This window comes from Sediminibacterium roseum (assembly GCF_009939005.1).
GTDB classification, from domain to species: Bacteria; Bacteroidota; Bacteroidia; order Chitinophagales; family Chitinophagaceae; genus Sediminibacterium; species Sediminibacterium roseum.
This window is the reverse complement of record NZ_JAACJS010000006.1, coordinates 1-57,671: the sequence shown is the minus strand read 5'-3', so window position 1 is coordinate 57,671 and position 57,671 is coordinate 1. Positions and strand designations below refer to the sequence as shown.

Here is a 57,671-nt window from a genome sequence, read left to right as displayed (position 1 = left end):
CGGCTGGAGAGCTGTAAGCACAGGGCTTGAGGGCGGTGTATTCGACTTTTACAACAATGGCGCGGCGCAGTACGATGATGGGTACAACCTCATGACCGGCAACTGGAGCATCCGCCGTGTATCATCCGGTTATTATGATGAATACGGAACCTACTACAACGAGTTGCACGACTCATTTGAGATACACGTTTACGACAGCTACACCCGCGGTTCTGCCGACCTGTATTTTGACGATGTCCGGTTTACCGGAAATAAGATCATTGCAACGAATTACAGTGGCGGGATCATTTCAAAATATATTTTCAGAAGGTATTAAGGTGTTGGAGAGAACACAAGTATCAACAAACGCGGATCATTTTTGATCCGCGTTTGTTTTTTCAATAGCAGTAACGTTTTTAGCGGCGCTAACCGATCAGGTGCGGAACAAAGCGGCTCTTGTTATCGGTAACCAGGTTGTCTGCTTCGCGGATGCCCATGCCTGCCGGCTCCTGGCCGATTAACCATGAACCGATCACGGGATAGTGGCCCGAGAAATTGGGAAGTGTGAAGAGGTCCTGGTAAATAAACCCTTCAGCACCGTATTCTCCTTCTGTTTTCTGCAGGGATATGTTTTTCATCACCAGGTCGATGTTCGCCCCTTCGCGCGAAAGAATGGGTTTTTTGACGTAGTTGGTCAGTTTGTTTTCTTCAAAATACGCGGGTAATAAATAAGGACAATCAGGGTACAGTTCCCACATAACGGGAAGTATGGCCTTGTTCGACAGTATCATTTTCCATGCAGGTTCGATCCACAGGGCGCGGTTGCTGTCTTGCAAAATGTTTTTCCCGAAATCGTCTTTCAACAACCATTCCCACGGGTAAAGTTTGAAAATATTTTTGATCGGCTGGTTTTCGAGGTCAACAAATTCTTTCGTGTTATCGTTCCACCCGATATCGTCGATGAAAACAAGTTTGGTTTCGAGCCCGGCCTGTATGGCGCAATCGCGTATGTATTCAACATTGGTAAGGTCTTCGAGTGTTTCTTTCAAACAGGTAAAATACAGCGCGCCGGGGTTGAGATAGGTTTTAAGGTATTTCCAGTAAGCGATCATTTTTTCGTGAATGCTGTTGAACTGGTCCTTCTGCTTGTCAAAATCCTGTAACCAGAACCATTGCACAATACCTGCTTCGTATAAGCTGGTAGGTGTGTCTGCATTGAATTCAAGCATTTTGAGCTCCCCGTTCTTGTAACAGAGATCGAACCTCCCGTAAATAGCAGGATGATCCTCGGACCAGCTTTTTTCGATCTGCGGGATGATCCACTCCGGGATGCCAAATTTGCTGTACAGGTTGTTGTCCATCACATGTTGCACGGCACCAAGGGATAGGTCCCACAATTCTGCCGTTGCTTTTTCGATGAACAATATTTCACTCATCTCCATTTCGTAATACACCGTTTCATCCCAGTAAGGAACATTGGTTGTATGAAATCCAAAGCCAAGTTTTTCTACTTCTGCCTGCCATTGGTTGCGCGGTGTTGTTGTAAGTCTTTTCATTGTTGTCTGTTCTTTGCCCGGGTCCGGGTTTTCGTTTTTGTTGTTCGATATTATCCCCCTACGCTGAATCCGCCTTTTCCAAATCCTCCCCTTGTTACGGCTCCTTTGAAAGCGTTGCTCCCGATGTTGGATGCAGCGCCGATAGCGCCGGAGTAGTAGCCGGCATGGTTGTACCTTCCGTTGTAATAGTTTCCATACGGCCGGAAGGCGTAGTACCAGAGCAGGGCCGTGCCAATGCCGTTTCCATGATACTGACGGTGCACTCTTGTGTAGGGAGCGGTGGAATCGCTGCGTACGTGGAGATTCGTGTTCTCTTCCCAATCTGATTTTGGTTTCGACTGGTTACACGATGCCAGTGCAGCGGTGATCAATACCAGTTCAATGTATTTTGATTTCTTCATTGTTTTGTTCTTTTACCTGATGGTGAGAAAGATCTCGTACTCTTTCTGTACCTGTACTATTTTCTTTTCGCCTTCTTCATTCTCGGCGTCTTTGGTGGTGAGGCCCAGCGCGGGCAACGTATCCCTGTAGACAACGGTTTTGAATTCGTTGTTTTTTATCCAGATGGTGTGGGTGGTTACCAGGATGTCGTTGATGCTGTCGAGGTGTTTTACCTGCACCGAACTTTCGATGGATCCGTCTTTGTTAATGTTCGTGGTTATATCGTTGTTCTTTTTCTCACTGCATGATAAAAGAAAAAAGATGGCGGCTGCTCCTAAAATCGCTAATACGATTGGTTTCATTGTTGTTGGCATAAGTTGTCTGGTTAAATTTGGTTAATACGGTTCCTGAGCCTCCTGCACCTGCGGGAAGCAGCCATTGGAAAGATAGCGGTAAAAGCTGTTTGTTTACGGATACGACGCATCGATCCGGCTTAAATATTTACCGTGCTGTCTTTGGCCTGAAATGGTTGAGGAACGGGTAGGAATTAGTTTCCTGGCGGTTTGATGTGCTGGCGAAATCTAAAAAGCAGAGATCCGGGCAAATGGTTCATATGTCATGGGAGCGAGGCTCCATTTACTTTGATCCGGTAAAGATATATGCGGGGCGGGCACAGTACATAGCACAATCGTGTCAAGCGGGACTTGCGCCATTACCAATGGTAAAGTATGTGTGATGAGTGGTATTTATCGGGTTTAAACAGGCGATATCTGGTTTGAGCGGTAAGAGTGCAACATTGTTACAAAACCATCCGGCGCCAGACGTAGACTGAAATATTGTTGCAAAACTTGATGTTTCTACATTGTTTCCATCTCGTCCGGGTGGCGTGGTTTCCACCAGAGGTAATAGAAGGCAAGACAGAGTAATCCGAGGGTGAACGGTATGATGGCGAGGTGTTTGAAAGTGTAGGCGCCAAACAGCGGCCGGGTATCGAATTCCATGAACTCGCTGATCATCCAGTACGAGTTGGCCGTGATCCAGATGGTGATGGCGAGGTTGTGGCAGAGTTCAGACACGATCCTTCTTGTGCGCCAGGCGATGATGATGGAGATGATGAGCGTAGGAAAGACCATCACAATCCCCAAGGGCCGCCATACCATGCACCAGGCAACATCTTTGAAGAGCCAGAACACGATGTGGAGGTTCTCCATTCTCCGGAACGATACGGGTATGCGGTAGGTGTTTTGGGGTGAGGACATGCTTGGCCGTTTTATTGCCACGGATTTCACGGAAGCACACAGATGGGCTAAGACAAATCCATGCCCGCTACTTTATCTGTGTTCTTCCGTGAAATCCGTGGCAATAAAAATAATGAAACCTATACCGCACGCCCCAAAATTTTTGTGAACCGCCGTACATCCACCTGCGGCGAAAGGGGCGCCTGGTGAAGGAGGTGGTTGGTGAATTCATTTGAAAAATAGGGGGTAAGCGAGCAGCCTTTTGTTCCCATGCCGTTGAATACCCCAACAGAGGGCATCACAGGATGTAAGCCCGCAAAAGGCCTGCGTTCCATATTGGCCGGGCGCTCGGAGGCCATGTGGTCAACAATCTCGAAAGGGATCCTGAGCCAGTGCCTGAGTTGCTCCTCAACTTTTTTCCTGAAGTCGGCCGAAGGATTCGTGTCTGAAAAATCCCACTCATACGTTGAGCCGATCCAGAAAAGATCCTCTTTCCAGGGAACAATGTTGATGCCCTGTTTGTAAATATTTGTACGCGGCAACCCGGGGATGCTGGCAATGATGGCCTGTCCCTTATTTCTTGCATAAGGTAAAAGACGAAACCATGGATTTTCAAAGCCTGCCACACCTTCGCAGCAGATGATCTTTCCTGCGGTGATGTTGTTCCAGGTGATGTGGTCGGGTTCCACTTTGCAATCTTCCCATTTGAACGTGGTTTCCAGGAGGTTGTTTTCGCTTAGTAACTGCGCGCGCCATGTTTCCAGTAACGTGTTGATGTCGATCAGCCAGCAGGGATCAATTTCCCCGATACTGAAATGGTAGTTGAAATAATTTCTCCACCGATCTGTATCTGCCGGTGTTTTCAGGTACTCTTTTTCGATGGGCTGCCGCTCCGCAAAGGCCATCACCATCTGCGGTGTGGGATGAAAATCCAGGATGTTGCATTGGCGTACCAGCGAGCCGTTGGTATTCTCCCATTCTTTGTACGCTTTTACTGCATAAGGCATCAGTTTTTCGATCTCCCAGGTTCTCACCAGCCGCCTTCCGGTGATGGGGTTGATTACCCCGCTTGCCACCTTTGAAGCTGTAAAGGGTTTGCCCTCATCAATCACACACACGGTTTTGCCCGCACGCAGCAGGTCGCGGCTCAGGAAAGTTCCGGTAATGCCTTGGCCGATGATGAGGTAGTCAACATTCATTCCGCAAAGAAAAGGTTTTCCGGTAAGCTAATTTTCTTCGTTCCTTTTTTGCCAATCCTATTTCGACACGCGGATCCTGATTCCCCCCGAATGGGACGTAAACTCCGGCGCATACATACATTGTATGCTCGCGGTGCCCACCGAGAAGATACCCGTGTGTGTGATGAACAATGGATAATCAAAAACATAAGTCCCCTTTCTCAAATGATCGATGAAAAAATTGGTGCTTGCGTCTTTGGTGTTTTCGTAATAGCCCAATCCATCCTGCCATTTGTACCCGCTCAATACATTCACAGGCTCCATGCTGGCGGCGCGCATGTCTTTCAGGTGTAAGTAATCAATGTCACGATCGCTGCGGAGCTCGAGGCGTACAATTATTTTATCGCCGGTTTTCAGTTCTTCGTTGTCTTTAACAGGATCGAGCACCACACCCTTATCGGTATTGCGTTGTATGAACAATTTTTTGGTGACCGATAACGGCGTTGCCGCGGGTGTGATCTTGTCAAGGTCCTCAAAATACTGCCAGTAAATATTGCCCCAACTCGGGGATGTGTTTGTGGCGGAAGGCCGCGACTGGTTTTTGGAATTGACCGTGACAGTGATATCGCCCATTGCCGGCGTTACATTTTTTCCATCGATCCTTTTTTTGAAATAGCCTGTGCCCGCTTCTGTTTTTTCATTTGTGTTGCTCAATGTTGTTTTGCCGAGTTCGATGGTAACGGTTTTTTCTGCATCGAGCCAATCGGTTCCATTTAACAGCAGCGCGTAGCATGCATCGGCTGTTGCGATGGTGGTGCGCCAGTTGTTGGTTTGCTTATTGAGAAGCAACCATGTTTTCATCGCATTGATGTTTTTTACAAGCGCCGGGTCGGGTTTGTTCAGGTTCAGTTCAGCTGCGAAAGCGATCATCATGCTTTGGTGTTCGATGGGTGACTGGTACCAGAAACCGGTATAGGTTGTTTTCCAGTACATACCCTGTTTCGAATCCATTACCGTGTTCTCCAGCAATGCCGGGAAGATGGTTGCTGACGCGAGTTTTTCTTCGTTGCTGCGCAGGAAGACCAACCCAAGCTTCGCCTTGTAATAATTGTTTTGTTTGATCCAGAATTGTTTTGCCTGCCCAAAATAGTAATCGTATTCTTTTTGGGATTGAATGGCAATATCCCTGAAGAAACTGCGCATGAACAGGTAATCGATCTGGCTGGGGGATACCTGCTGTTTGGCCAGGTCCGCTTTGTTTTTGATCAGCCAATTGTAGTCGGCGGCAATTTTTGCGTCTTCGTATTTCAACGCGCTAACCAGGATATTGCGCATGCGCTGGCTAAGCTCGGGCGATAGTGCGCCGAGGCGTTTCAATTTTCCAATACCCGTAAGTATGTAATTCGTGATGTACCTGTCTTCGTTTCCCCCCTTGAACCATGGGAACGATCCGTTCGGCAATTGCATGTCCCTGAGTTTTTCAACCAGTGTTTCTGTTTGCGAACCGATCCTGGCGAGATCAAACAGCAGGCTTATGTTTTTGCGTTGCTGCGCTTCGCTTTCTGCCTGCATCACCCATGGTGTTTCCTGGAGAAGGATCTGTTTGAGTTCTTCGTTTTTCTGCAGGTTGCTTTTTAAGGTGCTGCTGTCTTTTTTCCATTGTTCAAAAACCTGTTTCAGTTTCGGGTGTTTGTTTACAATGTACGATGCAAGCGCGTTCGCATACAAACGGTTGAAAGTCTGTTCAGCACATTCGTATGGATATTCCATCAGGTAAGGCAATGCCTGTACGGCGTACCATACCGGGTTGGTGCTGTATTCGATGGTGATGGCCTCGTTTGTTAAGCTTTCGCTTTTGTTGTTTTTTAATTTGCTTAATACAAAATGTTGTGTTGTATCGTTTGGTAAAAACAGGGGTAATGTTTCCGTAACAAGCATGCGGTTTGTTAATACAGGTAATGTATTCTCTTCCCCGTCACCCATATCGCCCGATACTGCTTTGATGCGCCAGGTTAACGGGCGGTTGTAGCTGAAGGGGATCTGTATCGGGAACTTTACCGCGAAGCTTTGCCCTGCTTCCACCGTAAAATATTGCAATGGAAAAACATTCTGAAACCATCCGTCAACCGAAGTGTTGCTTACGGGATCGATGAGTTCGAGTGTTACCTGTCCTGTGATTTCTTTCTCCGTCATGTTTACGATCTTCCCGCTGAATTCCATATTGTCGCCTTCGCGCATGAACCTTGGGGCATTGGCCTGTACCATTACTTTTTTCTGGGTGAGGATGGTGGTGCTGCCTGCGCCAAAAGCAAGATCCCTGGTGTGTGCAAGCGTCATCCATTTCCATTTGGTCAGCGATTCCGGCATCGTAAAACTGAAACTGAATTTGCCGGTGCTGTCTGCATAAAGTTGCGGGAAGAAGAATGCTGTTTCATTAAAGTTTTTCCTTACAACGATCTCCACCGGTGTTGCGGCTGCATTTTTTGTTGTGATCACGATCACTCCGTTGGCTGCTCTCGCACCCCAGATGGCGGCGCCCTGCTCCTGCGTTAATACTTCGGTTGACACGATATCACCGGGCGCAATGGCGGCTATGTCTGAAACAATTTTCCCATCAACAACATACAAAGGCGCGGTGGCCCCGTTCGCAGACGCCTGGCCGCGGATCTGTACCGTGCCGGGTGCCATTGATTTGATTGTTCTGACATCTGTAACCACTTTCTCATACAATACCTGATCGCCATAACCCACCCTTGCTCCTGCAACGCTGCCGGCAAACGATTCATACAGTTTTGGCGGAGCCGGCATGTGTTTCAGCGACCAATAGGTTGTTGCATCGTAAATAAACTGGTCGAAAGTATTTTCAGTTACAGCTGCCGTTGGCATCGGCAGGTAATTTTCTTCACTGGTAACCGCGATGCGGAAATTCTGCTGGAACTGGAAATTCGTTCTCACGTTGCTGGCCCAGAGCTCCGGTTTTGCCCAGCTGTGCGGTTTGAACTGGTCGAGCGATGCATCGTACATGCCTGTTAATAATTCCGCAGCAACTTTATTGCCGTCTTTTCCTTTTACGGTTACGGTCCATTTTTCTTTGCTGCCGGGTTCCGTTTTGTCGCGGTAGCTTTCATAACCAATGCTGAGCATCTTGTTTGTCCATGGAACCTTTACAACGTAACTGTTTGCATATACCCTGTTGTTGTACACAAACACTTCGTTGATCGTAACATTGCCGCGGTCTTTTTCGTCCGGCGTATAATTGATCGTATGAACGCCCTTGTTCGCATAACTGAAATTGTATTCGGTCCGCGTTTTTGCGGCAACAGGATGTTCTGTTTGTTTGATGATGAATACGCGTTCAGGGCGTATGCCTGTGAGGAAGGTTGCTTCTTCTCCCGGCTCCACTTCATCCCTTACGATGTGCGTATAAGCCGGGCCGTTGTTGAGAAGAAACGCTGCCATGTCGTTTTTATCGAACAGCAACAGGTAGCCCGTCTGTTTTACTTCCTTGCCCAACTTGTCTGTTGTAATGGCAACGATGCGGTACCGGCCGGCAGACAACTTCCCTGCGGGAACGGTTACGCCTGCCTGGTCTTTTGTATAAATGGTTTCTTCAAAAGCGATCCCGGTTGACGGCCAGTTTTGCAATTCTGGTTCGTCGCCGTACTGGTCATCCGGGAAATATTTGCTGAATTCTTCTTTTGATAAAATGAACTGATCCGGTTGTGACAAAAGCCGCTGGCGCTTGATGGGCTGTTCGATCAGTTTATACACCATCACCTTAACCTGTGCGGGTTCTTTTTCCTGGCTGAAGTTCGTGGTATTGATGAGGATGGTTTGTGCGCTGTCTTTGTTCCCGGTTTGGTTTGCCGTTATTTCGAGCAGCAGCGATTTAAAGCCTACGTTCACTTTGGCGGAGGCGCTGCGCGTTTCACCGCTCACATCTGTTACGTCTGTTGAAATGTTGAATTCAAACACAGGGTCGCCGGTGCTGTCCGTTATATCATCGGCAAATGCAGGGAACTGGATGGTGAATTTTCCCTGCGCATTTGTTTTTACCACGCCGTGGGCGATCTGCGCGCCATTGTCACGCCCCGGTGCGATGCGCCTGAACCACGGATCGAGAAATCTTTTGTTCCTTGTGATGTTATAGTTTACGGATGCGCCATCGATCATATTGCCTGAAAAAGCTTTCGCCGTTCCGGTGATGGTGATCACATCATTGAGGCGGTAACTTCCTTTTGGTTTATCGATCGTAACATCAAAGGTCGGGCGCTTGTATTCTTCTACCTGGAAGTATTGAGAGGAATAAAAATCACGCGCCTCCAGGTAGAAAGTTCCCGTTAATACATTTTGCGGAATATTGAATTTACCTGCGAAGGAGCCGTAACTGTTCGGTGCGCCGGTCAAAGAGTCAATCGTTTTTCCATTGGCATCCCTCAGGTAAACCTTTACCGAATCCTTCGTAATGAGTTTGCTGAGCTTTGTCTCGAAATCTTTTGTTGTGGCAATTCCCTTGAAGAAAATTTGTTGCCCGGGCCGGTAAATAGACCGGTCCATGAAGAAAAACACTTTGCGGTTTTGTTTTTCGTAGGTATCGGGTGCGTTCTGTCTTTCCGTATTGCGGTAAATGTATTCGCTGGCATAGGTGTTCAGCGTATCGCCCGGTGTAACAAAAATATACCCCATGTTCATACCTGCGGTGCTGTTTTCGGTTGCGGATGTGGACACCATTCCATTCTGGTCGGTGTTCGTTACAGCAACCGTATCGATCCTGTTTGTTCTTGTTCCCGGTACATAGGTCTGTTTTGTTGTGATCACCTTTACGTTCTTCATCGGTTCGCCCGTTTGCCTGTTGAGTACAAAGAGGCGACCGGTTGTTTTTACGTAGCTGATCGATGATACGTGAAAATATTGCACGGAGATCTTATCGGCCGAGTCAACAAAGCCACTGTTGTTGCTTGTCATAAGCACATAATAACCGGCAGGCAACTGGTCGATCTTAAAAGCGGCCGTATGCTGCTGGTGGTCCTCACTTGCCGGGAGCTGTTGCGCAAACATGCGGTAGGGAACCCGGGCGGCGGCATGTGTAAAATTAATGGCGGTGCGGTCGAACACCGTATCATTGGGCATCACGCGTATGATCCTTCCATACAAAGCAGGGGTATTGCGGTAGATCACCGATGCGAGAATGGGTTTGCCGGGAACGTTCACAAGTTCTGTTTCTGTTCTCAGTTCTACCCGTTTGATCTGCGCCGCCAGGTTTTTCATTTCTGCAACGCCGGTGTTGTTCCCTTTAAAATGCGACAGCCCTTTTTCGATCAACTGTAGAGCGGTTACATAGCCGTAGCGGTTTGCAGTGTCCTGTAATGCGGAGTAGGCCCCGGCTTTGTCTGATTCCAAAGCTGCAAGCAAATACCATACATGTGCCGTAGCCGTTACGTCCGGATACTGGTTGATGAGTTTTTCCAGCGTTTCTTTATACAACGCATCCTTGCCTGCAAAAACCGCGGCTTCGTGTACCCATTCAATTCTTTCCAGGTCAACGGTTACCAGGGCATTTTTGTCTGCGTCGTTGCGGTGAAACTGGATAAGCTGTTTATACAGGTCAAGCGTGAGCCATTTGTAGGAGCTGCTGTCGTTTGTTTTTACCTGCGACGACAGGAATACTTCAGCGGGTTTCAGGGTGTTGGGATCGCTGAGCAGGAACTCGCCTTTTGCCGTTGGCGGAAAGATGCTATACCTGAAATGATCAATGGCCGCGTGTGCAACCAGGTCGAAAAGCGTGGGCCTCAGGTTAAGCGAGTCTCCCTTAATGATGATGGCGCCGTACAAGGCATTTTTTTTCTGTTTCAGGATGTCTTTATACTGCAGGGCACTGGCAAAGGCGGCGCGTATCGAATCGGCAAAATCCCCATCGCTCCATGTTGTTATGCTACCCTTGGGTGTGTTAACGGTCTGTGCACGGTCGCGGATCGTCCACCTCACCCTGTTGTAATAAAAAATGTATTGCTGTGCAAGGTTGTTGTATAATATCGCCCTCTGTACCGGGTCGGTTGTGGCCCTGATCTCTTCTTTGAGCGTATGGATCGCTGCCACGCGGTTGTCTTCCACCACTCTTTGCTCGAGGGCAAACCGGTAGAGCAGGGCCTTCACCACCTGGTCGTTCAATTGCCGCTGTTTTGCGCGTTTGTAAAGCTGGTTAACCTTGGCCAGGGCGGTCTTGGTAAGGTCGTCTTTTTCGATGTTGTTGTCGATCTCTTTCCATTCTTTCTGAAAAACAGTATCCTGCTGTGCCCATGCGCCCAAAGAAAAAGTAAGTGCTAAAACAAAAGTAAAAATGCGTGCTGTCATGTACCGGTTTTTCAGATTAAAATAGGTTGTTCAGGAAAATGATGCCATAATCCCGGTTAATACATAGCTATTGACATGCATTAACATTCTTTTGATGCTTACCACGAACCCGCCAAACAAAAATCCCGGCAAAAACTTTACCGGGATCGATGTTGTATAAAGATATTGCGAATTATTTTTTCAGGGCGGCGGCCATGGTTTTGCCGATGTCTGCCGGGCTGGCCACTACTTCAATGCCACATTCTGCCATGATCTTCATTTTGGCGGCGGCTGTATCGTCTGCACCACCGATGATTGCACCGGCGTGCCCCATACGGCGGCCCGGAGGCGCTGTCTGGCCGGCGATGAAACCTACCACTGGTTTTTTCTTATTGTCTTTGATCCAGCGTGCCGCGTCTGCTTCCATGCTTCCGCCGATCTCGCCGATCATTATGATGCCGTCTGTTTCCGGGTCGTTCATCAACAATTCCACTGCTTCCTTGGTAGGCGTGCCAATGATCGGGTCTCCGCCAATGCCTATGGCCGTGCTGATGCCAAGCCCCGCTTTCACCACCTGGTCCGCTGCCTCATAGGTAAGCGTACCGCTTTTTGATACGATGCCGATGCGGCCTTGTTTAAAGATAAAGCCCGGCATAATACCCACTTTTGCTTCGCCGGCGGTAATTACACCCGGGCAGTTCGGGCCGATCAGCCTTGTATTTTTTCCGAGCAGGTAGTTTTTTACTTTCACCATATCCTGCACAGGTATTCCTTCGGTGATACAAACCACGAGGCTGATACCTGCATCCGTTGCTTCCATGATCGCATCTGCCGCAAATGCCGGCGGAACGAAAATGATGCTCACATCCGCACCTGTTTTTTTAACAGCATCGGCCACCGTGTTGAAAACGGGCCTGTCGAGATGCGTTGTTCCGCCCTTGTTTGGCGTAACACCACCCACCACGTTGGTTCCATACTCAATCATCTGCGTAGCATGAAATGTACCTTCTGTACCCGTAAAACCCTGAACAATGATCTTAGAGTCTTTATTGACTAATACTGCCATGGTAATTGTTTCTGTTAGTTTGGAAATTGCGGCAAAAATAAGGGAAAAGGGGTAAGAGACAAGGCGCAAGCTGCAAGAAAAGGGCGATTCAGGGTTATTTTCTGGCCGGTCGTCACGGCTGAAATGAAAACAGAAGCAGGGATCCGGGGTTATGATAACCATCCGGGATCCCTGCTTCCTGTTTTGCTGTGTTCTTTTTTTATACCTGTGCTTACAATTTATAGAATGCCTTGGCGTCCCTCGCACTCCTTGTGCTCACTTTCAGGAAGTACGGGCCGTGGTAAAGATTGCCCAGGTTGATCTCGTATACATTGTTTCCCTGCGCCAGTAATTTTTTGATGGTCAGTTTGGGTGCGCCATAGATATCGTATACCGTGATCTCCGCTTCCGCATTGGTGTTCCTGCTGTAGATCGTGGCCACCATTTTGGTGATTACGGGGTTCGGATTGATGCTGATGATCTTGATATAATCTACAGAAGATTGTGGTGTGGAAACAGTGTCCTGAACCGTTACCTGCTTGCAGGCCTGTGCAACACAACCGTTCACCGTTTTTATTTCAAGACACGCATTGTAAATACCCGGTGCAGGAAATTCTTTCAGGGGTTTGATCTCATTGCCGTTCAAAGCGGTGCCGTCTCCAAATTTCCAGCTGCGCTGGATGATGCTGTCGCTCGCATTTGTTTTGCTCATGCTGCTGTTGAACTGCACTCTTTTCAGGCTCACACGCTCTGCGGTAAATTGTACATCTGCCGCACAGTTAACAGGAGGGGCAACGGTTACAGAAACATGTTCGGTGAATTTGCTTTCACACCCGCTTTTTGTTTTGATGTAAAGCGTTACAGCGTACTTCCCGCTTTTTGGATACACATGTAACGGGTCCTTGCTGTTTTGAACGGGCGCGGTGCTGTCTCCGAAGATCCATGTGTACCCTGTCACACTATCGAGTGCCGTAGCGCCGGTTGAGGTGCTTTTGAATTTAACCGAACCTTTTTCAACCGTAAACACAAACGATGCCTTGCATGATGCAGCCTGTGGCGCTGGTATCACCACTACAACAGACGTTCTGCTTTCGCACCCTGCCTTGGTTTTGATCACCAGTGTTACCTTGTAAGAACCCGGTTTGCTGTATACATAAAACGGCGCAACCACATTTCCACCAAGCGATACATTGTTTGCGCTGTCGGTGTAAGACCAGGTTCTGCTGATGATGCTGTCGCCCGGTGCATTGCTTGCACTTGATGCCGCACTGTTGAAATATATGGTTGAGTCCTTGATCGTGTAAGTGAACGCGGCTTTACATGGAACCGGCGGGTGTGGGGGATTGATCACAACAAGTACGGTTGTCTTGCTCTCGCACCCTTTTTTTGTTTTGATCACGAGGGTGACCTTGTATGCCCCCGGTTTGCTGTAGTCAAAAGATGGGTCAACAACATTTCCCCCGAGTGTCAGGTTGTGTGTACTGTCTGTGTACGACCAGGTTCTGCTGATGATGCTGTCGCCCGCAACAGAACTTGCAACGGATGCGGCGCTGTTGAATTTGATGGTCGAATCCTTGATCGTATAGGTAAATGATGCTTTGCAATTGGTGGGCACAGTAGGTGTTGTCGTTGTATCGCGTACGGTTACGGTGGCGCATGTTTTGTTGTCGCAACCTTTCACACTCACCACTTTCAGGCAAACATTGAAAACACCTGTGTCTTTGAATTCTTTTTCTATGACGATCTTGTTTCCATCGGTAGAGGTGCCGTCGCCAAACTGCCAGATGCGGCTGAAGATGCTGTCGCCCGCAAGTACATTGCTTTGCGTGCTGTTGAAACGGTATTTCTTAGGAGCTATTTTTTCAATGGTAAAAGAGGCCGTGGCCTTACAGCTTACCTGTGGCTGAAAAACAACAGCCTTGCAGTAGGTGCTTTCACATCCTTTTTTTGTTTTGATGGTTACGCACGCGTTGTAGGTGCCTGCATGGTTATAAACATGCAACGGGTCTTTCGTTCCTGCAGCGGGCGCAGTGCTGTCGCCGAAATTCCAGGTATAGCTGGTGATGCTGTCGCCCGCAGGTGCCGTAGAAGCGCCTGCTGTAAATTTCACGCCGGTGGCAACGGATGAGTATGTGAATACCGCATTGCAGTTTACCGGTGGCGCCTGCGTAGTGCTGCAGATCCTGAAATTACTTTCTGCATAACCGCCTGCACCTACCGTGGCATTTTGAACGATGCGAGCGCCCTTGCAGTCTTCAACAACAACGGTTACTTTGTTGATGGTATTGCTGCAGGAGAGCGTATCTATATAATATCCATTCGCATTGGTGGTTACAGTGTGAACGATGTTGCAGCTGCTGTCTGCGTAGATCTTAACAGTCCTGTTTGCAACCGGGTTGTTGAGCGAGTCTTTTACTGTGCCCTTTACGGCCACTGTGTTGGCAAACAATTGTGCCGCGAAGAGAAGGCAGATGAATGTAAGAAGGCTGGGTAGCGTTTTTTTCATAACAAGTGTGTTGGCTGGAATGATAGATACCGGCCGGAATCTGCGCGCAGCCCGGGTTGTATAAATTTTTACCAATTGAAGAAGACACGTACCGCTTTTTTTGTCTTTTGCCTGTTTTTCTGCACGTTACGCAATTGCGGCAGGCGGCCCGCAATCCAACCAGAAAGCTGAAACCGGAAAAATCCCTACTTTTGCGCCTACCTTAAAACAAGTATAATGGCAACAACATCCGACATCAGCCGTGGCCTGATCCTGAAATTAGACGGGAGCCTCTATTCCGTAGTAGAATTTGGTGAGAACAAAACAGCGCGCGCCGCTGCGAAAGTGTGGGCCAAATTAAAGGGCGTTGACAACAAACGTTCAATTGAAAAAACATGGAACAGTGGAGAGAACATCTTCCCGGTTCGTGTTGAGAAAAAAGCTTTCCAGTTTCTTTATAAAGATGATACGGGTTACAATCTCATGAACAACGAGACCTTCGAACAGATCGCCCTCGGGGAAGAGATGATCGATTCGCCGCAGTTTTTGATGGATGGATCCGAGGTGCTGGTATACATCAATACAGAAACCGATCAACCGATCGGTGCCGAGCTCCCCGAGAAAATCGTTTTGCGGATCACCTATTGCGAACCGGGTCTCCGTGGCGATACGGCTACCCGCGCGCTCAAAGCCGCAACCGTAGAAACCGGTGCAACCGTAATGGTTCCCCTGTTTGTAGAAGCCGATGAACTCATCAGGATCAATACAAAAGATGGTTCTTACGTAGAGCGCGTAAAGGAAGAAAAACACTAATCGAGAGACAAGGACCGCGGAAACGTCACAGCACGCTGTTTTCAGCGGATCCCCGGAAAAATCTGGAGAGACCCTTAACCGGGTCTTTTCTTTTTTATATATGATCAGGGCGGGTTCACGAATCCCCCGGGTTGCCACGCCGGTTTATTCCCACGCGTTTGGCCCGGTTTTTTCAGCACATAACTGTTCAAAGAAAATCCCCGTTTTTATCAAAAAAAGGCTATTTTGCCCCCCTATTTGAGCAAAAAATACCGTTTTTACCCCTAAAACTTGCCAATTATGGACTTAAAGCAAATTCACGAACTGATCAAGATCATCAACAAAAGCAATATTGGTGAGATAAGTATTGAAGACAAGGATGGTAAGGTAACCATCAAGCAAAAAGAAGAAGCGGTAGTAACAGTAGCGGCGCCACAGCCACAGGTTTACACTACCGCGGCGGCACCTGCGCCACAGCCCGCAGCCGCACCGGCCGCCCCTGCGGCACCCGCAGCCCCTGCCGCTCCCAAAGCAGATAACCTCATTACCGTAAAAAGCCCGATGATCGGAACCTTCTACCGTCGCGCGGCACCGGATAAACCACTGCTCGCAGAGGTTGGAACAGAGATCACCCCGGGCAAAGTAGTCTGCATCATCGAAGCGATGAAACTGTTCAACGAAATTGAAAGCGAAGTAAAAGGTACCATCGTAAAAGTGCTTGTGGAAGACGCGAGCCCGGTTGAGTACGACCAGCCTTTGTTCCTTGTTGAACCGTAACCTCCGGGCCGAATGATCTTCTGTGACGTTTTATGATCTCTTTTGATGGAGCCATAAAACCACAGGCGGGCCATGCAACCGGGATACCATTCTATAATAGTCATATAATCTGGGATATATGTTTAAAAAAATATTGATCGCCAACAGGGGAGAGATCGCGCTTCGTGTGATCAGAACCTGTAGAGAGATGGGCATTAAAACGGTGGCGGTTTATTCCACTGCCGACAAAGACAGCCTGCACGTAAAATTTGCAGACGAGGCTGTTTGTATCGGGAAACCTGCAAGCGCAGATTCTTACCTCAACGTTCCGCACATCATGGCCGCTGCGGAGATCACCAATGCAGACGCCATCCACCCGGGCTATGGGTTCCTGGCAGAGAATGCAAAGTTTTCGCAGATCTGTGCCGACCACGGCATCAAGTTCATCGGGCCAACGCCTGAGATGATCAACAAGATGGGCGATAAGATCACCGCAAAAGATACGATGATCAAAGCCGGCGTACCCGTTGTTCCGGGTGGCGAAGGTTTGCTCGACAGCGTAGATCAGGCAAAATCACTCGCCAAAGAAGTAGGCTACCCGGTGATACTGAAAGCAACCGCCGGTGGCGGTGGCAAAGGCATGCGCGTGGTATGGAACGAAGGCGAAATTGAAAAAGCTTACAGCACCGCCAAGCAGGAAGCGGCCGCATCGTTCAAGAACGATGGCATTTACATGGAGAAATTCGTGGAAGAGCCAAGACACATCGAGATCCAGGTAGCGGGCGATCAATACGGCACCGTTTGCCATATGAGCGAAAGGGATTGCTCCATCCAGCGCCGCCACCAGAAACTCGTGGAAGAATCCCCATCACCCTTTATGACGCCGGAACTCCGTAAGAAAATGGGAGAGGCAGCCATCAAAGCAGCAGCGGCAATCAATTATGAGAGTGTGGGAACGATCGAGTTCCTGGTAGACAAACACCGCAATTTTTATTTCATGGAAATGAATACGCGGATACAGGTGGAGCACTGCGTTACGGAAGAGGTAATCAATTTCGACCTGATCAAGGAACAGATCAAGATCGCCGCAGGCGAAAAAATATCAGGAAAAAATTATGAGCCGCAGATGCACGCCATCGAATGCCGCATCAATGCAGAAGATCCTTACAACGATTTCCGCCCTTCGCCAGGAAAGATCACGGTATTGCATACGCCGGGCGGGCATGGCGTTCGTGTAGACAGCCATGTTTACGCGGGCTATGTAATTCCACCGTATTACGATTCCATGATCGGCAAACTCATCACCATCGCCCAAACCCGCGAAGAAGCGATCGATACCATGTACCGCGCCTTGAGTGAGTACGTGATCGAGGGCGTAAAAACCACGATCCCTTTCCATCTCCAGCTTATGCAGAACGAAGACTTCCGCAAAGGAAACTTTACAACAAAGTTTTTGGAGACGTTTAAAATGAAATAAGGATCATAGATCCAACCGGCTCCCAAATTTAAAATGCCGTAGCTGTAAGCTGCGGCATTTTAATGTGCTTATACTATTGTATGAAGGATCCGGTAATTTGAATGTCGATTGACTACTGATCGATGCGTGTGCACTAGCCGGCCGGTGGGTACAACTGGTTTTGCCTGAAAAATTCGATCATTGTATTGATCTGGTTCTCGTCAAGCCCCGCCCCGCGGTATTTGTTTTCTCTTTCTTTGTACATGGATACCGTTCTTCTTATCCTGTTGAAATCGCTGACCGGTATCCTGGAAATTTCGAGCGATGTTTTTTGTTTCCACACCTCTGTTTCCATCACCATATCTGCCATTTTACCATTGCCCGTTTCGCCCAATTTTTCAATGATGGTCTTCCTGTATTTCTGTTTCAGCAATTGCAAGGCGCGTTGCGGCGTTAAGGTGTCATAGGCCGGATTTGCATACAATGCAATGGCGGCACAGGGTTCAGGATTGGTGAGCTGGTTTTTTTTGTATTCTGCAAATGTTTTTACCTGGTCGTCTGTAAGGCCTATTTTTTTCAGGCGCTTGTTTACCTCCTGCTGCAGTTCTCCCGCGGTGGCATAGGTTTCGTTGGTATTGTCTGCGATGGTTTTCTGCTGCTGCGTTTGCCAGAGGTTAAGGTCGCCGATCTTATCCGCTGTTTCAGCGGAGATCTTCAATTTGTTTACGAGAAAGGGCTTGTCGCAGAAATTAAACAGTTCCCTTTGTTCTTCCGGCGTGCGCGTTACTCCGGCTTCCTGCGCATGCGATGATGTTCCGATAAAAGCGCAAAGCAAAGCGGCGAAAAATATTCTTTTCATTAATGATTGGTTGTTTTTCATTTCAACTAAAATTACGACAAGAATACAAGATTGTTCACCTGTTGGTATGCTGCAAGCTACCCGGAAGGTTTATTTAACAAATTCACAATTAGATCGAGGTTCCTATAAAAAACAATGGCTCCCACCGGGAGCCATTGAATAAGTTAGGGAAGGAAAAATTATTTTCCGCCGCCTGGACGTCCACCACCACCTGGGCGCATGCTCAAAAGTTCAACCACTTTTTTCGCCTGGTCGGCAGACAAACCTGCTTTCTCAAGTCTTTTTTGTCTCGCTTCGTTCATTGCCGGCGCTTTAGCCATCCTGTCTTCACGTGAGATACTTTGAAAATCAGAAGTACCATACACCTGGGCCATGATCGCTCTGTCGTTCCAGATCGCAATCACTGAGTCCTGCTGAACAGCTGTAAGGTTTGCAGGAGCCAGTCTTTCTTTCATTTGTGCAGCGCGTTGTTCAGGAGTCATTTGACCGCCTGGGCCGCCTTGTGCCATTGCGGTTGTTACTGAGAAGCAAACAACCACGGCTACGAATGCAATTACTTTTTTCATACAAGTATATTTTTGTTTAGGAATAGGAAAAGTAGTGATTTTGTTTTGAGCCTTTTCATTTTTTTCGGTGGAAAGCTTACGGTAGTCGGCATTCCACTCTTAACTTTTTATTAAGGTTGGGCACAAAAAAGCCCTGTTCTATCTACAGAACAGGGCTTTTTTTGTTGGGTCCCGGCCTTTGTATTAGCGTAAAAATAACATTTCACGGTATTTGGGCAGGGTCCAGATATCATCGTCTACAAGGTGTTCAAGTTTGTCTACATTGTAACGGATCTCATCGAAGAACGCAGATTTAACCTGGCTCTCGTAAGCGATGGCCTTGGTACGTGTGTTTTCGATGTTGTTGGCGATCTTCCTGGCTTCCACCATCTGGTGCACTTTGGTGTGGATCACCTGGATGTGTTCGCTCACCGCTTTCAATATATCCAGCTGGCTGCTATAGGCCGATTCAGGAAGGCCGGCTTCTTTCAGTCCGTTCACATTTTTCAGCAACTCATTCTGGTATTTGATGGCAGAAGGAATGATGTGGTTCAAAGCGATATCGCCCATGATGCGCGCTTCGATCTGAACTTTTTTGATGTATTTCTCGAGCTCGATCTCATGTCTTGCTTCCAGTTCTGTATGAGAATACACGCCGTTTGATTCAAATAGTTTTTTTGCTTTTTCCGAAACCATTGCATCCAGTGCAACCGGTGTTGTTTTCAGGTTAGGCAGACCGCGGCGTTCTGCTTCGTGGTGCCATTCGTCGCTGTAGCCGTCGCCTTCGAACAATACTTTTTTGCTTTCCACAATGTATTTCTGTATCACCTGCATGATGGCGATCTCTTTCTTGTCTCCTTTTTCGATCAGTGCATCTACATCCACTTTGAATTTCTTCAGGGTGTCTGCCATGATGGTGTTCAATACCGTCATAGAGATCGCACAGTTTGCCGAAGAACCCACCGCGCGGAACTCGAATTTGTTGCCGGTGAAGGCGAACGGCGATGTTCTGTTGCGGTCCGTGTTGTCGAGCATCAGTTCAGGAATGCTCCTGTGAAGATCGAGTTTGAGGATGGCCTCGTCCTGCTCATCAAACTTGGTGCTTACGCGGGCCTCTACATCAGACAAAACCTTTGAAAGATATTGGCCAACAAACACGGAGATGATCGCAGGCGGCGCTTCGTTCGCTCCCAAACGGTGGTCGTTTGGCGCAGAAGCAATGGCAGCGCGCATGATGTCTGCATGGTCGTGAACCGCTTTGATGATGTTCACAAAGAATGTGAGGAACATCAGGTTTGTTTTTGGTGTTTTGCCTGGTGCGAGCAGGTTCACGCCGGTATCGGTGGCCATGCTCCAGTTGTTGTGTTTACCGCTTCCGTTGATGCCGGCGAACGGTTTTTCATGGAACAATACAACGAGTTTGTGTCTTTTGGCAACGCGGCTCATCACATCCATCAGGAGAATGTTATGGTCGACCGCGATGTTCACTTCTTCGAAAATAGGTGCACACTCATACTGGCCGGGCGCTACTTCATTGTGGCGCGTGCGCAGCGGGATACCGAGTTTGTAAGATTCGGATTCAAAATCGCGCATGAACGCATATACTCTTTCGGGAATGGATCCGAAATAATGGTCTTCGAGCTGCTGGCCTTTGGCAGGCGATGCGCCAAAAACGGTGCGGCCGCATTGAACCAGGTCCGGACGTGCATTTACCAACGCTTCATCCACAACAAAATACTCCTGCTCCCATCCGAGGGTAGCGGTTACCTTGGTAACGTTTTTATCGAAGTAGTTGCAAACGTCTACCGCAGATTTATTCAGCGCCTCGAGCGCTTTGAGCAATGGCGCCTTGTAATCGAGCGATTCGCCTGTATAAGAAACGAAGATGGTAGGGATGCAAAGCGTTTTGCCTTTTCCGATCTCGATGATGAAAGCGGGAGAAGAAGGGTCCCAGGCCGTATAACCGCGCGCTTCAAAAGTGGCGCGCAGACCGCCGCTCGGGAACGAAGACGCATCCGGCTCCTGCTGGATCAATGCTGCGCCGTCAAATTCTTCAATGGCCGTACCATCGCCTTTGAGGGTAAAAAAGGAATCGTGTTTTTCAGCGGTGGTGCCCGTAAGCGGCTGGAACCAGTGCGTGTAGTGGGTAACGCCCTTTCCTTCTGCCCAGGCACGCAGACCGTTGGCGATCTGGTTGGCAACGGAACGGTCAATCTTTTTGCCGCCGCGTATGCTGGTGATCAGGCTCTTGTAGGCCTCGTCGCTCAAAAATTCACGGGCAGTTTTGAGCGTGAACACGTTCTCATTAAAAATACCGGTGATTTTTGTAGACGATGGAGTAGGTACCCCGGAAGCTTCATTGGTAATACTACCAATCGCTGAAAATCGTAAAGACATAGTTTGAATATTTTTTTACGATCCAAAATACGCCCAAAAACTTCGAAAAATCAATTTTAAATTATTTTTTGGTTGGAAAATGGGTCAAAATGTGGAAAAATAAAAACATAGAATTTATTTTAATTTGTATAGGAGGTTGCGGGTCAGCCATTGAGCGATGTGCGCCACCATTCTTTCCGGGATGTGTAACATATATCTCCACTCACCGTTACACCTTAAAAACCAACTTATATGAAACAATTGTTCGTTGCCCTGGCCTTATTGGCAAGCATATCGGGTTTTTCACAATGGTCGTGGAAAAAGGTAGAGGGAAGTGGGAACCTCAAAAAAGAAACCCGCACGGTAGGGAATTATACCGCGATAAGCTCATCAGGGGCATGGGACGTGATGGTGGCTTACGGTGAAAGCAATAACATAGAAATAGAGGGCGACGACAATCTGTTGCCATTGATAGAAACGGTGGTGGAGAATGGAAAGCTTTCGATCAAATCGAAAAACGTGAACATCCATTCAAGGAACAAGATCACCGTTTATGTTTCATTGACCAAAGTAACGGGCCTCTCGCTTTCGGGCAGCGGCGACATCATCGGTGACGGCAAATTCGGAAACGATGGTACCACCGAATTCAAAACTTCGGGTTCGGGAAGGATCAGGTTTACTTTTGGAAAGATCAGTAATGTATATGTAAGGGTGTCTGGAAGCGGGCATATTAAATTAACAGGCTCGGCAAATTCCGTAGAAACCAGTATCAGCGGCAGCGGCGGTGCAGACTGCAGGAACCTGATCGCCGACGACGCCAATATCCGGATCAGCGGCAGCGGCAATGCACAGGTATATGCCAATAAAAAAGTTTCCGCCAGCATCAGTGGCAGCGGCAGCGCCTCTTACCGCGGTGCGGCATCCGATGTAAGCAAACACATTTCAGGCAGCGGGCGCCTTTCGAAGGCGGGCGATTAGCGGGTATCCCGGGATGTGGAATAAACAGGGTCAAAGCAGATAAAAGGACGCAACATCACTTCCTTTTATCTGGTTTGACCTTTTTACTTTTTTAACCAAATTACCCCCACTGTTCCGGTTGGCGCGCTTCAAACTGCCAACTCATACCGCCAAACTCCAAACAGTTTATTACCTTCGCGCCATCATGGAAATTACAGCGAAAACAGCCGAACAGTTACGCTTGACAGCGGACGAATTTGAACTCATCAAACAGAAACTGGGCCGTACGCCCAACTTTACCGAGTTATGCGCCTTCAGTGGCATGTGGAGTGAGCACTGTAGTTATAAGAATTCCATCAAATGGTTAAAAACATTGCCGAGAGACGGCGGCCGTATGCTCGTGGCTGCGGGCGAAGAAAATGCCGGGCTCATGGACATGGGCAATGGCTTCGGCGTAGTATTTAAAATAGAAAGCCACAACCACCCCAGCGCCATCGAACCTTTCCAGGGCGCCGCTACCGGGGTAGGAGGTATCCAGCGCGATATTTTTACCATGGGCGCCCGTCCCATCGCTTCCCTCAACAGCCTCCGTTTCGGAAACCTGAAGGATAAAAAAACACAACGTTTGCTCAGTGGCGTTGTACACGGCATTGGTCATTACGGCAACTGCTTCGGTGTTCCTACCGTGGGTGGCGAGGTTTATTTCGAGGATTGTTACCATACAAACCCCCTCGTTAATGCAATGAGCGTTGGCATCATGCAGGCAAACAAAATGGTGAGTGCAACCGCATCGGGTACGGGCAACCCTGTATTTTTTGTAGGCAGCGCCACGGGTAAAGATGGTATTGGCGGTGCATCGTTTGCATCGGCCAACATCACATCCGACAGTGTGGAAGAATTGCCTGCGGTACAGGTGGGCGATCCTTTCCAGGAGAAAAAATTACTGGAGGCCTGTCTTGAGGTAATAGAAACCGGCGCCGTTATAGGCATGCAGGATATGGGCGCAGCGGGCATCATCTGCTCAACTGCAGAAATGAGCGCAAAAGGCGGCGTGGGTATGCGGATCGATCTTGAAAAAGTTCCGACAAGGCAAAAGAACATGAAGGCCTGGGAACTGCTGTTGAGCGAGAGCCAGGAAAGAATGCTGGTGGTAGTGGAAAGAGGAAAAGAAGAAGCCGTTCTCAAAGTATTTGAAAAATGGGATCTCAGTTGCAGCGAGATAGGCCAGGTTACAGACGACGGCCTTCTCAAATTTTACATGCATGGCGAACTGGAAGCCGAAATCCCCGCTTACGAACTAGTACTCGGCGGCGGCGCCCCGCAGTACACCAGGGAATACAAAGAACCTGCATACCTCGCAAAAGTACGGTCGTTCAACGCAGATGGTATTGAAGATGTGAAAGACCTGAAAGCAACAGCCGAAGCATTGATACAGTTGCCGAACATCGCATCCAAACGTTGGGTGTACACGCAGTACGACAGCATGGTAGGTGCGGCAAATGCCTCTACCAATGCGCCAAGCGATGCTTCCGTGGTATTGGCAAAAGGAACCGGAAAGGCATTGGCCATTACGGTAGACTGTAACAGCAAATATGTGTTTGCAGATCCATACACAGGCGGTATGATCGCGGTTGCAGAAGCAGCGAGAAATATTGTGTGCAGCGGCGGCGAACCGATCGGTGTTACAAACTGCCTCAATTTCGGAAACCCTTACGACCCGGAAGTGTATTACCAGTTTGTAAAAGCCGTGAGCGGGATGGGCGATGCCTGCCGCAAATTCAAAACACCCGTAACAGGTGGTAATGTGAGCTTCTACAACCAGAACCCGGATGGGCCGGTTTATCCAACCCCAACGATCGGAATGGTAGGCATACTGGATGATTTTGCAAACCGCATGACACTCAACTTCAAACAGGAGGGCGATGTGGTATTGCTTGTTGGCAAACAGCAGAACGACATCAATTCATCGGAATATTTACACAAGCTCCGCAAGACCGAATTTTCTCCCGCACCTTATTTCGACCTGGAAGAAGAGATCGCGGTACAGCATTTCATCGCTTCGATCATTAAAGAAAAAATGATCCAAAGCGCGCACGATATCAGTGAGGGCGGATTGGCGATCGCTTTGCTGGAAAGCGGTTTCACCAGCAACCTCGGGTTTTCGGTGAACGCAAAAACAAATTTCCGCAACGATGCCTATTGGTTTGGTGAAGCGCAGGGCCGCGTGGTTGTTTCCTGCACAAAAGAAAATGCGGAACGCCTGAAACAAAATGCGAAAAACAGCAACATCGAGATCCTCGAACTCGGAACCGTTACCGCGGGCAACGTCAGCGTGAACGGCGAGAACTGGGGCGCCATCACCGAATGGAAAAACAAATACGATACGGCAATCGAGAATTTGCTGAACTAGCGGTACCACAACTTTGGAAAGTATAAGCGCCAAAGCCGGACACCGGAATAAAACTTCTAAAGATGACTGATCAACCAACAAACGATTTGCAGAACGCCGGCTCAAAAGATCAGTCTGCAACCATCATCGTTACCGGCGCCGCCGGTTTCATCGGCTCGTGTATGGTACAGTTCCTGAATGAGAACGGTTATGAAGACCTGGTTCTTGTTGACGATTTCGGTATCGAGGAAAAAAGAAAGAACTGGGAAACAAAAAAATATACTTCTATTGTTGAGCGGTACAACCTGTTCGACTGGCTCGCGGCAACCGATCGCCGGATAGATGTGGTGATACACCTCGGCGCAAGAACGGATACCACTGAGTTCGATTACGCCATTCACGAGGAGCTCAATGTGCAATACTCCAAAGACATGTGGAATTATTGCGCCGCTAAAAATATTCCATTGATCTATGCCTCGTCTGCCGCAACCTATGGTGCAGGCGAATTGGGTTACGACGACAACCACGAGGTAATTCAGAAACTGCAACCGCTCAATCCATACGGTATAAGCAAAAACGAGTTCGACAAATGGGCCGTGGCCGAAGCAGCTGCGGGCCACCAGCCACCGTGTTGGGCGGGGCTTAAGTTTTTCAACGTGTACGGCCCGAACGAATACCACAAGGGAAGGATGGCAAGTGTGATCTGGCATGCGTTCAACCAGATCAAAACCAATGGATCCGTAAAACTGTTCCGCAGCCACAGGCCCGATTTCAAAGACGGCGAACAGCTCCGCGATTTTGTGTATGTAAAAGATGTGGTGCGCGTGATTGAATGGATGATGGAATCGATGCAGAACGGCGGATGGGGCGCAGCCAAAAACGGCTTGTATAATCTGGGAACCGGTACGGCACGCACATTCATCGATCTTGTAAATGCAACTTTCGCGGGACTCGACCTCGCACCCGATATCGTCTTCATAGACATGCCCGAAGACATCCGCGATAAATACCAATACTTCACAGAGGCCAACATGCAAAAACTCCGCAATGCAGGCTACACCCAACCGTTCAACACGCTGGAAGCGGGGGTCGGCGATTATGTGCGTGGGTATTTGAAGGGTTTGAAATACCTTTAGTCTAGTTGTTTAGTAGTTTATTTGGTTTTGGTTGATTGTCCTGGGTTTAACCGCCGCAATCACCAACACGAGCTTATGCCCGTTGCCAAAATCGAATGAACGCGCCAACAGGCAAATGGGTTATTCAACAATAAATCAAAAAGAATGGAAAACAGGATAGCGATCATAGGAGGTGGTAATCTTGGCGCCGCCATGGCGGAAGGGTTGATCGGCAGCGGGTTTGTGCGCGCCGATCAGCTTATCGTTACCAAGCGGAACACGGGCACGCTGCAATCATTGAAGGAAAAAGGCGTTGCGGTGATCAGTGATAACATGGAGGCCGTACGCAAAAGCAACTGGATCATCCTCGCTGTAAAACCTTTCCAGGTAAAAGAGGTGGTTGCCGAAATAAAACCGTACCTGGATGCGAAGCAACACGCCATCATCAGCGTGATCACCGGTGTATGGATCAGTGACCTGCGGGAGATGACGGAAGAAAATTTCACCCTGTTCCGCGCCATGCCGAACACAGCGATCGCGATACGCGAAAGTATGACCTGCATTTGTTCGCAGCAGGCGGCAGCCGCGCAAACAGAATTTGTTCTGGACTTGTTCAACCAGCTTGGCAAATCGGTTGTGATAGAGGAAAAACTAATGGATGCGGCCACGGTTCTTGGTGCCTGCGGAACGGCATTTGCCATGCGTTACATCCGCGCGAACATACAGGGTGGGATAGAGATCGGGTTCTCCGCAACCATCGCTTCGCTCATTGCGGCGCAAACAGTGAAAGGTGCGGCGGAACTGCTGCTTCAGAAAAATACCCATCCCGAACAGGAGATCGATAAAGTGACCACGCCAAAAGGCTGCACCATTGCAGGGCTCAATGAAATGGAACACCAGGGCTTCAGTTCATCGTTGATCAAAGGCGTGGTAACGAGTTACAAAAAGATCGTGAACGATATGTGACCGCCCGTTTCATACCTGTTAATGCAGAAATTACATGATATGTTATCCCCGGTAGGTGGCCCCGTGCCTGTTGTACACCTCAAATCCACAATTTTTCATCAAAATTCGGGAGTAAGTACCCCGTATTTTTTTGGGTAATTTTTTTGCTGTAGCTTTGTACGACCTCTGAAATTTTTCTATTACAACGTTCTTATTCCAAGGTCAATTTTTTATTTGAGTATAAGGTCCCGGAAGCAATAACCTGCTTTTAGTGGCCCTGTTTTTTTTGAAAAAAATGAAGCAATGTATTGCGGTGAACATGTGCCGTTGTGTAAATACCAGTTTTAACCAGGATAATTAATCAATTTGTAATAGTATGGCCAAGTTCATTTTTGTTACCGGTGGTGTAACAAGCAGTTTAGGAAAAGGGATCATTGCGGCTTCGCTTGCGAAGTTGCTGCAGGCAAGGGGCCTGCGTGTAACGATCCAGAAGTTCGATCCCTATATCAATGTAGATCCGGGTACGCTCAATCCTTACGAGCACGGTGAGTGCTTTGTAACGGAAGATGGCGCCGAAACCGATCTCGACCTTGGTCACTATGAGCGTTTTCTAAGCATCTATACTTCCCAGGCAAACAACGTTACCACCGGGCGCATTTACCAGACGGTAATCAACAAAGAGCGCGCGGGTGATTTTTTGGGAAAGACCGTACAGGTGGTTCCGCACATTACCGATGAGATCAAGAGAAGGATGTTGCTGCTGGGCGACGACAATAAATACGATGTGATCCTGACCGAAATAGGCGGCACCGTTGGTGACATCGAGAGCCTCCCGTTCATAGAAGCCGTGCGCCAGTTGCAGTGGGAGCTACCCGAAGAAGATGTGATGGTGGTTCACCTCACATTGATCCCTTACCTCAAAGCCGCAAAAGAATTAAAAACAAAACCAACGCAGCACAGTGTAAAAATGCTGAGCGAAACAGGTGTGCACCCGGATATCATCGTTTGCCGTACGGAAGAACCGCTCAACAACGACATTAAGAGAAAGATCGCGCTGTTCTGTAACGTAAAACCCGAAGCTGTGATCGAGGCAATGGATGCTTCAACCATCTACGAAGTGCCTTTGCTGATGCTCCGCGAGAAGCTTGACCTCATCTGCCTGAAAAAACTGAACCTTAGCGGCTACGGTGAGCCGCAGCTCGATAAATGGATCGGCTTCCTCGATAAATTAAAGTACCCGCGCAGCAAAGTAACCATAGGGTTGATCGGCAAATACATTGAACTGCAGGATGCCTACAAGTCGATACTCGAAAGTTTTGTTCACGCAGGCGCCATCAACGAAGTAAAAGTGCAGGTGGTGAATGTACACAGCGAATTCATTACCCAGGAAAATGTTGCGGAAAAACTGGATGGCCTTGATGGCTTACTCGTGGCTCCGGGCTTTGGCCACAGGGGAATCGAAGGAAAAATCGTTGCCGTACAATACGCCCGCGAAAAAGGATTGCCATTCTTCGGGATCTGCCTGGGTATGCAGATGGCAGTGATCGAGTTCGCAAGAAACATCCTCGGCCTGAAAGATGCGCACTCAACAGAAATGGATACCTCTACGTCGCATGCCGTGATCAACATGATGGAAGAACAGAAGAAGATCCGTTTGATGGGCGGTACGATGCGCCTGGGTGCCTATCCCTGCGAGATCAAAGAAAACAGCCTCGCGCACAGGATTTACAACAGCACCAACATCAGCGAGCGCCACCGCCACCGCTACGAGTTCAACAACGATTACATGGAACAGTTCGAATCGAACGGAATGGTGATGAGCGGAAAAAATCCGGAATCGGGATTGGTGGAGATCATCGAGATCCCATCTCACCCGTTCTTCATCGGCGTACAATATCACCCCGAATTAAAAAGCACCGTAGAACGCCCCGCGCCATTGTTCGTAAGCTTCATCGACGCTGCAAAAAAATACAATGAAAAAAGAAGTTCGTTTAAAACGAGTTCTTTGCAGGATGCGTTGATCTGAGTTGAAAAACGCAAGCTGAAAGTCAGAAACAAAGCCAAAGGCAAGGACGGTAACAAGTCCGGCCTCTGGCTTAGCTTCTGGCTTTTTTTGATACGAAATAAGGTCGCTATGGAATTCCGGTTCCAGGCGTTACCGGTTGAGTGGATTATGAAGGTTGGTTGAACTATATTATCGTTTCTCAAATCTTACCCGCCACTTCTTATATCTTGTCTCTTGTTCCCTATCCCTTGTTCCTTTCCCTCCAAAGAAGTATTTTTCAGGTATCAAACGAACGCCATGAAAAAAAACATCTGCCTTATCCTGGGATGCCTCATCCTCTTCTCCTTCCATACCAACGCACAGGGAATAAAATGGACCCGCGATGGCAACGGGTTCTTTACCATAGAAGGCGGTGAGATCTTCAAAACAGAACTGCCGGCGCTAACCAAAACAACAGTGCTTGCCAAAGCATTGCTCAAGCCGAAAGACAGCGCAAACCCTTTACCCGTGCGCGATTTCATTTTTTCTGCCGACGATAAAAAGGTGCTCATATATACAAATACCAAACGCGTATGGCGCGCCGATACGCGTGGCGATTACTGGTTGCTCGATCTTACCACCAACAACCTGAGAAAACTTGGCAGAACCCGGCCCTCATCGTCTCTCATGTTTGCCAAATTTTCTCCCGACGGAACAAAGGTTGCATATGTAAGCGAGTTCAATATTTATGTGGAAGATGCAGCATCCGGAAAGATCACGCCGCTCACCACCGGCGGTACACGAAAGATCATCAATGGTACGTTCGACTGGGTTTATGAAGAAGAATTCAACTGCAGGGACGGTTTCAGGTGGAGCCCTGATAGTAAAAAAATTGCGTACTGGCAGATCGATGCCACCAATACGAAGAATTACCTGATGCTCAACACAACGGATTCCATTTACCCATTCGCCGTTCCTGTTGAATACCCGAGCGCCGGCGAACCACCGTCTCCCTATAAAATTGGCGTAGTGGATGTGGCCACTGTAAAAACAAAATGGATGAGCCTGCCTACAGACCCGGTGCTGCAATCGTATGTGCCAAGAATGGAATGGGCGGGCAACAGCTCCCAACTCATCCTGCAGCACCTCGACCGCAAACAACAGGAAAGCAATATCATGATCTGCGATGTGGCAAGCGGCGCATCTCATTCCATTCACAAGGAAGTAGAAAAGGCATGGATAGATGCGGCTTCTTCTTTGTCTGATAAGTTCTGGCTGAATGGCGGTAAGGAATTTCTCTGGTCGAGCGAAAAAGACGGATGGGATCACCTCTACCGCATTTCGCGCGATGGCAAAACAGAAACACTCATTACCAGGGGTAACTACGATGTGATCAGCGTAAATGCCGTGGACGATGCCGGCGGCTACGTTTATTTTTACGCAAGCCCCGACAATGCTACCCAACGCTATCTCTACAGAACAAAACTGGATGGATCGGCAGCGCCCGAACGTTTGTCGCCCGCCAACCAGCAAGGCACGCATTCTTACACCGTATCGCCAACCGGGAAATTTGCACAGCATTCTTTCTCCAACTACTACACGCCCTCATCGCGCGAATGGGTAACATTGCCCGATCACAAAGCGTTCAATGGCGATAATGTAAATACGGCAGTTGCAAAAGCAGACAAGAGTAAATCGAACATCGAATTCTTCAAAGTAAAAACAGAAGACGGTGTAGAGATGGATGGCTGGATGGTTAAACCCACCAACTTCGACAGGTCGAAAAAATACCCCGTGGTGTTCTTTGTGTATACCGAACCTGCCGGTGCAAACGCAAAAGACCAGTATGGCGCGGGTTTCAACAATATGTACAAGGGAAATATGGCCAATGATGGTTACATATATATCACCATCGACAACCGCGGCACACCGGTGCCGAAGGGACGGGAATGGAGAAAGTCGATCTACCGCCAGATAGGCCGCCTCAACATCCGCGACCAGGCAATGGGTGCAAAAGAAATTTCGAAATGGCCCTTTGTAGATACATCGCGTATTGCAGTGTGGGGCTGGAGTGGCGGAGGTTCTGCAACGCTCGATCTCCTGTTCCAGTATCCTGAAATTTACAAGACGGGTATTTCAATCGCTGCCGTAGGCAACCAGTTAACGTACGACAACATTTACCAGGAACGTTACATGGGACTGCCGCAGGAGAACATGGAAGATTTTGTAAAAGGATCGCCCATTACCTATGCAAAAAACCTCCGCGGCCACTTGCTGTATGTTCACGGAACAGGCGATGATAATGTGCATTACAACAACGCAGAAAAACTCATCAACGAGTTGGTTGCAAACGGTAAGCAGTTTCAACTCATGAGCTATCCGAACCGTACGCATGGCATTTCCGAAGGCAAGGGAACCACGGCGCACCTGCAGCAGCTGTATACAGATTTCCTGAGAATGTATTGCCCACCGGGCGGAAGATAGGGGCAGGAAGATTTTAACTTACATTAACAATGAATAATGTACTTTGATGGCTAACCTGTTTAACGGCCATGCACAAACTGCGTCTATTCATCACAACGGTAAGTTTTAGTTTTCTTTTTTTGTCGGCCGGTGCGCAGCAGCAAAGCCCTTACGCGGGAGAGTGGAAGGGGTTGATGAAGGATTCGATCACTACTTTTAATTATTCCATCCGCATTACAAAAATAGAGAATGGCGAGGTATGGGGTACGGGAATGTCGGGCAATCAAACCCTGTATTGCGAAACGAGTTTGCGGGGCACCATCAAAAACGGCCGCCTGAGCATCCGCGAAACGGAGGTTGTACGCACCAACTACAGGAACAAAGACGCTGTGTGTTTGCTTGAGTTGGATGTGGTTGAAGTGAAGAACAAAATGCTGCTCGGTGTGTACAAACCCATTACCAATGCTGCAAGCTGTTTGCCTGGCTCTTTCACCTTATCGTTCCAGGAGCCGGTGGATGCATTGCCGAAAGTAGAAGTGGTTGCCCCGGCCCCCAAACCAACACCGCCCCAAAAGCCACGCGAACTCACGCTCATTAAAGAAATTGTGATCGATGCGGATTCTGCATTTGTGCAGCTTTACGACAATGGTATTGTTGATGGCGATATGATCACGCTCACAGACAATGATGCCGTGGTATTTTCAAACGCGGCATTGTCTACACAGGCGTTGAAACATACCATCAGCAACAAAACAACAAATACGCATTCCATTTCTTTTGTGGCCGATAACCTCGGCTCCATTCCGCCCAATACCGGGTTGATGGTGATCACCGCAAACCGGCAGCGTTGGGAGATCAATTTTTCTTCAGATTTTGCAAAGACCTCTTATGTGAAAGTGATTCTGCGGCCAAGAAAATAAATTGCGGTTGTTGAATTCGCGTCACGATTCCTGCTTCGTCAGCATATCGTTCTTCATGTCTTCCCACAAACCATCAAAGCTTTTTGTTTTTTCTTCCTTCCAGGTTTTCAGTGCAGCCATCATTTTTTCTCTTCTTTCTTTTTCCGTTTGGGCAAAGAAATCTTTGATGAATACCGAATCCTGTTCAAACGCGGTTTCGTTGTAAAGTTCCTTTAATGCAAGTGAGCGGCGATGGTTGTTTTGTGTAAGTTCCGTTTCCAGTTTTTCGCGCAGCGCAACTTTCTCATCGTAGCTTCCTTCGGGTAACATGGTTTTGGAGATGACGGGCATCAATTCGATCAGCAACAAAATGGCCACGAGCAGGTAATAACGAAATGCGACCGACCCATTGTTCTGCACAAGATGGTTCAGCGCTTCTATGCGTGTGATGAAACCATCGTTCAGCAAGGTTTCAAACGATGCCTGCTCCTTTTGAATGGAGGCATCGATGGCCGCGATGGAACTGTCGATGCGCTGCAGCTCCGGGCGCGCTCCTGTTTCTTTCAACCGGTAATCGGCATCCAGTTTCTCGTAGGTGCTTTGTTTTGCCTGCGCAATGTCTTTCAACCCGATCTTCCTGCTGCCACCGGTTCCATCGGTTTCTGCGATAAATGCATCGCGCGCGGCTGAAACTTCTGCGTAACGTGTGCCGAGTTCGCTGGTGATCTTGTTTTTTTGTTGCTGAAGAACGGAGCGTTCCGCGTAATAAAGCGAATCCTGTTTCTGGCGTTTCTCTTTTTTGCGCTGCTCATTATCGAGCGAGATCTGAACATGGATCTCTTTATCGAATAAATACAGCAAAGCCGGCTGCGCCATGAACAGGCCGATCACCAATGCCAGCGCACCCCTGAATGCAAAGGGCACCCATCTTTTTTTGTTCGAGCGGCTGATGCCCTTGATCAGCGCCCTGTCGATGGTAAGGATGATCCCGCCCATAAAAACACCAAGCAAAACAGCCACGGCCCAATGGCTTACCACCGTGCTGAAAAAATAGGTCCACGCCAACGTTGCAAACGACCAGGTTGCCAAAACCGTCCAGCCAACAATGGCATAGCGGCTGCGGTCCACCACACAGTCCTGCAACAGTTCATCCTCGGCGGTAGACAGCCACCACAAAAAGCGGGTAAAGCGGGATGGCGCATGCCTTTCCGCCTGGAAAACAGGGTTTGTATTTTCCTGCATAGAAAATGTTTTAAAAGCCTGGAAAAAGGGTAGAAGCCGGGTTGGTTGAAGCGGGAAGCATAAAGAAACGGGTAAAATGCGGTATTTGTCGCAGAAAAGCGCGTTTTATTACTATTTTAACGAGTGGCGAACTTTTGGCGCAATCTTGGTTCCAAACGTTACCTTTGCGGCTCAACAAAATTTCGTATGAAGACGGATAAGAATACGGTCATTGGGTTTGTTCTGCTTGGCCTTTTGTTTTTTGTTTATTTCTGGTACAGCAATAAAACCACGAATGAAGCGCGTGCATTTGAACAGCACAAAAAAGATTCGCTCGAAAAGATAAGACTCGCCAATATAAAACCGCAGGATACCATTGCGGCAAGAATTGATTCTTTAAAAAGAGATTCAATATCCCGCATTTCCTCTGCAGGCGATTTTCAGACCGCGGCGCTCGGTACGGAACAACTGGTTACCATCGAGAACAGCGTGATCAAAGTAACTTTTACCAGTAAAGGCGGCCAGGTTAAGCAGGTAGAACTGAAGAATTACAAATCTGCCCACGACGGCAAACCGATCGTACTTTCTGGCAGCAACCAGCTCGGCTACAGCGTAAACACTTCCGCCAATGTTTCCACGCAAACCAGCGCACTCTATTTCAACGCGGCCCAGCCTATGGTGAATGCCGATAAGAGCCAGACCGTAAACTTCACCCTCACGGCGCCCAATGGCGAGAGCATTACGCACCAGTATGTTTTGAAAGAAGACGCTTACATGCTGGATTGGAACGTATCGCTTACAGGGGCAGACAAATTGCTCAGCCAGGGACAAATGAACGTGAACTGGCATGCAGAAACTTTCCAGGCAGAGAAACAATCCGATTACGAAAGAACACAATCGAACATCACTTTTTCAGAGGGCGGCAGTTTCGATTATATATCCGCGAAAACGGAAAGGAAATTTGAAGAGCCCGTTCAGTGGATCGGTATGGTGCAGCAGTTTTTCAACAGCACACTGATCGCGAAAAACAGCTTTAACAGCGGGCAGGTAACCTGGTCGCGCAAAACAGATTCAAGCAAAGGCCTGGCAACAGCAGATGCGGCCATGCAGATCAAGGTGCCGGTTGCGGGTTCGGTAAGCGTTCCGTTCCAGATGTATTATGGCCCTAACGATTACAGCATCCTGAAGAAACAGGCGCCTGAAATGGACAAGATCGTGAACCTTGGCCGCGACATGTACGCGTTCGTTCGCCCGATCAACAAATACATCATCATGAATGTGTTTGATTTCTTTGCAAAGTTTGTAAAGAACTATGGATGGGTGGTATTGTTGCTCACTTTGTTCATCCGCCTGGTAACGGCCCCGCTTACTTACAAAAGTTACCTCAGCGGCGCAAAAATGAAAGTATTGCGCCCGGAACTGGATGAGATGAAAAAGAAATTCGGCGACGACAAACAGGGCTTTGCCATGGCCCAGATGAAACTGTTCAGGGAAGGCGGTGTAAGTGCATTGGGTGGATGTATTCCTGCCTTGCTGCAGATCCCGATCTTCTTTGCATTGTACAGCTTCTTTAACTCGAACATAGCGCTGCGCGGACAGGAGTTTTTGTGGAGCCATGATCTTTCGTCTTACGATTCGATCGCACACCTGCCCTTCAGCATCCCGGGATATGGGGATCATGTGAGCCTGTTTACCATCACGGCAGTACTCACCAGCTTTTTGATCTCGATCTACAATATGAACATGACGCCAACGCAGGACAACCCGGCTTTGAAATACATGCCGTATATATTCCCGTTCATGTTGCTGTTCATCTTCAACAAGCTTCCATCGGCGTTGACGTGGTATTATACCGTTTCAAACATCGTTACGCTCGGGTTGCAGTTCGTGATACAGAATTACATCATCAACCACGATAAGATATTGGCCGATATCGAGGCCAAACGAAAGGCCCCGAAAACAAAAAGCAAATGGCAGGAGCGGTACGACCAGATGATGGAAAGCCAGAAGAAATTGCAGGAAATGAAGGATAAGCAGGCGAAGAAGAAATAATCGCTGCGCAATAAGATGCATGGAGCAAGGTTACAGAAAGCCAGGAGAAGCTTGGATTTTTTGTAACCTTGTTTTTTTAGCGCACTTCAATGGTTCTTTTAACAAAACCCCGGCCCTGCGCACGGGAAATTTTCGTTACCTTGGCTGTATTATGAAAGCCATTTTTACTTCGCTTCTTTTTTCATTAACGGTATTTGTTGCTACGGCGCAGCGCGTGGTAGCGGATTGTACGGTTACCTTTGCGATCGCAACGGACGACGGCAATGCAGACAAGGATGTGACCGAATCACTGAAGGCAAGTACAAAAACGGTTTACATCAAGGGAAACGACAGCCGTACGGATCTTGTGAGCCCATCTTTCACCCAAACGTTGTTGTACAACAAGAACAGCGGAAGCGCGGTAATACTGCGGGAGTTTGGCAACAATAAATTCATGACCAGGCTCGACAATGCAAAATGGGCCGCGGAAAATAAAAAGTACGAGGGGATGACGGTCTCGCTTTCACAGTCGGAAACAAAGACGATCCTGGGGTACGAGTGTAAAAAAGCAGTGATCCAGATGAAAGACGGCAGCAACTTTAATTTGTATTATGCCACCGCCATTGTTCCATCGGTTAAGGAGTTTGAATACCAGTTCAAAGACATTCCCGGTTTTGTTTTGGAATATGAAGCAGAGGCGGATAACAAGAAGATCAAATACACGGCCACCAAGATCAACATCAGCCCGGTGCCGGCTTCAAAATTCGACCTGCCCACCAGCGGTTACAGGTTGTTGAATTGATTCAGCAGGAACAAGCCTCGGCCTTTTATAGAGAGAAGGTCATCATATCACAACTGCTTCAACTTTTTACCCGGGTAATTTGTTATTAGGAGGCAATGATCGGTTGGCGGATCCAACGAGCATTGGTATAATGTCACGATTCATGACGGCATAAAAAATACACGAATCATCCATAAACCAATAAAAGAAAAATGAATTAGTGTTGCGCCGGAGAAGGTGTTTTGAACTTAGGCACTTTTACTTTCACTTTGTAAGCATAAACGAAAGTAGTGTTGCCATTGTCGAAACGCAGCGTATTCGCCTCGGCGCCTGTAGATCCAGGTAAAGCCTGTGGCCCTTTGTACTGGAGATTTGCCTTGAGCGATGAAAAGGATAAGCCTTTGTGAGAAAGCGAACTGAAGTTTTTCAGGGAATATTTACCCGTTTTCAGCTTCTCATCAGCGATACCGGTGAATGAGAACGAAGCATACGCCATCTGTATAACCATCACGAGAATGGCTACGATCGAGGCTTTTTTTATGATTTGCTTTGTCTTCATTACGATACAAATGTACAACTTTTCATAATAACTACCCAATTCTGATTTTATTAACATTAGTTAACAAAGAAATCCTGTCTAATTACGTGCCAGACAGGTTTTTTAGTCATAAATTGTATAAACCTAATAGCCAATGCGAGAAAATCCGTACCGCGAAGACCGCGAAGAGCTAAAAGAACTCCTCAGACAATACCAGAACCTCAAGAACGGCAGAACCCATACTTTTCTCGAAGAAGATGCTTTTGAACGCATTATCGACCATTTTGATGAAAAAGATGACCTGCCGGAAGCACTTGAGGCGGCCGAGATAGGTTTGTCCCAGTTTCCCTATTCCTCCCAGCTTATGATAAAAAAAGCTGATCTGTTGCTCGCCACGCGCAAATACAGGGAGGCCCTCGATATACTCGAAACGGCAGAGTTATACGATGCCAGCGACCTGAATCTCTATATTCTTAAAACAGATGCCTACCTGGCGCTCGACCAGCAGGCGAATGCCATAGAACTGCTCGAGACTGCACTTTCGCTGTTTGAGGGCGAGGAAAAGATCGACCTTTTGTTTGAATTGGCGGATGTGTACGACGATTACGAAGAATTTGACAAGGTCTTTGATTGCCTGAAGCTTATCCTGGAAACCGATCCGTCGAATGAAGAAGCGTTGTATAAGATCTGTTTCTGGACCGATTTTACCGGCCGCAACGAAGAAAGCATCCGTTTGCACCAGCAGATCATAGAGGAGTTTCCGTTCAGCGAGCTGGCCTGGTTCAACCTGGCCGCGGCTTACCAGGGACTGAAACTCTACGAAAAGTCGATCGACGCCTACCAATACGCCGTGGCGATCGACGAAAAGTTTGATTATGCCTACCGCAACATGGGCGATGCCTACCTGCGCCTGCGCAAATACAAGGAAGCCATCGAAGTGCTGGAAAAAGTGCTGGAGCTTACCCGCCCGGAAGATGTGATATACGAGGCCATTGGCCACTGCTACCACAGGATGGAAAACTATGCACAGGCAAGGTTTCATTACAAAAAAGCGGTACACCTCAACCCGGACGACAGCAAACTGCATTACAAGATCGCCGTAACCTATATGCTGGAGGAGCAGTGGCAACCGGCCATCAAGCAGCTGGACAATGCCATGCGCATCCACCGCACCGTGCCCGAGTACAACCTGGCAATGGGAGAGTGCAAGATGCATCTCAAGCAATACAAAGACGCGATCCAGTATTTCGGGTCCGTTGTTCGCCACAAATCAAAAAACGTGGCCGGTTGGGAAGCGTTGATCCGCTGCCTGATCAAGGCCGAATTTTACGACGAAGCTGTGGAACAATGCATGGCCGCCACGAAGGCCACCGACGGGAAACCCGTATTCCTGTTCTATTACAGCACCATCCTGTTCATCCAGGGCAAAACAAAAGAGGCCCTGCTGAAACTCGAAACAGCGATGGAGAAAGCGCCGAAACACCTTAAGAAATTCATCGAGCTCAATCCTTCCATTCTACAGAATAACCAGGTGGTTGATATCGTGGCGAGGTATAAGAAGGGGAAGAAGTTATAGGTTGGTGAACGCCTATTGTCATTTTTTTGCCACAGATTTCACGGAGGACACAGTTGTTTCCTGGGGGGATGTGGCATCCTGGGCGATTCAACTGTGTCCTCCGTGAAATCTGTGGCATCCACTTTAAAACAATAACCACACTGATTTCCTATCTTTGCCGCGGAAAAAAAGCAACAGCCACATGAATTTTAATCTTACTCAAATCCCGCAGCGCACCACGCAACCCCGTACATCAGGCTTAACGATGGTGATGGATAAGGGGCTCAGCATCAACGAGGTTCACGATTTTGTAAGCGTAACCCGACCGCATATTGATATTGTGAAACTGGGTTTCGGAACTTCTTTTGTAACACCAAACCTGCGTGAGAAAATTGAAGTGTATCATTCTTACAATATTCCTATTTATTTTGGCGGTACTTTGTTTGAAGCGTTCCTGATCAGGAACCAGTTCGACGATTATATCGCCGTCTGCAAAGATTACGGTATCAAATATGTTGAAGTAAGTGATGGCTCGGTGAGCATTCCGCATGCAGAAAAATGTGGTTATATCGAAAAGCTTACCAAACATGCTACTGTATTAAGTGAGGTGGGTAGCAAAGATGCCGCGCACATCATACCACCCTATAAATGGATCGAGCTGATGCGTGCAGAGCTTGAAGCAGGTTCTTCCTACGTGATCGCCGAGGCGCGTGAAGCGGGCAACGTTGGTATTTACCGCGGCAGCGGTGAAGTAAGAGAGGGCCTGGTGCAGGAGATCCTTACACAGATCCCGGAAGAAAAGATCATATGGGAAGCTCCGCAGAAAGCACAACAACTTTATTTCCTCGAACTCATCGGCTGCAACGTAAACCTCGGCAACATCGCCCCTAACGAAGTGATTCCGCTGGAAGCAATGCGGATCGGTTTGAGGGGAGACACATTTGAGTTGTTCCTCAATAAATAACGATGTTGAATGGCCGGCCGCACCAGCGCCGGTCATTCCTTATTCACCATTCACGACGAACACACCCGTTACCCTTACGAAAAAACGCCTTTATGCCCCGTTTTGGCCTTCTCGGATACCCGCTCACGCATTCTTTTTCGCAGCAATATTTTACAGAGAAATTCGGGAAGCTTGGGTTAACAGACTGCGTTTATGATAATTTTTCCCTTCCCGATATCGAAGAATTACGAGCAGTGCTTGAACGGTACAAGGATCTGCGTGGGTTCAACATCACCATTCCCTACAAAAAACAGGTACTTGGTTTCCTGCATGAAAGCACTGATGCTGTAAAGGCAATGGGCGCATGCAATTGTGTTGACATCAAAAACGGCGCTCTCAAAGGGCACAATACAGATGTGGTCGGGTTTGAGCAATCGCTGGCGCCTTTTCTCAGGTCGTACCACACCAAAGCACTCGTTCTTGGTACAGGGGGCGCTTCTGCGGCGGTTGAGTTTGTGTTGCACAAGCTTGGCATCGGTGTTCAGTATGTTTCCCGGAGTGCATCGGCAGGTGCCATCGCGTATGAAGACATAACCGGGGAGATCATGGCAACGCATAAGCTGATCGTTAATACAACACCGGTAGGGATGTATCCTAATGTGCATGATTTTCCGGCAATACCTTATCAATTCATCACAACAGAGCACCACCTGTATGACCTTGTGTATAATCCCGCAGAAACCAGGTTCCTCGAATTGGGCAGGGCGCGCGGAGCGGGCACCCAGAACGGCTACGAGATGCTGATACTGCAGGCCGAAGAAAGCTGGCGCATCTGGAACACCTGACCGGCGTTATTTTTCTTTGATGTAACCCTTTGCCTTTAATTTACTCATCACCTTTTCACCAACCTGCCGGCCCCAGCTCTCACCAATTTCCATCGATTCTTTCAAAATGAATGGCATGGATGAAGTAAATTTTTTTCCCACGGGAGAATTGTAGAAAACAAGCAAGGCGTCGATATCCGGTTCGGTTAGATATTTATCGTAGACGGGCAACATTAAACCCATCAGGTCTTCGGTTTTAGACTCTTTTAAAAATTCCTCCCAGAACGCATTGTCCACGTTCGGGTAACGTATTTTCATCGACTGGACCAAACTACTCATCATCTGTAAACTCAGCTTAGCCGAACCTGTTGTTTCCATGAGGAGCTTGATCTTTTCCTGTTTGGATTCGCTGACCTTTGTTTGTTGAGACGGCTCCGCTTTTTGTGCAGGTGCAAGGAAAGGAATTAAAAAAAGCAGGCAGATGAAAAGCGGGCGTTTCATGTTAAAAATTTTGGCGTTACCTAATGTAAGATTATTAAGCCACGATAAAAAAAATTAATCTTTTTTTCAATTCGCAAAAGCGAAATGACCAGTTAACCGGCTGACAATTTATTGATCACCGATGTTGGTATTGCCATCTTCTTCTTTGTTGCGTAATCAAATCCCATCATCCCTGTTTTTGCTTTCCCGGCGAGGGTCAACGCTTCGTTTTCGATGAGTTCGATCCTGTAAAAAATATCGAAACCGAGTTTGTCGAACCCATCGGCGGCTACGGATATTTTTACCTGGTCGCGGTGACTGAGTTCTTTTTTGTACTCGATGGCTACATCGGCCATGATCAGGCCAAAACCTTCTATATCGAGTTCTTTGTAGCCATGTGACAAAAGAAACTGTTGCCTCGCTTCGTGAATAAGGGAAAGAAAACTATCGTTTCCCACATGGCCGCCGTAATTGATGTCCGTAATACGGATGGAGAGCATCGTTGAAAAATAAAAGTGTTCGGGGAGGTCTATCTTGATGCGGTTCATGATTTGTTTTTATTTATTGGATCGCCTGTTGAATGCATATTTTTTGGTTGACAGTAAAGATCGATAGACCGATCAACAGGCACAACAAAAAAACAACGGCTCAGCTAACGGTCATCGTGCGTTTAAGAAACCGATCAGCTTTGCAACCGCTTTTTTGCGATGACTGTATTTGTTCTTTTCTGCCATTGTCATTTCTGCAAAACTGGCGGCTGAACCCGTGGGAACGAAAACCGGATCGTAACCAAACCCATGAGAGCCTCTCTGATCTTCCAGGATGTGCCCTTCGCAAACCCCTTCGAACAGGTATTCTTTGTTATCGAGGATCAGTGAGATCACGGTCCTGAATCGCGCGGCGCGGTTTGTTTTTCCCTGGAGTTTTTCCAAAACCTTGTCAATGTTTTTTTGAAAATCCCTTCCATCGCCTGCGTAGCGCGCGCTTTTTACGCCGGGTTCGCCGTTCAGCGCGTCTATTTCAAGCCCTGTGTCCTCACTGAAACAATTCTGGCCCGTGAGGTTGTGAATGGTCTGTGATTTTTCAGACGCATTGGCCTCCAATGTGTCGTGGGGTTCCGGGATATCGATGTCGATACCTGCTTCTTTCAACGTGATGATCTCGAACAATGCACCCATAACGGCGCGGATCTCTTCAACCTTGTTCTGGTTATTGGTAGCGAAAATCAGGGTTGTTTTCATTTGGATTTATTTGCCGCTGTAAACTTCTATATGTTGAACATTTTTTTAAGGCTCAGCCAAAGCTTGCTTTTTTCGAGCCTCGCCTCCTGCGATTCGCCCAACATGGTGTTCAATGCGGGCGCGAGCAGGAATTGCCTGTCGTCGTATTTCTGTACCTGGTAGTACGGAACTGTAAATGGCAATTGAACTTCCTCCGCCGTTACGCCAAAAAGCAATAAACTGGTCGGCGCAAGCTTTTCCTTTATAAAATGATAATCAACCGCATCGTTGTAGTGGTTAACGATCGCCACATCGCCAAGATTGAGCTTGCAGGCGCCTAAAATATTGGAAAGGAACTGCAACGAATCGTCTTGCAGGTACACAGCTTCTTTTTCGCTTACCAGCAGCGTAATTTTTCGTAAATTGCTGCCCAGAAACCACTGGCGGTCGACAGCCGGGGCGGTTTTCGCGGGCGGTTTTCTTTCGGTCTTCGGTTCATCACCAGCCATAACGATGCTATGCTTATAAAGGTCAGCGATCAGGAAATCAGGTAGCTGGAAATTCGGGTCACTCATGCCGTTGAAATATTAACAGTCGTTAGTTTTCAGATTTTTTGTTTATTTGCGTCAAATATAAAACTATGGTAGCAGCAGCAGGCATAAACATTACAAAAGTTGAGACCAGTAAATTACAGGACATCAACCTCGAGAATCTTCCGTTTGGCCGTTATTTTACCGACCACATGCTGGAAGCGGATTATGAAAACGGAGAGTGGAAAAATGTAGAGATCAAACCTTACCAACCTTTGCTTCTTGAGCCTTCCCTGGCAGCGTTGCATTATGGGCAGGCGATCTTTGAAGGGATCAAAGCGTATAAAGATACAGACGGCAATGCAGCTATTTTTCGTCCGTATGATAATTTTAAACGTTTCAATATTTCTGCAGAGCGCATGAATATGCCTGTGGTGCCGGAAGAAATATTTATTGAAGGGATGCGTATGCTCATTGACCTCGACAGGAACTGGATCCCGTCTATGGCCGATCACTCGCTTTACATCCGCCCATTCATGTTCTCGTCAGACCCCGTGATCGGTGTAAAACCTTCTGAAACTTACAAGTTCCTGATCATACTCAGCCCTACCGGCCCTTACTACGCCGCGCCAATGCGTATTTACATCGAGGAAAACTATACACGTGCGGCCCCGGGTGGTGTGGGTTACGCAAAAAATGCGGGTAATTATGGTGGAAGCATGCTGGCAACCACCATGGCAAAAAAACAGGGTTACGACCAGGTTTTGTGGACCGATGCTTTTGAACACAAATACCTCCAGGAGGTGGGAACGATGAACGTGTTCTTCGTGATCGGCAATAAAGCAATCACTCCTTCGCTCGAAGACGGTACCATCCTCGCGGGTGTAACACGAGATAGCGCGATGACGGTGCTTGCAGAAATGGGTCTCGAGGTGGTGGAACAAAAGATCAGCATCGACGACCTGATCGCCGCACACAAATCAGGCGAACTGCGCGAAGTATTTGGTACGGGAACGGCAGCCACGATCTCTCTTATCAAAGAACTGAAATACAAAGACTATATAATGCACTTTGATACCGATGCCTGGACAACCGCTCCTGAACTCAAAAAACGCCTGAACGCTATCCGTAATGGCGCTGCCGCAGATACGCATGGCTGGATGTTCAGGATCTGACAACGGAACCTGGAAAACCTCAATAAACATTGATGCGAACCAATAAGAACGGTAGACGGCGTTGTGCGTGTTAAGGAATAACCTGTTCTCTTTATTGCATTAATTTACCTGTGCTTTTATGTGAATCACATCAGTATTCACATAAAAGCATTTTTTTTTTGATAAACCTTGTATTAACCAACGCAGAAACGAAAATATATCGTCCCATCGCTCTGTTAAACGTTGTCAAGCCTGTCTTATCCATGATGCGAAATGGTACAACCAAATTCGGGATTATTTCGCTGTTCGAATTCGATGTTCAGGTATGCGCTCATTGCTCAATGTTGCCACCGCCTAGTGTGCAATAATGATCTTTTGGCTGCTTACATCATTCCCACACTTGATTTCAACTATATAAATTCCACTTTGAAGATTTGCCACGGGAACGATAACCTGCCCCTGTTTTTGCATACCAAGCGGAACGGTTTTAATAAGGTGTCCGGACAGGTCAACGATCCTTATTGTTGTATTGGCCGTTTCGGTAGACGCGTACTTTACAACAATGGTATGTTTTGCAGGAATTGGGTAGGTTTTCATCACGAGGTTTTTGTTTGCTAAAAAACGATCTGTATCCGGCGGCCTGGTAGCTAACTCAAATCTCTTGTCGCCTTTACTCAATGTGTCATCTATGGTATTGAATTGATAAATGCTGTCTTTCTCGAGCGGCATCCATTTGTCCAGGTATTTATCGTGCAGCATCAAAGTACTGGATGCAGGTACTTTTACATTGGCAACGCGGAGGGAGAACCGGTTGTTCCCGTTCGCCTGTAATCCAATGGGGATAATGGTTTCATTGGTTACGGGCCTTGCATCAATGGACAGCTTTTTGTGTTCCCTGCTGAGGAAATATAAATTCACATCGTCATTGATGAATTTTTCGGCGTCGTTCCGGTCCACGCCGGCTCTTGCACTGTCCAGTTGAAGAAGCAGTATGCGGTCCCAGAAAATACTGTCCGATTCTAATCTCAGTTCAATGAAGAAAAGATCATCAGATGCGAAAGGGAGTACAGTGCCTGCAGCAGCAGTAGTTTTGCACTGTTCCGTAAAAAGCAGGCTGTTGTTGTTACTGCCACTGGTTTTGACAACGAACGCGCCAAGCACGGAAAGCGCATTTGCACTGCTGAATGGAAAGCTTGTATAGCCGCCGCGTTTTCCCTGTTGCGGGTTCCACAACCAGTAATGGTTGGCAATGCCAGGGCTCTTTGTGATTCTTGACATTTCGATATTTGCTGCAAACGGGTTCGCTATTACATGGTAGTTTGCATATGCACTGCCCGGTAAGACCACGCCCTGTTCGCCGTTGTTTATTTCTCCTGTAAGTTTCAGCAGAACGGAATTCGGATAATAGGTGCCATTGCTCCCGTCGCCCGGAGGTTTACCATCCGAACCTTGCCCCGGGGCGCCGCTGAAAAGCAAACGGATGCCTGTATACGGCTGCCACGCGTTGTTGCCAATTCCATTTGTGTTGGTGAAAGGCAGCCAGCCTGCATCGATTCCAGTCGAATCGTTTCCCCTTGTAAAATCATAACGAAATGCAGACGGTTCGTTACTGGCGGTTGTTGTAAATCCTTGTAATGATCCGTTTTCCCCTGTGATATCGATACTGTCGCCGATCATCTTCAAACCAATGGAATGATTGAATGGATGGCCGAACAGTTGAAAAGACTTTCTGCCGCCTTTGATAAGATACGTAATGGAAACCTTCCCGATAACTGCCGTGCCGCTTGCAGAAGCCCCGATCATCGCACCTTCTTTCAACAGCAGGTGATCGTTTGTTTGCAGGAAACCTTTTGTAAGAACCAGCGCGCCGCTAAGTTCGGGTTCGTGCGACAATGAAACGCCCGCAGCATTATCGATGATCAGCGTTTGTATGCTGTTCTTTTCAAAATGATCGCCATTAATGTTTTGCTGAAAGTTGCCGCTGCAGGTTATCGTTCCTTTATTTGCCTGTACCGATCCCGGCGATGCTGTAATGTTTCCTGAAAGCGAGAGGCTTCCTGTGATCGACAGTCTTGCACCATCGCCCAGTAAAATATCGTTACACGATGCCGTGTCTTTTACCTGTGGCTGATACGGGGCATCGGCAAACACCATCACATTTGTGGCAGCACCCGGGATAAAACTTCCGCACCAGTTGGCCGGGTTGTTCCAGTCGCTGCTTTTGCCGCCCGTCCAGTACCCGTTCTTTGCCAGGGAGATGCTGACGGGCACAGAGGTATCGGCACATGCACCGGACATTACTCTCCGCCTGAACCATGTATTACCGCGCAACGATGGAGGCTGGTAAAAGGCCTGGTCGCCCCCCACCTGTACAGGATAAAACCGCACAGCATCAACCGAAGAGTCCCATACATATTTGAATGATCCGGCCCCGCCAAATACCGGGCTTCCTGTGAGCAACGCGGGTGGTTTCTCTTCACAGATCAATTGATTTGTAGAGATGATATTGTTTCGCAGCGCAGGCTGTATGGATATGAGGATCGTTTTCTGGCTGGTGTTGATGCCGTCGGTCAATTCGGTAATGAGTGTATCGGTGCCGTTTTTATCCGGGTACGGTCTATATACAATACCTGCCGGGATGATATTTTTCCCGGTAGAAGTCAGGGAAAATGCTGCCAATGAAACCGTTCCCATCACGGGTGTGTTCCTGATTCGCCAGCTCACCAGCTCGCCTGCCTCGTCGTCGTTTATGGCGAAAACATTTGTTATGGTGAGAGATCCGTTTTCGCATACAAAAACATTTTCGGGTGCGGCAGTGCTGAAAACGGGAGCCACCCCATCTATCCTGATATTGGCAAGCGAAGTGGTTTTGAAATTCAGGTTCGCCGGGTTGCCGAGACTGTCCGTTATACTTTTTTTGGTTGTAATAGATGAGGAGAGGCTGATCCCGTTTTTATCAATGTCGCCGTACTCGGTAATGTAAGTGAAAAGGAGATTGTTTGTTTCGGATTGCTTCCTGAACGATAGATCTTTATCCAGCGTGCCGATGGTTAGTTTTACTACAGGTGTATCTTCTTTTGATGTGAGAATAATTCCTTTCGAAAAGCCGAACACAAACTGAAGCGTATCACCGGCCCTGTATGTTTTATTGGCCGGCAACTGAACGGCGTTGATAACGGGCGCAACCGCATCAACCAGGATCCCGTTGGATGGTGCGTTACCGGTAAAACCCAGCAGTGCATTGTTTCCCGCAATGTCTTTTATCGACGCGCCGTTCAATGTGATACTGGAGGTGGTCTTGATCCCGTCGATGTCAAGATCGTCCGGAACGATAATGTAACGCAGGAGCAGGCGATCGGAGTTGTTTCCACCTGCAAACAAAGCGGTCCTGCCCCGGGCACCTATGGTTACCGTGATGGAAGGAACACCGGCATTGGACACGTTCACCTTTTCATTGAACGTAAAAATAAAATCCAGCGTATCGCCGGTCTTGTAAATTCCTTTCGGCGGGTTTTGTACCGACAAGATATAGGGCCTGTTCGCATCAAGCGGGTCATCGGGTTGGATGACCGACGAAACAACCTGGTTCGTGTTGCCAATTGAATCGCTCATCGATAGTAAAAAAGGAATATTTTTTGATGCTTCAACATCATTGCCACCGGATGCAACAACGAATGACGATGTATAGATGCTGTCGTTCTTTTTAACCCAGGGCGAAAGAGAAAAGCCATTTATATTTCCGCCATTCAGTTTCAAAACTTCGGGATCGGGGAGGAGCGAAATGGTAACGGCAACGGTGTCGCCGATCTTCATCGACGCGGGAGGGATGTCTAATTTCCGTAATTGTGGCGCAAGTTTATCAGTAAGGTAATGGCCCGGGGCGCTGAATGGTTTGTTGTTGACCGGCAACGACAAACCGGAATCGTTCACAAGCGTAAGCGACAGGGTTCCGTTACCGTTTCCCGTATTTACCGTGATGGTAAAACCGTTTGCGTTCGAAGCAACGGACGTGACCGATGCACCCGTTACACCAACTGTTTGTAGTTCGAAATTGGAAGGCGATAGACCGGTCAGTGCCTGTGCCGTTTTCATAACAAATTGAACCGTTGCTGCGTTTGTTTTTATTACCGTTGCGGGGAGGATGGAACTCACCACCGTTTGTGTTACAATGCGAATGGTATCTCCATACGCGATGCCTCCCGCATTGATCGCATAGGCCCGGATAAAAACAACGCTTCCCTGCGGCAACCCGGTGACCAGCCTCGAGAAATTTCCGCTTCCTGTACCGGCGATGATTGTATTATTTAAGATGGAAGGATTGTTGGTAATGGCCCACACGATTCCTTTTTCAGAAATGCCTTCACCGCTGGCGCCCGCGGTTACAACCGCCGTGCACGTAGAAACCGAAGTGGCGGACAACGCCGTAACAACAGGCGCTTCAAACAGGGTTGTAAAATTCTTTGCTGCAGTGATTGCCGTTCCCAAACTGTTCTGCGCCCTGATGCGGAAATAATAAAACCTGCCGGGCAGCAATGCGGGCAACTGCGCATTGATGTTTGTATTGCCGGAGCCGGGGGGCAACGTATCCAACGGCGGGCGCAGGATAGACGGGTTTGAGAAAACGGCCGAAGTATCGTATTCAATGCGCACGATGGTGCCCGCATAATTATCGTTTACAACAGCGCTGATCTCCGCCGTATTTGTCGTGATGTTTGCTGACGCAACGGATGTAATTACGGGCGCAGTGCTTACCAGTACCGCCGAGAAATTGAAATTATCGATCGCAACAATGTCGTCGTTGCCGGTTTCATCGGCGTCATCCCATCGAAGCAGCAATTGTTCGCCTGCCTTCCAGTTGAGGCCGGTAATGGTGTAAGAAACCGCCTGTTGGTTCTCGGGCTGGTTGCCCACCAGGGTAGCAACGGAAGTGGTTGCGATCACGGATCCGAAATTAAGGTTGGGCTCGTCGGTGAGGTTCGACTGGTCTATGCTTGTGATCGTCCCCGTTTTGTAACGGCAGGTCCAGGTGTTCCTGTTTCCCGACCCTCCCTTGCGCCATTGTTCCGCTGTAAAACCGACGGTAACCTGATTCAGGGGCCCGCCCGTTTGGTTGGTAAGAACCGCGCCCATCGCATAAATACCGGCGCCGGACGACAACGAGCCCAGGGCGCGCTCGCCCGAGCCGCCTGCTCCCAGGCTGTAAACGGCGTTACCGGTAGAAGAACCTGTGGCTACCCCGAACCCCGCATTGGCGTTGCTGCCCGAAAACAGGAAGATCTGCCACCCGCCCATATTGGTTGCCGAAACCGGGGCCGCAGACAGGTTGAAAGGGCCTTTTCCGGACAGGCTGAAGGTGCCCGAGGAAGGGAGCCCATCAAAATTCTGGGCATAAACCGAACCGGGAACGGAATAAAAAACCGGGCTTACAACCTGCTGCCCGTACACCGGCCGAAGTTGGCCGGTTAGTATAAAAATGATCAAAAGACTCCATCCACGCATAAAACTGTTCCTTTAAATGATTAAAGAATTCAGCTGTAGTGGAGGTTACAGGTGCAAAGAAAAATCAGCCGGGGAACATTTCCATCAGCAGGGATCAAAAAGGGTGAAAAATAGGAGGGTGTTGCGTATTTTTACTGTGGATATATTCGCGGGTAAATTCAGGTATTCCGGGTTTATCAACATTTTTCAGGTGGATTTCCGCTTGAAATACGGCCCGCGGGCTAAAAAAGTATAAAACAATTTTGGTTTTTCCGTTCCAGCCATTACCTTTGCCGTCCGAAATTTTAAACGGTATAGAATGCCTACAATACAGCAATTAGTTAGAAAAGGTCGCGAAATTATCAGGGCTAAAAGTAAATCAAGGGCTCTGGATGCATGTCCACAGCGCCGTGGTGTATGTACCCGTGTATATACAACTACGCCTAAGAAACCAAACTCGGCGCTTCGTAAAGTGGCGAAGGTTCGTTTGACCAATAAGATCGAGGTGATCGCCTATATTCCGGGTGAGGGCCACAACTTACAGGAGCACTCAATCGTACTGATCCGTGGAGGCCGTGTAAAAGACTTGCCGGGTGTACGTTACCACATCGTTCGCGGAAGCCTGGATACTGCAGGTGTGAAAGACCGTAAAAAGAGCCGTTCTAAATACGGTACGAAGAAAGAAAAGGCTAAGAAATAATAAGAAATTCATTAATATCATAATTCGCAAATAACATGCGTAAAGCACAAGCCAAGAAATTACCACTCGCTCCGGACGGACGTTTCAACGATAAACTGGTTACCCGTTTTATCAACAACCTGATGTGGCAAGGTAAAAAAAGCACCGCTATCAATATTTTCTACGATGCGGTTGATAAAGTAACCAAAGCAACAGGTGAAGACGGATATGAGATGTGGAAAAAAGCCGTAGCCAATGTTACCCCGGCCGTAGAAGTACGCAGCCGCCGTATCGGTGGTGCCACTTTCCAGATCCCTGCTGAGGTTCGTGCAGATCGTAAGATCTCCCTGAGCATGAAATGGCTCATCCGCTACAGCCGCGAAAGGAACGGTCGTACAATGGCCGACAAACTCGCCAACGAGATCATGGCAGCAGCAAAAGGTGAAGGCGCCGCTTTCAAAAAGAAAGAAGATACCCACCGTATGGCTGAGGCGAACAAAGCGTTCTCTCACTTCAAAGTTTAAGATTGAATTTTTTCAGATACCGTTTTTACAAAACCCCGGAATTCCGGGGTTTTGTCGTTTATAAGTAAACACGACCGGCCTGGCCACACGTGGGTAGCCCGGTTGTTGAGTAAAACCCAGGCTCCCTGGCCAGGTTTATTCCGGGTGGCAAGGGCACGCCCGGCAGGTTTGGCTTTTATCCCTTTTATCTACTTCTTTCCATCCGACCCATAATCGCGTTTCGATCGGGGTTTAATCACTTCATCTCATCTCCAGGGTTTGTTCAGTCTCACCGTGCCGGTGCAGCGTTCGCCCGTTTCCAAATTGGTCAGGGGTTTTTGCCCCTGTTTGTACTGATTTTTCTGGTGCTTGTAGACTTTTCTATGTAGACATTTCTATCATTTTGTAGTGAATCACTACAAACCAGGCAGCAGTTTTTGCTGTTAACGGGTCTTTTTGTAGTGCATTTCATGCAATCCAGCGCCAAAACGATCCTTCCTGTACTTTTGCAGCTATTTGATTTTCAATCAAATAGAAAAAAATCTAAAAAAAATAAAAAAAACTTCACTCTTTTACTACACATGTCGTCTAACCATACTACATTTGTAGTGTTATCACTACCAAAGGAAAAGTAACAACTAGGTAGCTACACAAATCCAATATCCTTGAAAAAGCGGAAGCCTTTTCAAAAAACAAAATGAAAAAAACAACTCTTTTAACCATTCTGATCTGCGCGGCCATCTTCACCGGATGTTCTAAGTCTGAGGAGGAAGTTGTGGCTGAGAACGTAAAGGTTGCGCGACTGCTCACCGGCATCGGTAACAGGTACTGGCACCTGAAAGAAATCTACGTAGACAATGTGATGCAGACATTGACTGACTATCAAAAATCCTACACAAAAACATACACCATCAACGCGGCCACACAGGTGTCTGGCACTTTCCATAATTCAGACAACCTCAGCGGTACCTGGGAAATGGACAAGACCGGTGCAAGCTGGAAAGAAAGCTTTACAAGCAACGGCGGCGTACCGGTTGAACTGGTTTATTCTGTCAAGAGCATTACCGGATCTTCTATCGACGCATCATACACTGCTAAAAACGGGAAACTCGTAAGAGAAGTTTATTATGCGTATTAATAAAGGAATATATCTCGTACTGGCTCTGCTGTTTGCCTGCACTACAGGTATGACGCAGATGACGGCGGCTTCCTTTAAACGTTCGCCTGTTGCGATGATCACTACATCATCTACAACCATCGGCGGTACAGTTGCTGTTTTCAATGGCGGTAACAAATGTCTTAACGTGGTGAGCGGGCTTTCTGCCATCTCTACCATCGCAACCAACGGTACCGGTAAATTCGGTGCTTCATGTGCTGAGGTTGCACCGGTAGCGGATGTGCTCACCATCACTTCAATCACTGTTTACCCTAACCCGACCCATAGCCTTACAACTTTGAAATGTGACGGAGTGTTCGATGCCAACCTTTTTGGCCAGGTTCGCATCATCAGCATGGACGGAAGGGTGATGATGAGCCAGATGATCCCTATGCAGGATCTGAAGGCCGGTCATATTCTTAATGTTGCTTCCTATGCAGCCGGAACCTATGTTGTTTCAGTTGATTTTATGAACAAACATTACACAACGAAATTGATCAAAATTTAAGCGCACTACAGGGAAGCAATCGGGTATAATTCGGTATCTTTGTAGTATGAACACTACGGATTTTTACGGATACCTCCCTGTAGTTGAAAGAAGTTTTTGTAACATCTTGCTGGTTCATAGAAAAAGTTCGTATATCCTATGAGAAACTATTTTTTAGACCGCATAGCTGCAACAACAACAATAGAAGAAGTCGTATCCTATGAAAAACTATTCAGTATATTACCTGTAACGGGTAATATATTGTCATATACATACGTTTCTATTTAAGCTGAAATGTATATATATTAATAAACTGATTACTATGAAACAATTTCTCCTCAGGGTTCTCGTAATGGCCGTTCTGGTGTTTATCGCCGGGAACACCATCGCGCAGCCACCTCCCGCCTGGAACGAAACAGCGGTGGCGAAAGATTCCTACAACAACGTAGCTAAGAACAGGAAGATCTATGTAAAGATCAATATCAGGCAAGGTAATTTGTCCAACGCCCCCATCTGGGCCGAGGTTTTCGAAACCGTAAGCGATGCAGACGGTGTTTTTAACATTGTGGTGGGACGTGGCGTAAACGATGCGGCCATCACCCCAAATCCGTTGGCCGATCTGAGCAAAGTTGACTGGTCTATGGGTCCTTTCTTCATGAACTTTAAAGTGGCGGTTGCGCCCACCATTCCTGCGGCATGGTGGATCCCGGCCGACAATTATGTTGATATCGGCACAACCGAACTGCTTAGTGTGCCTTACGCGATCTATGCAGGCAATGCAACGGTTACAAACGTAAACACCAGCATCCAGCCGGGTCCGAAAAATACTTTCCTCGTAACCGACAGTGCGGGAAATGTAAACTGGAGAACCCCGCAGGCGGCAAACACTACGGTTACCACGATCACAAACTTTAATGTGAGCTTCAACTCGGGCACAGGCGTGAACGTTGATATTCCCCCAAATACCACTTCTGTGGTGGATGTAAAACTGGAAGGCGTTCAAGTCGGAGATCCGATACTGGTTACACCGCTGAACGATTACCCGATGTGGTCCATTTACAGTTCATGGGTAGAGAAGCCGAATTATGTGCGGGTGAGGTTCGCGAATTATACGCCAGATACTGTGCATGTCCAGGGCAGCCAGTATAAAATTGTGGTGATCAAATAAAAAAGCTGATCGTTATTATGAAAATAATATTGATTAATTGATAAAACGAACTTAACGGAAGATCAACTTGATAGTAAGTAATTTGAGAAGGAAATATGGCAAGCATGTCACGGTAATCTGTGTCATGCTCTTCTCATTTATATATACTACCAAGGCCCAGCAGCTCGGTGATAACCTCGGTAGCCATATTGCGAAGAAGGCGCTCGACATGAACAAATGGGACATTCAGGACGCGAACGGGGTAATGATCGGTACGGCTGCCTTCCTCAATAAATTTATCGCGTTCCAGATAGACGCAACCGAAAAAGCGATGCTGATTCCGCGCATCGCCGATACCTCGTTGATCCCTGGTGCAAATGCGGTGAACGGGATGATGATCTTCCAGACCAGCGACCAGAAATTTTATTTTCATACAGGTGCAGACGTCCATCCGGGGGGCATCACAGGCCATTGGCAGGAGCTCGGAACCGCATCCGGTAGCGGCAGTGCCGGCGTGATCTCGTTGAACGGGCGCGCGGGGCGGATGATCATCGATTCGGGATCAGTGAACAACAACCCGGCCAATTCGGGGATCTCGATTGTAAACAATGGCGATACGATCCGTATCATCGCAAAAAATACTTCACCCATCTGGAACGCAAACCGTTTGATGGGTAATTTAATTTCAGGAACGGCGCCGGCTTCAGGACAAGTATACGCATGGAACGCTGTTGCGAACCAGTGGGAACCTACAACCATTTCGCAAGTACAATTCTCCGGAAATGGTACGCGAGCGGATTCGATCGTAACCACGCTAAACGGAACCTTACGAAAGATACCATCGAGCGATCTTCTGTATGTAACGGATATTGCGATGCTGCAAAGCGGCCTGCTGAAGATCAGCGATACGGCGGCGATGCTGAGCAGTGTGGTGCACATTAAAGACACCGCTGCGATGCTGGATGGTTATGTGCGCAAAGGGAACGTACCGGCATCGGGTATTACAACGGTGTCGATCGTAAATGCAAATGGAATATCAGGAACGGTTGCCAATCCAACAACAACACCTGCGATCACACTCACACTCGGTAACATCACACCGGTATCGGTAGTGGCATCGGGCAACATCAGCGCAGGCGGAACGGTAAGTGCGTCGGCTGTGTCGGCAACAACACTCAATGGTACGATCGTACAAGGATACCAGCCTAACATCACCACGCTTGGCACACTGGGCGCATTGACCGTTGCCGGAAATGTTACCGGGAATACATTCAGTGGAACATCCGCAACCTTTGGGGATCTTTATGTGCCGGGAACCATCGTTGGTGGTGTGTTCAGCGGAACGCTTTCTCCAGGTACAATCGCGGGTATTACAGCATTGAGCACATTTACAAACATCACGGTAACCAATTTTGCAAACATCGGAACGATCAGCGGTACATTGATCTCGGGTAACCAGCCAAACATTACTGCCGTAGGAACTTTATCAGGATTAACAGTTGCAGGAACGGTGAACGCCAACACGGTCAATAGCCAGAATGCGAACCTCATCAATGCAAACATTACCAATCTCACAGGATTACAAGGCCTCTCTGTTACAGGTGGCGTTTCTGCAGGAAGTCTTTCTGTAACAAATGGCATTACTGCGGCAGGTATTTCCGTTACCGATGCGGTAATTGCAAACCGGGTTAATACCGATGTATTATCGGCTACAACAGCGATCATCAGCAACCTGGGTGGACTGAACAATCTTACGGTTACGAATAACATCGATGCGAGAACAATCAGCGCCACTATCACCAATGGTTACCAGCCGAACATTACAACCGTTGGTACTTTATCAAATCTGACGGTATCTGGAAATGTTACTTCAGAGAATTTGAGTGTAGTGAATGGAATTATCGGGAACCTGACGGTGCCGGGTGTGATCACGGGAGGAACATTCAGTGGAACTTTATCGCCGGGCACACTTAACAATATTACTGCATTGGGCAACCTGCAGGCGATCACGGTAGCTGGCAATGTAACTGCGGGATCGATCAGTGTTGTGAATGCGAACATCACGAACCTGGGCGGACTGCAAAACCTGACTGTTGCCAATAACATTGATGCAAGAACGATCAGCGCAACGATAACTACAGCGAACCAGCCATACATCACGGCTTTGGGTACATTGACGGGCCTGAGTGTGAACGGAACGGTTGATGCGAAAGTTTTGAGTGCGATCAATGCGAGCATAACGAACGCAAACATTACGAATCTTTCGGGGGTGCGGTCGTTGAGTGTTACGGGTGCAATTGAAGCGGCCAGTCTTTCTGTGTCTGCGGGTGTACTTGCAAACAACCTGTCTGTGACCGGTGGTGCTGCGGTTGGAAATCTTTCTGTGACCAACGGGATCACAGCGAACGATATCGCCGTAACCAACGGGATCACTGCAAATAATTTAGCCGTTACAAATTCGGTTACTGCAGGAAGCATATCGGTAACGGATGCGATTGTTTCGAATAAGATCAGCACGGATGTTTTCACAGCGACAACGGCCAGCATAACAAATCTTGCCGGCCTGAACAATCTTACGGTTACCAATAACATCGATGCGAGAACAATCAGCGCCACTATCACCAATGGTTACCAGCCGAACATTACAACCGTTGGTACTTTATCAAACCTGACGGTATCTGGAAATGTTACTTCAGAGAATTTGAGTGTAGTGAATGGTATCATCGGGAACCTGACGGTGCCGGGTGTGATCACCGGAGGAACATTCAGTGGAACTTTATCGCCGGGCACGCTTAATAATATTACTGCATTGGGCAACCTGCAGGCGATCACGGTAGCTGGCAATGTAACTGCGGGATCGATCAGTGTTGTGAATGCGAACATCACGAACCTGGGTGGACTGCAAAACCTGACTGTTGCCAATAACATTGATGCAAGAACGATCAGCGCAACAATAACTACAGCGAACCAGCCATACATCACGGCTTTGGGTACATTAACGGGCCTGAGTGTGAACGGAACGGTTGATGCGAAAGTTTTGAGTGCGATCAATGCGAGCATAACAAATGCAAACATTACGAATCTTTCGGGGGTGCGGTCGTTGAGTGTTACGGGTGCAATTGAAGCGGCCAGTCTTTCTGTATCTGCGGGAGTACTTGCAAACAACCTGTCTGTGACCGGTGGTGCTGCGGTAGGAAATCTTTCTGTGACCAACGGGATCACAGCGAACGATATTGCCGTAACCAACGGGATCACTGCAAATAATTTAGCCGTTACAAATTCGGTTACAGCCGGAAGCATATCGGTAACGGATGCGATTGTTTCGAACAAGATCAGCACGGATGTTTTCACAGCGACAACGGCCAGCATAACAAATCTTGCGGGCCTGAATAACTTGACGGTTACGAATAACATCGATGCGAGAACAATCAGCGCCACTATCACCAATGGTTACCAGCCGAACATTACAACCGTTGGTACTTTATCAAACCTGACGGTATCTGGAAATGTTACTTCAGAGAATTTGAGTGTAGTGAATGGTATCATCGGGAACCTGACGGTGCCGGGTGTGATCACCGGAGGAACATTCAGTGGAACTTTATCTCCGGGCACGCTTAATAATATTACTGCATTGGGCAACCTGCAGGCGATCACGGTAGCTGGCAATGTAACTGCGGGATCGATCAGTGTTGTGAATGCGAACATCACGAACCTGGGCGGACTGCAGAACCTGACTGTTGCCAATAATATTGATGCAAGAACGATCAGCGCAACAATAACTACAGCGAACCAGCCATACATAACAACATTGGGTACGTTGAATAATTTATCGGTTGCAGGTGGCGTAGAAGTTGGCGGCAACCTGACAACTACCGGGAACCTCACGGCGCAATCACTCAGTGCAGTAAATGCGATTGTGAACAATGCGAACGTTAACGGAAATCTTACATCAACCGGAACAATAACTTCTCAAGGCTTGAGCACTGTAACCGGCCTGATCGGTAACCTGACTGTTCCTGGAACAATCATTGGTGGAACGTTCAGCGGTACACTCGGAGCGGGTGCATTGTCAAGCATCACCAATCTTACATTGAATGCATTGACCGTGACTGGCAACATCACCGCGCAATCACTTAGTGTTGTTGATGCGACTGTAAATAATGCGAACGTTAACGGTAATCTTACTTCAACAGGAAATATTACTGCACAATCACTCAGTGCAGTAAATGCGACAGTTAACAACGCTAACGTAAACGGCAACCTTACCTCAACCGGAACAATAACTTCTCAAGGCTTAAGCACTGTAACCGGCCTGATCGGTAACCTTACTGTTCCTGGAACGATCATTGGCGGAACATTCAGCGGTACACTCGGAGCGGGTGCATTGTCAAGCATCACCAATCTTACATTGAATGCATTGACCGTGACTGGCAACATCACTGCGCAATCACTTAGTGTTGTTGATGCAACTGTAAATAATGCGAACGTTAATGGTAATCTTACTTCAACAGGAAATATTACTGCACAATCACTCAGTGCAGTAAATGCGACAGTTAACAACGCTAACGTAAACGGCAACCTTACATCAACCGGCACAATAACATCTCAGGGATTAAGCACAGTAACTGGCTTGATTGGAAATCTTACTGTTCCTGGAACGATCATTGGCGGAACATTCAGTGGTACACTTGGAGCGGGTGCGTTGTCCAGCATCACAAACCTCACCTTGAATGCATTGACTGTGACCGGCAACATCACTGCCCAATCATTGAGCGTTGTTGATGCAACTGTAAACAATGCGAACGTAAACGGCAACCTTACATCAACCGGAACAATAACTTCTCAGGGATTAAGCACAGTAACTGGCTTGATCGGTAACCTGACTGTTCCTGGAACGATCATTGGCGGAACATTCAGCGGTACATTAGGAGCAGGCGCATTGTCAAGCATCACAAACCTTACATTGAATGCGTTGACTGTGACTGGTAACATCACTGCGCAATCACTTAGTGTTGTTGATGCAACTGTAAACAATGCCAACGTTAATGGTAACCTTACTTCAACAGGAAACATTACTGCACAATCACTCAGCGCAGTAAATGCAACAGTTAACAACGCTAACGTAAACGGCAACCTTACCTCAACCGGAACAATAACTTCTCAAGGATTGAGCACAGTAACGGGCTTGATCGGAAATCTTACTGTTCCTGGAACAA

41 protein-coding genes (1 of these 41 running past the window's edge) are annotated in these 57,671 nt (G+C 47.9%); 23 read left to right on the top strand and 18 right to left on the bottom strand.

Going from position 1 to position 57,671, the window contains the following annotated elements:
* A protein-coding gene (locus tag GWC95_RS05070; protein WP_161817614.1) for a hypothetical protein crosses the window boundary here: on the top strand, window positions 1-316 show its 3' portion. Its footprint begins 140 nt before the window's first position; only the last 316 of its 456 coding nucleotides appear in the window; the start codon falls outside the window, past its left edge; its stop codon occupies window positions 314-316.
* 88 nt (window positions 317-404) lie between these two features.
* On the opposite strand, the gene GWC95_RS05065 is transcribed toward GWC95_RS05070, so the two are convergent.
* From GWC95_RS05065 to GWC95_RS05030, 8 genes are all read right to left on the bottom strand, one after another.
* Complete coding sequence (locus GWC95_RS05065) at window positions 405-1,535, bottom strand: glutathionylspermidine synthase family protein (RefSeq protein WP_161817613.1); 1,131 nt, start codon at window positions 1,533-1,535, stop codon at window positions 405-407.
* A gap of 50 nt (window positions 1,536-1,585) precedes the next feature.
* Window positions 1,586-1,936, bottom strand: coding sequence for a hypothetical protein (locus GWC95_RS05060; RefSeq protein WP_161817612.1), 351 nt, complete (start codon window positions 1,934-1,936; stop codon window positions 1,586-1,588).
* Between the two features lie 12 nt (window positions 1,937-1,948).
* Window positions 1,949-2,290, bottom strand: a complete 342-nt coding sequence (locus GWC95_RS05055; protein ID WP_161817611.1) for a hypothetical protein — start codon at window positions 2,288-2,290, stop codon at window positions 1,949-1,951.
* Between the two features lie 483 nt (window positions 2,291-2,773).
* Entirely contained in the window at window positions 2,774-3,175 is a 402-nt protein-coding gene (locus GWC95_RS05050) for a hypothetical protein (protein WP_237722081.1), read from the bottom strand.
* A gap of 119 nt (window positions 3,176-3,294) precedes the next feature.
* Window positions 3,295-4,353: an NAD(P)/FAD-dependent oxidoreductase gene (locus GWC95_RS05045; RefSeq protein WP_161817610.1), complete on the bottom strand. Its 1,059-nt coding sequence runs from the start codon at window positions 4,351-4,353 to the stop codon at window positions 3,295-3,297.
* A 57-nt stretch (window positions 4,354-4,410) separates the two neighbouring features.
* The gene (locus GWC95_RS05040) at window positions 4,411-10,683 is read right to left on the bottom strand and encodes an alpha-2-macroglobulin family protein (RefSeq protein WP_161817609.1); all 6,273 of its coding nucleotides are present in this window, start codon (window positions 10,681-10,683) and stop codon (window positions 4,411-4,413) included.
* A 172-nt stretch (window positions 10,684-10,855) separates the two neighbouring features.
* Window positions 10,856-11,728 carry a succinate--CoA ligase subunit alpha gene (sucD, locus tag GWC95_RS05035; protein ID WP_161817608.1) on the bottom strand — a complete coding sequence of 291 codons (873 nt, stop codon included), beginning with the start codon at window positions 11,726-11,728 and terminating at the stop codon, window positions 10,856-10,858.
* A 211-nt stretch (window positions 11,729-11,939) separates the two neighbouring features.
* Window positions 11,940-14,213: a PKD domain-containing protein gene (locus tag GWC95_RS05030; RefSeq protein WP_161817607.1), complete on the bottom strand. Its 2,274-nt coding sequence runs from the start codon at window positions 14,211-14,213 to the stop codon at window positions 11,940-11,942.
* A 216-nt stretch (window positions 14,214-14,429) separates the two neighbouring features.
* Here GWC95_RS05030 and efp point away from each other — a divergent pair, with 216 nt between their 5' ends.
* The 3 genes from efp to accC all read left to right on the top strand — a co-directional run bounded on the left by efp (window position 14,430) and on the right by accC (window position 17,217).
* Window positions 14,430-15,005, top strand: coding sequence for an elongation factor P (efp, locus tag GWC95_RS05025; RefSeq protein WP_161817606.1), 576 nt, complete (start codon window positions 14,430-14,432; stop codon window positions 15,003-15,005).
* A gap of 279 nt (window positions 15,006-15,284) precedes the next feature.
* The gene (gene accB, locus GWC95_RS05020) at window positions 15,285-15,761 is read left to right on the top strand and encodes an acetyl-CoA carboxylase biotin carboxyl carrier protein (protein ID WP_161817605.1); all 477 of its coding nucleotides are present in this window, start codon (window positions 15,285-15,287) and stop codon (window positions 15,759-15,761) included.
* Window positions 15,762-15,879: 118 nt separating this feature from the next.
* Entirely contained in the window at window positions 15,880-17,217 is a 1,338-nt protein-coding gene (gene accC / locus GWC95_RS05015; protein WP_161817604.1) for an acetyl-CoA carboxylase biotin carboxylase subunit, read from the top strand.
* Between the two features lie 133 nt (window positions 17,218-17,350).
* Here accC and GWC95_RS05010 read toward each other — a convergent pair whose 3' ends face one another.
* The 3 genes from GWC95_RS05010 to GWC95_RS05000 all read right to left on the bottom strand — a co-directional run bounded on the left by GWC95_RS05010 (window position 17,351) and on the right by GWC95_RS05000 (window position 20,997).
* Window positions 17,351-18,055, bottom strand: coding sequence for a hypothetical protein (locus tag GWC95_RS05010; protein WP_161817603.1), 705 nt, complete (start codon window positions 18,053-18,055; stop codon window positions 17,351-17,353).
* A 179-nt stretch (window positions 18,056-18,234) separates the two neighbouring features.
* Window positions 18,235-18,621, bottom strand: coding sequence for a hypothetical protein (locus GWC95_RS05005; RefSeq protein WP_161817602.1), 387 nt, complete (start codon window positions 18,619-18,621; stop codon window positions 18,235-18,237).
* Window positions 18,622-18,804: 183 nt separating this feature from the next.
* Window positions 18,805-20,997, bottom strand: coding sequence for a glutamine synthetase III family protein (locus GWC95_RS05000; protein ID WP_161817601.1), 2,193 nt, complete (start codon window positions 20,995-20,997; stop codon window positions 18,805-18,807).
* 231 nt (window positions 20,998-21,228) lie between these two features.
* Here GWC95_RS05000 and GWC95_RS04995 point away from each other — a divergent pair, with 231 nt between their 5' ends.
* The 7 genes from GWC95_RS04995 (at window position 21,229) to GWC95_RS04965 (ending at window position 31,749) form a co-directional block, all read left to right on the top strand.
* The gene (locus GWC95_RS04995; RefSeq protein ID WP_161817600.1) at window positions 21,229-21,954 is read left to right on the top strand and encodes a head GIN domain-containing protein; all 726 of its coding nucleotides are present in this window, start codon (window positions 21,229-21,231) and stop codon (window positions 21,952-21,954) included.
* Between the two features lie 184 nt (window positions 21,955-22,138).
* Window positions 22,139-24,343 carry a phosphoribosylformylglycinamidine synthase subunit PurL gene (gene purL, locus GWC95_RS04990; protein WP_161817599.1) on the top strand — a complete coding sequence of 735 codons (2,205 nt, stop codon included), beginning with the start codon at window positions 22,139-22,141 and terminating at the stop codon, window positions 24,341-24,343.
* 62 nt (window positions 24,344-24,405) lie between these two features.
* On the top strand, window positions 24,406-25,458 hold the full coding sequence (rfaD, locus tag GWC95_RS04985; RefSeq protein WP_161817598.1) for an ADP-glyceromanno-heptose 6-epimerase: 1,053 nt from the start codon (window positions 24,406-24,408) through the stop codon (window positions 25,456-25,458).
* Window positions 25,459-25,602: 144 nt separating this feature from the next.
* Window positions 25,603-26,403 carry a pyrroline-5-carboxylate reductase gene (proC, locus tag GWC95_RS04980; protein WP_161817597.1) on the top strand — a complete coding sequence of 267 codons (801 nt, stop codon included), beginning with the start codon at window positions 25,603-25,605 and terminating at the stop codon, window positions 26,401-26,403.
* Between the two features lie 355 nt (window positions 26,404-26,758).
* Window positions 26,759-28,408, top strand: coding sequence for a CTP synthase (locus tag GWC95_RS04975; protein WP_161817596.1), 1,650 nt, complete (start codon window positions 26,759-26,761; stop codon window positions 28,406-28,408).
* A 276-nt stretch (window positions 28,409-28,684) separates the two neighbouring features.
* On the top strand, window positions 28,685-30,850 hold the full coding sequence (locus GWC95_RS04970) for a S9 family peptidase (protein WP_161817595.1): 2,166 nt from the start codon (window positions 28,685-28,687) through the stop codon (window positions 30,848-30,850).
* A gap of 68 nt (window positions 30,851-30,918) precedes the next feature.
* Complete coding sequence (locus GWC95_RS04965) at window positions 30,919-31,749, top strand: hypothetical protein (protein WP_161817594.1); 831 nt, start codon at window positions 30,919-30,921, stop codon at window positions 31,747-31,749.
* Window positions 31,750-31,770: 21 nt separating this feature from the next.
* Here the strand turns inward: GWC95_RS04965 and GWC95_RS04960 are convergent, their stop codons facing one another.
* Window positions 31,771-32,970: a DUF4407 domain-containing protein gene (locus GWC95_RS04960; RefSeq protein ID WP_161817593.1), complete on the bottom strand. Its 1,200-nt coding sequence runs from the start codon at window positions 32,968-32,970 to the stop codon at window positions 31,771-31,773.
* Between the two features lie 186 nt (window positions 32,971-33,156).
* Here GWC95_RS04960 and yidC point away from each other — a divergent pair, with 186 nt between their 5' ends.
* Entirely contained in the window at window positions 33,157-35,001 is a 1,845-nt protein-coding gene (gene yidC, locus GWC95_RS04955) for a membrane protein insertase YidC (RefSeq protein ID WP_161817592.1), read from the top strand.
* Window positions 35,002-35,152: 151 nt separating this feature from the next.
* Window positions 35,153-35,782 (top strand): hypothetical protein, encoded by a 630-nt coding sequence (locus GWC95_RS04950; protein ID WP_161817591.1) that lies wholly within the window; start codon window positions 35,153-35,155, stop codon window positions 35,780-35,782.
* Window positions 35,783-35,978: 196 nt separating this feature from the next.
* Here GWC95_RS04950 and GWC95_RS04945 read toward each other — a convergent pair whose 3' ends face one another.
* The gene (locus tag GWC95_RS04945) at window positions 35,979-36,320 is read right to left on the bottom strand and encodes a hypothetical protein (RefSeq protein WP_161817590.1); all 342 of its coding nucleotides are present in this window, start codon (window positions 36,318-36,320) and stop codon (window positions 35,979-35,981) included.
* Window positions 36,321-36,453: 133 nt separating this feature from the next.
* On the opposite strand from GWC95_RS04945, the gene GWC95_RS04940 reads away from it, so the two are divergent.
* The 3 genes from GWC95_RS04940 (at window position 36,454) to GWC95_RS04930 (ending at window position 39,642) form a co-directional block, all read left to right on the top strand.
* Window positions 36,454-37,875, top strand: a complete 1,422-nt coding sequence (locus GWC95_RS04940) for a tetratricopeptide repeat protein (protein ID WP_161817589.1) — start codon at window positions 36,454-36,456, stop codon at window positions 37,873-37,875.
* 181 nt (window positions 37,876-38,056) lie between these two features.
* A complete protein-coding gene (locus tag GWC95_RS04935; protein ID WP_161817588.1) occupies window positions 38,057-38,818 on the top strand; it encodes a phosphosulfolactate synthase in 762 nt (253 codons plus the stop codon).
* A 92-nt stretch (window positions 38,819-38,910) separates the two neighbouring features.
* Window positions 38,911-39,642 carry a shikimate dehydrogenase family protein gene (locus GWC95_RS04930; RefSeq protein ID WP_161817587.1) on the top strand — a complete coding sequence of 244 codons (732 nt, stop codon included), beginning with the start codon at window positions 38,911-38,913 and terminating at the stop codon, window positions 39,640-39,642.
* Window positions 39,643-39,648: 6 nt separating this feature from the next.
* Here the strand turns inward: GWC95_RS04930 and GWC95_RS04925 are convergent, their stop codons facing one another.
* The 4 genes from GWC95_RS04925 to GWC95_RS04910 all read right to left on the bottom strand — a co-directional run bounded on the left by GWC95_RS04925 (window position 39,649) and on the right by GWC95_RS04910 (window position 41,896).
* On the bottom strand, window positions 39,649-40,122 hold the full coding sequence (locus GWC95_RS04925) for a DUF2059 domain-containing protein (RefSeq protein WP_161817586.1): 474 nt from the start codon (window positions 40,120-40,122) through the stop codon (window positions 39,649-39,651).
* Window positions 40,123-40,214: 92 nt separating this feature from the next.
* Window positions 40,215-40,649, bottom strand: coding sequence for an acyl-CoA thioesterase (locus GWC95_RS04920; RefSeq protein WP_161817585.1), 435 nt, complete (start codon window positions 40,647-40,649; stop codon window positions 40,215-40,217).
* A gap of 111 nt (window positions 40,650-40,760) precedes the next feature.
* The gene (gene rdgB / locus GWC95_RS04915; RefSeq protein WP_161817584.1) at window positions 40,761-41,342 is read right to left on the bottom strand and encodes an RdgB/HAM1 family non-canonical purine NTP pyrophosphatase; all 582 of its coding nucleotides are present in this window, start codon (window positions 41,340-41,342) and stop codon (window positions 40,761-40,763) included.
* 26 nt (window positions 41,343-41,368) lie between these two features.
* Window positions 41,369-41,896, bottom strand: a complete 528-nt coding sequence (locus GWC95_RS04910) for a hypothetical protein (RefSeq protein WP_161817583.1) — start codon at window positions 41,894-41,896, stop codon at window positions 41,369-41,371.
* Between the two features lie 65 nt (window positions 41,897-41,961).
* Here GWC95_RS04910 and GWC95_RS04905 point away from each other — a divergent pair, with 65 nt between their 5' ends.
* Window positions 41,962-43,026: a branched-chain amino acid aminotransferase gene (locus GWC95_RS04905; RefSeq protein ID WP_161817582.1), complete on the top strand. Its 1,065-nt coding sequence runs from the start codon at window positions 41,962-41,964 to the stop codon at window positions 43,024-43,026.
* 333 nt (window positions 43,027-43,359) lie between these two features.
* Here GWC95_RS04905 and GWC95_RS04900 read toward each other — a convergent pair whose 3' ends face one another.
* Window positions 43,360-48,504, bottom strand: coding sequence for a T9SS type A sorting domain-containing protein (locus tag GWC95_RS04900; protein WP_161817581.1), 5,145 nt, complete (start codon window positions 48,502-48,504; stop codon window positions 43,360-43,362).
* Between the two features lie 298 nt (window positions 48,505-48,802).
* Here GWC95_RS04900 and rpsL point away from each other — a divergent pair, with 298 nt between their 5' ends.
* The 6 genes from rpsL to GWC95_RS04870 form a co-directional block, all read left to right on the top strand.
* Window positions 48,803-49,183 carry a 30S ribosomal protein S12 gene (gene rpsL, locus GWC95_RS04895; RefSeq protein WP_068242627.1) on the top strand — a complete coding sequence of 127 codons (381 nt, stop codon included), beginning with the start codon at window positions 48,803-48,805 and terminating at the stop codon, window positions 49,181-49,183.
* 35 nt (window positions 49,184-49,218) lie between these two features.
* Complete coding sequence (rpsG, locus tag GWC95_RS04890; protein ID WP_161817580.1) at window positions 49,219-49,686, top strand: 30S ribosomal protein S7; 468 nt, start codon at window positions 49,219-49,221, stop codon at window positions 49,684-49,686.
* A gap of 676 nt (window positions 49,687-50,362) precedes the next feature.
* Complete coding sequence (locus GWC95_RS04885) at window positions 50,363-50,803, top strand: hypothetical protein (protein WP_161817579.1); 441 nt, start codon at window positions 50,363-50,365, stop codon at window positions 50,801-50,803.
* Entirely contained in the window at window positions 50,793-51,329 is a 537-nt protein-coding gene (locus GWC95_RS04880; protein WP_161817578.1) for a T9SS type A sorting domain-containing protein, read from the top strand. The genes GWC95_RS04885 and GWC95_RS04880 overlap by 11 nt, the downstream gene beginning before the upstream one ends.
* A 301-nt stretch (window positions 51,330-51,630) precedes the next feature.
* Complete coding sequence (locus tag GWC95_RS04875) at window positions 51,631-52,476, top strand: hypothetical protein (protein WP_161817577.1); 846 nt, start codon at window positions 51,631-51,633, stop codon at window positions 52,474-52,476.
* Between the two features lie 124 nt (window positions 52,477-52,600).
* A partial coding sequence (locus tag GWC95_RS04870; protein WP_161817576.1) for a beta strand repeat-containing protein occupies window positions 52,601-57,671 on the top strand: 5,071 nt, incomplete at its 3' end.

What these genes read in the sequence shown, in the direction of transcription:
- GWC95_RS05065 (WP_161817613.1), bottom strand. Translation starts at nt 1,535, where the DNA reads ATGAAAAGACTTACAACAACACCGCGCAACCAATGGCAGGCAGAAGTA.
- GWC95_RS05060 (WP_161817612.1), bottom strand. Translation starts at nt 1,936, where the DNA reads ATGAAGAAATCAAAATACATTGAACTGGTATTGATCACCGCTGCACTG.
- GWC95_RS05055 (WP_161817611.1), bottom strand. Translation starts at nt 2,290, where the DNA reads ATGCCAACAACAATGAAACCAATCGTATTAGCGATTTTAGGAGCAGCC.
- GWC95_RS05050 (WP_237722081.1), bottom strand. Translation starts at nt 3,175, where the DNA reads ATGTCCTCACCCCAAAACACCTACCGCATACCCGTATCGTTCCGGAGA.
- GWC95_RS05045 (WP_161817610.1), bottom strand. Translation starts at nt 4,353, where the DNA reads ATGAATGTTGACTACCTCATCATCGGCCAAGGCATTACCGGAACTTTC.
- GWC95_RS05040 (WP_161817609.1), bottom strand. Translation starts at nt 10,683, where the DNA reads ATGACAGCACGCATTTTTACTTTTGTTTTAGCACTTACTTTTTCTTTG.
- sucD (WP_161817608.1), bottom strand. Translation starts at nt 11,728, where the DNA reads ATGGCAGTATTAGTCAATAAAGACTCTAAGATCATTGTTCAGGGTTTT.
- GWC95_RS05030 (WP_161817607.1), bottom strand. Translation starts at nt 14,213, where the DNA reads ATGAAAAAAACGCTACCCAGCCTTCTTACATTCATCTGCCTTCTCTTC.
- efp (WP_161817606.1), top strand. Translation starts at nt 14,430, where the DNA reads ATGGCAACAACATCCGACATCAGCCGTGGCCTGATCCTGAAATTAGAC.
- accB (WP_161817605.1), top strand. Translation starts at nt 15,285, where the DNA reads ATGGACTTAAAGCAAATTCACGAACTGATCAAGATCATCAACAAAAGC.
- accC (WP_161817604.1), top strand. Translation starts at nt 15,880, where the DNA reads ATGTTTAAAAAAATATTGATCGCCAACAGGGGAGAGATCGCGCTTCGT.
- GWC95_RS05010 (WP_161817603.1), bottom strand. Translation starts at nt 18,055, where the DNA reads ATGAAAAGAATATTTTTCGCCGCTTTGCTTTGCGCTTTTATCGGAACA.
- GWC95_RS05005 (WP_161817602.1), bottom strand. Translation starts at nt 18,621, where the DNA reads ATGAAAAAAGTAATTGCATTCGTAGCCGTGGTTGTTTGCTTCTCAGTA.
- GWC95_RS05000 (WP_161817601.1), bottom strand. Translation starts at nt 20,997, where the DNA reads ATGTCTTTACGATTTTCAGCGATTGGTAGTATTACCAATGAAGCTTCC.
- GWC95_RS04995 (WP_161817600.1), top strand. Translation starts at nt 21,229, where the DNA reads ATGAAACAATTGTTCGTTGCCCTGGCCTTATTGGCAAGCATATCGGGT.
- purL (WP_161817599.1), top strand. Translation starts at nt 22,139, where the DNA reads ATGGAAATTACAGCGAAAACAGCCGAACAGTTACGCTTGACAGCGGAC.
- rfaD (WP_161817598.1), top strand. Translation starts at nt 24,406, where the DNA reads ATGACTGATCAACCAACAAACGATTTGCAGAACGCCGGCTCAAAAGAT.
- proC (WP_161817597.1), top strand. Translation starts at nt 25,603, where the DNA reads ATGGAAAACAGGATAGCGATCATAGGAGGTGGTAATCTTGGCGCCGCC.
- GWC95_RS04975 (WP_161817596.1), top strand. Translation starts at nt 26,759, where the DNA reads ATGGCCAAGTTCATTTTTGTTACCGGTGGTGTAACAAGCAGTTTAGGA.
- GWC95_RS04970 (WP_161817595.1), top strand. Translation starts at nt 28,685, where the DNA reads ATGAAAAAAAACATCTGCCTTATCCTGGGATGCCTCATCCTCTTCTCC.
- GWC95_RS04965 (WP_161817594.1), top strand. Translation starts at nt 30,919, where the DNA reads ATGCACAAACTGCGTCTATTCATCACAACGGTAAGTTTTAGTTTTCTT.
- GWC95_RS04960 (WP_161817593.1), bottom strand. Translation starts at nt 32,970, where the DNA reads ATGCAGGAAAATACAAACCCTGTTTTCCAGGCGGAAAGGCATGCGCCA.
- yidC (WP_161817592.1), top strand. Translation starts at nt 33,157, where the DNA reads ATGAAGACGGATAAGAATACGGTCATTGGGTTTGTTCTGCTTGGCCTT.
- GWC95_RS04950 (WP_161817591.1), top strand. Translation starts at nt 35,153, where the DNA reads ATGAAAGCCATTTTTACTTCGCTTCTTTTTTCATTAACGGTATTTGTT.
- GWC95_RS04945 (WP_161817590.1), bottom strand. Translation starts at nt 36,320, where the DNA reads ATGAAGACAAAGCAAATCATAAAAAAAGCCTCGATCGTAGCCATTCTC.
- GWC95_RS04940 (WP_161817589.1), top strand. Translation starts at nt 36,454, where the DNA reads ATGCGAGAAAATCCGTACCGCGAAGACCGCGAAGAGCTAAAAGAACTC.
- GWC95_RS04935 (WP_161817588.1), top strand. Translation starts at nt 38,057, where the DNA reads ATGAATTTTAATCTTACTCAAATCCCGCAGCGCACCACGCAACCCCGT.
- GWC95_RS04930 (WP_161817587.1), top strand. Translation starts at nt 38,911, where the DNA reads ATGCCCCGTTTTGGCCTTCTCGGATACCCGCTCACGCATTCTTTTTCG.
- GWC95_RS04925 (WP_161817586.1), bottom strand. Translation starts at nt 40,122, where the DNA reads ATGAAACGCCCGCTTTTCATCTGCCTGCTTTTTTTAATTCCTTTCCTT.
- GWC95_RS04920 (WP_161817585.1), bottom strand. Translation starts at nt 40,649, where the DNA reads ATGAACCGCATCAAGATAGACCTCCCCGAACACTTTTATTTTTCAACG.
- rdgB (WP_161817584.1), bottom strand. Translation starts at nt 41,342, where the DNA reads ATGAAAACAACCCTGATTTTCGCTACCAATAACCAGAACAAGGTTGAA.
- GWC95_RS04910 (WP_161817583.1), bottom strand. Translation starts at nt 41,896, where the DNA reads ATGAGTGACCCGAATTTCCAGCTACCTGATTTCCTGATCGCTGACCTT.
- GWC95_RS04905 (WP_161817582.1), top strand. Translation starts at nt 41,962, where the DNA reads ATGGTAGCAGCAGCAGGCATAAACATTACAAAAGTTGAGACCAGTAAA.
- GWC95_RS04900 (WP_161817581.1), bottom strand. Translation starts at nt 48,504, where the DNA reads ATGCGTGGATGGAGTCTTTTGATCATTTTTATACTAACCGGCCAACTT.
- rpsL (WP_068242627.1), top strand. Translation starts at nt 48,803, where the DNA reads ATGCCTACAATACAGCAATTAGTTAGAAAAGGTCGCGAAATTATCAGG.
- rpsG (WP_161817580.1), top strand. Translation starts at nt 49,219, where the DNA reads ATGCGTAAAGCACAAGCCAAGAAATTACCACTCGCTCCGGACGGACGT.
- GWC95_RS04885 (WP_161817579.1), top strand. Translation starts at nt 50,363, where the DNA reads ATGAAAAAAACAACTCTTTTAACCATTCTGATCTGCGCGGCCATCTTC.
- GWC95_RS04880 (WP_161817578.1), top strand. Translation starts at nt 50,793, where the DNA reads ATGCGTATTAATAAAGGAATATATCTCGTACTGGCTCTGCTGTTTGCC.
- GWC95_RS04875 (WP_161817577.1), top strand. Translation starts at nt 51,631, where the DNA reads ATGAAACAATTTCTCCTCAGGGTTCTCGTAATGGCCGTTCTGGTGTTT.